The 52,813-nt window shown below is 71.3% G+C and carries 48 protein-coding genes; 31 read left to right on the forward strand and 17 right to left on the reverse strand.

The annotated features are described in order from the left end of the window. Positions 1 to 82: 82 nt before the first annotated feature. From coaE to HDR73_RS04370, 12 genes are all read left to right on the forward strand, one after another. Complete coding sequence (gene coaE, locus HDR73_RS04315; protein WP_012299323.1) at positions 83 to 697, forward strand: dephospho-CoA kinase; 615 nt, start codon at positions 83 to 85, stop codon at positions 695 to 697. A gap of 9 nt (positions 698 to 706) precedes the next feature. Continuing rightward, positions 707 to 2,773, forward strand: a complete 2,067-nt coding sequence (uvrB, locus tag HDR73_RS04320; protein ID WP_012299322.1) for an excinuclease ABC subunit UvrB — start codon at positions 707 to 709, stop codon at positions 2,771 to 2,773. A gap of 81 nt (positions 2,774 to 2,854) precedes the next feature. After that, complete coding sequence (gene uvrA, locus HDR73_RS04325) at positions 2,855 to 5,776, forward strand: excinuclease ABC subunit UvrA (protein ID WP_012299321.1); 2,922 nt, start codon at positions 2,855 to 2,857, stop codon at positions 5,774 to 5,776. Continuing rightward, complete coding sequence (uvrC, locus tag HDR73_RS04330) at positions 5,776 to 7,704, forward strand: excinuclease ABC subunit UvrC (RefSeq protein WP_012299320.1); 1,929 nt, start codon at positions 5,776 to 5,778, stop codon at positions 7,702 to 7,704. Before uvrA ends, uvrC begins: the two co-directional genes overlap by 1 nt. 76 nt (positions 7,705 to 7,780) lie before the next feature. After that, complete coding sequence (gene rapZ, locus HDR73_RS04335; protein WP_041464604.1) at positions 7,781 to 8,656, forward strand: RNase adapter RapZ; 876 nt, start codon at positions 7,781 to 7,783, stop codon at positions 8,654 to 8,656. A 29-nt stretch (positions 8,657 to 8,685) separates the two neighbouring features. After that, positions 8,686 to 9,666 carry a DNA-binding protein WhiA gene (gene whiA, locus HDR73_RS04340; protein WP_012299318.1) on the forward strand — a complete coding sequence of 327 codons (981 nt, stop codon included), beginning with the start codon at positions 8,686 to 8,688 and terminating at the stop codon, positions 9,664 to 9,666. A gap of 168 nt (positions 9,667 to 9,834) precedes the next feature. Next, complete coding sequence (locus HDR73_RS04345) at positions 9,835 to 10,461, forward strand: superoxide dismutase (protein WP_012299317.1); 627 nt, start codon at positions 9,835 to 9,837, stop codon at positions 10,459 to 10,461. Positions 10,462 to 10,588: 127 nt separating this feature from the next. Next, complete coding sequence (gene gap, locus HDR73_RS04350; RefSeq protein ID WP_012299316.1) at positions 10,589 to 11,596, forward strand: type I glyceraldehyde-3-phosphate dehydrogenase; 1,008 nt, start codon at positions 10,589 to 10,591, stop codon at positions 11,594 to 11,596. Positions 11,597 to 11,602: 6 nt separating this feature from the next. Next, positions 11,603 to 12,817 (forward strand): phosphoglycerate kinase, encoded by a 1,215-nt coding sequence (locus HDR73_RS04355; RefSeq protein ID WP_012299315.1) that lies wholly within the window; start codon positions 11,603 to 11,605, stop codon positions 12,815 to 12,817. Then, positions 12,808 to 13,611 (forward strand): triose-phosphate isomerase, encoded by an 804-nt coding sequence (gene tpiA / locus HDR73_RS04360; RefSeq protein WP_012299314.1) that lies wholly within the window; start codon positions 12,808 to 12,810, stop codon positions 13,609 to 13,611. The genes HDR73_RS04355 and tpiA overlap by 10 nt, the downstream gene beginning before the upstream one ends. A 141-nt stretch (positions 13,612 to 13,752) precedes the next feature. Further along, positions 13,753 to 14,004 (forward strand): preprotein translocase subunit SecG, encoded by a 252-nt coding sequence (gene secG, locus HDR73_RS04365; protein WP_012299313.1) that lies wholly within the window; start codon positions 13,753 to 13,755, stop codon positions 14,002 to 14,004. A gap of 11 nt (positions 14,005 to 14,015) precedes the next feature. Continuing rightward, positions 14,016 to 14,384, forward strand: a complete 369-nt coding sequence (locus HDR73_RS04370; RefSeq protein ID WP_012038428.1) for an RNA polymerase-binding protein RbpA — start codon at positions 14,016 to 14,018, stop codon at positions 14,382 to 14,384. A gap of 179 nt (positions 14,385 to 14,563) precedes the next feature. On the opposite strand, the gene pgl is transcribed toward HDR73_RS04370, so the two are convergent. The 6 genes from pgl to tkt form a co-directional block, all read right to left on the reverse strand. Further along, positions 14,564 to 15,334 carry a 6-phosphogluconolactonase gene (pgl, locus tag HDR73_RS04375; protein ID WP_012299311.1) on the reverse strand — a complete coding sequence of 257 codons (771 nt, stop codon included), beginning with the start codon at positions 15,332 to 15,334 and terminating at the stop codon, positions 14,564 to 14,566. After that, complete coding sequence (locus HDR73_RS04380; RefSeq protein ID WP_012299310.1) at positions 15,331 to 16,329, reverse strand: glucose-6-phosphate dehydrogenase assembly protein OpcA; 999 nt, start codon at positions 16,327 to 16,329, stop codon at positions 15,331 to 15,333. The genes pgl and HDR73_RS04380 overlap by 4 nt, the downstream gene beginning before the upstream one ends. Next, complete coding sequence (zwf, locus tag HDR73_RS04385) at positions 16,326 to 17,867, reverse strand: glucose-6-phosphate dehydrogenase (protein WP_012299309.1); 1,542 nt, start codon at positions 17,865 to 17,867, stop codon at positions 16,326 to 16,328. The genes HDR73_RS04380 and zwf overlap by 4 nt, the downstream gene beginning before the upstream one ends. Before the next feature lie 38 nt (positions 17,868 to 17,905). Next, complete coding sequence (locus HDR73_RS04390) at positions 17,906 to 19,501, reverse strand: glucose-6-phosphate isomerase (protein ID WP_012299308.1); 1,596 nt, start codon at positions 19,499 to 19,501, stop codon at positions 17,906 to 17,908. Next, the gene (gene tal, locus HDR73_RS04395; protein WP_012299307.1) at positions 19,498 to 20,613 is read right to left on the reverse strand and encodes a transaldolase; all 1,116 of its coding nucleotides are present in this window, start codon (positions 20,611 to 20,613) and stop codon (positions 19,498 to 19,500) included. Before tal ends, HDR73_RS04390 begins: the two co-directional genes overlap by 4 nt. 150 nt (positions 20,614 to 20,763) lie before the next feature. After that, positions 20,764 to 22,854 carry a transketolase gene (gene tkt / locus HDR73_RS04400; RefSeq protein WP_041464603.1) on the reverse strand — a complete coding sequence of 697 codons (2,091 nt, stop codon included), beginning with the start codon at positions 22,852 to 22,854 and terminating at the stop codon, positions 20,764 to 20,766. A gap of 174 nt (positions 22,855 to 23,028) precedes the next feature. Here tkt and HDR73_RS04405 point away from each other — a divergent pair, with 174 nt between their 5' ends. Then, positions 23,029 to 23,949, forward strand: coding sequence for a heme o synthase (locus HDR73_RS04405; RefSeq protein ID WP_012299305.1), 921 nt, complete (start codon positions 23,029 to 23,031; stop codon positions 23,947 to 23,949). A gap of 285 nt (positions 23,950 to 24,234) precedes the next feature. Here HDR73_RS04405 and HDR73_RS04410 read toward each other — a convergent pair whose 3' ends face one another. Beyond that, on the reverse strand, positions 24,235 to 25,245 hold the full coding sequence (locus HDR73_RS04410; RefSeq protein WP_041464602.1) for a COX15/CtaA family protein: 1,011 nt from the start codon (positions 25,243 to 25,245) through the stop codon (positions 24,235 to 24,237). A 264-nt stretch (positions 25,246 to 25,509) separates the two neighbouring features. On the opposite strand from HDR73_RS04410, the gene sufB reads away from it, so the two are divergent. The 6 genes from sufB to HDR73_RS04440 all read left to right on the forward strand — a co-directional run bounded on the left by sufB (position 25,510) and on the right by HDR73_RS04440 (position 31,393). After that, positions 25,510 to 26,928 (forward strand): Fe-S cluster assembly protein SufB, encoded by a 1,419-nt coding sequence (sufB, locus tag HDR73_RS04415; protein WP_012299303.1) that lies wholly within the window; start codon positions 25,510 to 25,512, stop codon positions 26,926 to 26,928. Beyond that, a complete protein-coding gene (gene sufD / locus HDR73_RS04420; protein WP_012299302.1) occupies positions 26,929 to 28,140 on the forward strand; it encodes a Fe-S cluster assembly protein SufD in 1,212 nt (403 codons plus the stop codon). Continuing rightward, positions 28,137 to 28,457 carry a non-heme iron oxygenase ferredoxin subunit gene (locus tag HDR73_RS04425; RefSeq protein WP_012299301.1) on the forward strand — a complete coding sequence of 107 codons (321 nt, stop codon included), beginning with the start codon at positions 28,137 to 28,139 and terminating at the stop codon, positions 28,455 to 28,457. Before sufD ends, HDR73_RS04425 begins: the two co-directional genes overlap by 4 nt. A gap of 13 nt (positions 28,458 to 28,470) precedes the next feature. Beyond that, a complete protein-coding gene (gene sufC, locus HDR73_RS04430; RefSeq protein WP_012299300.1) occupies positions 28,471 to 29,241 on the forward strand; it encodes a Fe-S cluster assembly ATPase SufC in 771 nt (256 codons plus the stop codon). Further along, complete coding sequence (locus HDR73_RS04435; RefSeq protein ID WP_012299299.1) at positions 29,238 to 29,573, forward strand: metal-sulfur cluster assembly factor; 336 nt, start codon at positions 29,238 to 29,240, stop codon at positions 29,571 to 29,573. Before sufC ends, HDR73_RS04435 begins: the two co-directional genes overlap by 4 nt. Before the next feature lie 221 nt (positions 29,574 to 29,794). Next, positions 29,795 to 31,393, forward strand: a complete 1,599-nt coding sequence (locus HDR73_RS04440; protein ID WP_012299298.1) for an ABC-F family ATP-binding cassette domain-containing protein — start codon at positions 29,795 to 29,797, stop codon at positions 31,391 to 31,393. Between the two features lie 51 nt (positions 31,394 to 31,444). Here the strand turns inward: HDR73_RS04440 and HDR73_RS04445 are convergent, their stop codons facing one another. Genes HDR73_RS04445 through HDR73_RS04455 form a run of 3 tightly spaced genes read right to left on the reverse strand, consistent with a single transcriptional unit; the run spans position 31,445 to position 32,996 of the window. After that, positions 31,445 to 32,290, reverse strand: a complete 846-nt coding sequence (locus HDR73_RS04445) for an SURF1 family cytochrome oxidase biogenesis protein (RefSeq protein ID WP_012299297.1) — start codon at positions 32,288 to 32,290, stop codon at positions 31,445 to 31,447. Next, positions 32,287 to 32,544, reverse strand: a complete 258-nt coding sequence (locus HDR73_RS04450) for a hypothetical protein (RefSeq protein WP_012299296.1) — start codon at positions 32,542 to 32,544, stop codon at positions 32,287 to 32,289. Before HDR73_RS04450 ends, HDR73_RS04445 begins: the two co-directional genes overlap by 4 nt. After that, a complete protein-coding gene (locus HDR73_RS04455; protein WP_012299295.1) occupies positions 32,541 to 32,996 on the reverse strand; it encodes a DUF3099 domain-containing protein in 456 nt (151 codons plus the stop codon). Before HDR73_RS04455 ends, HDR73_RS04450 begins: the two co-directional genes overlap by 4 nt. 120 nt (positions 32,997 to 33,116) lie before the next feature. Between HDR73_RS04455 and fabG the strand changes: the two genes are divergently transcribed. Together fabG and HDR73_RS04465 are read left to right on the forward strand one after the other, a co-directional pair. Further along, positions 33,117 to 33,827 (forward strand): 3-oxoacyl-ACP reductase FabG, encoded by a 711-nt coding sequence (gene fabG, locus HDR73_RS04460; protein WP_012299294.1) that lies wholly within the window; start codon positions 33,117 to 33,119, stop codon positions 33,825 to 33,827. Between the two features lie 23 nt (positions 33,828 to 33,850). Further along, positions 33,851 to 34,807, forward strand: a complete 957-nt coding sequence (locus tag HDR73_RS04465) for a phosphotransferase enzyme family protein (protein WP_012299293.1) — start codon at positions 33,851 to 33,853, stop codon at positions 34,805 to 34,807. Between the two features lie 44 nt (positions 34,808 to 34,851). On the opposite strand, the gene serB is transcribed toward HDR73_RS04465, so the two are convergent. Both serB and HDR73_RS04475 read right to left on the reverse strand, forming a co-directional pair. Next, a complete protein-coding gene (gene serB / locus HDR73_RS04470) occupies positions 34,852 to 35,550 on the reverse strand; it encodes a phosphoserine phosphatase SerB (RefSeq protein ID WP_012299292.1) in 699 nt (232 codons plus the stop codon). Further along, positions 35,547 to 36,788, reverse strand: a complete 1,242-nt coding sequence (locus HDR73_RS04475) for a glucose-1-phosphate adenylyltransferase (RefSeq protein ID WP_287136272.1) — start codon at positions 36,786 to 36,788, stop codon at positions 35,547 to 35,549. Before HDR73_RS04475 ends, serB begins: the two co-directional genes overlap by 4 nt. Positions 36,789 to 36,834: 46 nt before the next feature. Between HDR73_RS04475 and glgA the strand changes: the two genes are divergently transcribed. From glgA to HDR73_RS04490, 3 genes are all read left to right on the forward strand, one after another. Next, positions 36,835 to 38,019 (forward strand): glycogen synthase, encoded by a 1,185-nt coding sequence (gene glgA, locus HDR73_RS04480; RefSeq protein WP_012299290.1) that lies wholly within the window; start codon positions 36,835 to 36,837, stop codon positions 38,017 to 38,019. Positions 38,020 to 38,106: 87 nt separating this feature from the next. After that, positions 38,107 to 38,895: an ABC transporter ATP-binding protein gene (locus HDR73_RS04485; protein ID WP_041464601.1), complete on the forward strand. Its 789-nt coding sequence runs from the start codon at positions 38,107 to 38,109 to the stop codon at positions 38,893 to 38,895. Between the two features lie 129 nt (positions 38,896 to 39,024). Then, positions 39,025 to 39,282 carry a type B 50S ribosomal protein L31 gene (locus HDR73_RS04490; protein ID WP_012299288.1) on the forward strand — a complete coding sequence of 86 codons (258 nt, stop codon included), beginning with the start codon at positions 39,025 to 39,027 and terminating at the stop codon, positions 39,280 to 39,282. A 107-nt stretch (positions 39,283 to 39,389) separates the two neighbouring features. Here the strand turns inward: HDR73_RS04490 and HDR73_RS04495 are convergent, their stop codons facing one another. Both HDR73_RS04495 and treS read right to left on the reverse strand, forming a co-directional pair. Then, positions 39,390 to 40,091 carry a 3'-5' exonuclease gene (locus tag HDR73_RS04495; protein ID WP_012299287.1) on the reverse strand — a complete coding sequence of 234 codons (702 nt, stop codon included), beginning with the start codon at positions 40,089 to 40,091 and terminating at the stop codon, positions 39,390 to 39,392. A 10-nt stretch (positions 40,092 to 40,101) separates the two neighbouring features. Beyond that, positions 40,102 to 41,835 carry a maltose alpha-D-glucosyltransferase gene (gene treS / locus HDR73_RS04500; protein WP_408912493.1) on the reverse strand — a complete coding sequence of 578 codons (1,734 nt, stop codon included), beginning with the start codon at positions 41,833 to 41,835 and terminating at the stop codon, positions 40,102 to 40,104. 132 nt (positions 41,836 to 41,967) lie between these two features. Here treS and HDR73_RS04505 point away from each other — a divergent pair, with 132 nt between their 5' ends. After that, on the forward strand, positions 41,968 to 42,864 hold the full coding sequence (locus tag HDR73_RS04505; protein WP_012299285.1) for an alpha/beta fold hydrolase: 897 nt from the start codon (positions 41,968 to 41,970) through the stop codon (positions 42,862 to 42,864). Further along, entirely contained in the window at positions 42,861 to 43,955 is a 1,095-nt protein-coding gene (locus HDR73_RS04510; RefSeq protein WP_012299284.1) for a glycosyltransferase family 4 protein, read from the forward strand. Before HDR73_RS04505 ends, HDR73_RS04510 begins: the two co-directional genes overlap by 4 nt. A gap of 63 nt (positions 43,956 to 44,018) precedes the next feature. Here the strand turns inward: HDR73_RS04510 and HDR73_RS04515 are convergent, their stop codons facing one another. Both HDR73_RS04515 and HDR73_RS04520 read right to left on the reverse strand, forming a co-directional pair. Then, entirely contained in the window at positions 44,019 to 44,645 is a 627-nt protein-coding gene (locus HDR73_RS04515; RefSeq protein WP_012299283.1) for a histidine phosphatase family protein, read from the reverse strand. Beyond that, positions 44,642 to 45,496, reverse strand: coding sequence for a Sir2 family NAD-dependent protein deacetylase (locus HDR73_RS04520; RefSeq protein ID WP_012299282.1), 855 nt, complete (start codon positions 45,494 to 45,496; stop codon positions 44,642 to 44,644). Before HDR73_RS04520 ends, HDR73_RS04515 begins: the two co-directional genes overlap by 4 nt. Before the next feature lie 156 nt (positions 45,497 to 45,652). Between HDR73_RS04520 and HDR73_RS04525 the strand changes: the two genes are divergently transcribed. Both HDR73_RS04525 and HDR73_RS04530 read left to right on the forward strand, forming a co-directional pair. After that, a complete protein-coding gene (locus HDR73_RS04525) occupies positions 45,653 to 46,462 on the forward strand; it encodes a TrmH family RNA methyltransferase (RefSeq protein WP_041464599.1) in 810 nt (269 codons plus the stop codon). After that, complete coding sequence (locus tag HDR73_RS04530; RefSeq protein ID WP_012299280.1) at positions 46,459 to 47,673, forward strand: D-alanyl-D-alanine carboxypeptidase family protein; 1,215 nt, start codon at positions 46,459 to 46,461, stop codon at positions 47,671 to 47,673. The genes HDR73_RS04525 and HDR73_RS04530 overlap by 4 nt, the downstream gene beginning before the upstream one ends. A 16-nt stretch (positions 47,674 to 47,689) precedes the next feature. Here HDR73_RS04530 and HDR73_RS04535 read toward each other — a convergent pair whose 3' ends face one another. Next, positions 47,690 to 48,481 carry an SGNH/GDSL hydrolase family protein gene (locus tag HDR73_RS04535; protein ID WP_012299279.1) on the reverse strand — a complete coding sequence of 264 codons (792 nt, stop codon included), beginning with the start codon at positions 48,479 to 48,481 and terminating at the stop codon, positions 47,690 to 47,692. A 124-nt stretch (positions 48,482 to 48,605) separates the two neighbouring features. Here HDR73_RS04535 and HDR73_RS04540 point away from each other — a divergent pair, with 124 nt between their 5' ends. The 3 genes from HDR73_RS04540 (at position 48,606) to HDR73_RS04550 (ending at position 52,699) form a co-directional block, all read left to right on the forward strand. After that, complete coding sequence (locus tag HDR73_RS04540; RefSeq protein WP_012299278.1) at positions 48,606 to 49,457, forward strand: VOC family protein; 852 nt, start codon at positions 48,606 to 48,608, stop codon at positions 49,455 to 49,457. Between the two features lie 52 nt (positions 49,458 to 49,509). Further along, a complete protein-coding gene (locus tag HDR73_RS04545; protein WP_012299277.1) occupies positions 49,510 to 50,691 on the forward strand; it encodes an acyl-CoA dehydrogenase family protein in 1,182 nt (393 codons plus the stop codon). Between the two features lie 199 nt (positions 50,692 to 50,890). Next, complete coding sequence (locus tag HDR73_RS04550) at positions 50,891 to 52,699, forward strand: DEAD/DEAH box helicase (protein ID WP_012299276.1); 1,809 nt, start codon at positions 50,891 to 50,893, stop codon at positions 52,697 to 52,699. The last annotated feature ends 114 nt before the right edge of the window (positions 52,700 to 52,813 follow it).

Here is a 52,813-nt window from a genome sequence, read left to right on the forward strand (position 1 = left end):
CCCCCGCCCCGCCCCCCGCCCCGCCCCGCGCACCGAGCCGCGCTCGCGTCGAGCGGATCCGGACCGCGCCTAGGCTGGATGCATGCAGGTGATCGGACTGACGGGCGGCATCGCCGCGGGCAAGACGGTGGTGGCCGACCGGTTGGCGGAGCTCGGCGCCGCGCGCATCGACGCCGATCGTCTCGCCCGGGAGGTCGTGGAGCCCGGCACGCCGGCCCTCGCGGAGATCGCCCGGCGGTTCGGCCCCGGCGTGATCGCGCCCGACGGCTCCCTCGATCGACCCGCCCTCGGGGCCATCGTGTTCCAGGACCCGGACGCGCGCCGCGACCTGGAGGCGATCACGCACCCCGCGGTGCGCGCGCTGTCCGCGCAGCGCATGGCCGCGGCGGCGGAGGCCGACGCCGACGCGGTCGTCGTGTACGACATCCCGCTCCTGGTGGAGTCGGGCCGCGTCGACGAGTTCGACCGGATCGTCATGGTCCACGCGCCGCGCGAGGAACGGATCCGCCGCCTCGTCGAGCTCCGGGGGATGTCGCCCGAGGAGGCCGAGCGCCGGATCGCATCGCAGGCCTCCGACGAGGAGCGCCTCGCCGTCGCGGACGAGGTCGTCGACTCCGGCATCTCGCTGGCGTCGACGCTCGAGCAGACGGATCGGCTCTGGGCGAACCTGTCCGGCGATGTCGGTGGCCGCTCGTAGGCTGATGCAATGCAGCCCACCCGTTCCGTGCGCCCGTTCAAGGTCGTCAGCGACTACTCCCCGAGCGGCGACCAGCCCACGGCCATCGCGGAGCTGGCGGGCCGGGTCAACGCCGGCGAGCCCGACGTCGTGCTCCTCGGCGCCACCGGCACGGGCAAGTCGGCCACGGCCGCCTGGCTCATCGAGAAGGTCCAGCGGCCCACGCTGATCCTCGCCCACAACAAGACGCTGGCGGCCCAGCTCGCCACCGAGTTCCGCGAGCTCATGCCGGACAACGCGGTCGAGTACTTCGTCTCCTACTACGACTACTACCAGCCGGAGGCGTACGTCCCGCAGACGGACACCTTCATCGAGAAGGACTCGTCGGTCAACGCCGAGGTCGAGCGCCTCCGCCACTCCACCACCAACTCGCTGCTCAGCCGCCGCGACGTCGTGGTCGTCAGCACGGTGTCGTGCATCTACGGCCTGGGGCAGCCCGAGCAGTACATGAACGCGATGGTCGCGCTCCAGGTCGGCATGCAGATCAACCGCGACACGCTCATCCGCAAGTTCGTGTCCATGCAGTACCAGCGCAACGACGTCGACTTCTCGCGCGGCAACTTCCGCGTGCGCGGCGACACCATCGAGATCATCCCGATGTACGAGGAGCTGGCCATCCGCATCGAGATGTTCGGCGACGAGATCGAGGCGCTGTACCAGCTGCACCCGCTCACCGGGGACGTGGTCCGCAAGATGGACGCGGTGTCCGTGTTCCCGGGATCCCACTACGTGGCCGAGACCGAGGTCATGCAGCGGGCCATCGGCACCATCCAGCAGGAGCTCGAGGAGCGCCTCGCGGTCCTCGAACGCGAGGGGAAGCTGCTCGAGGCCCAGCGCCTGCGCATGCGCACGAACTTCGACATCGAGATGATGCAGCAGATCGGGTTCTGCTCCGGCATCGAGAACTACTCGCGGCACATCGACGGGCGAGACGCGGGGGAGGCCCCGCACTGCCTGCTCGACTACTTCCCGGACGACTTCCTCGTCGTCATCGACGAGTCGCACGTCACCGTGCCGCAGATCGGCGCCATGTTCGAGGGCGACTCCTCGCGCAAGCGCACGCTGGTCGAGCACGGCTTCCGCCTGCCGAGCGCGCTCGACAACCGGCCGCTGAAGTGGAACGAGTTCACGGAGCGCGTGCCGCAGACCGTGTACATGTCGGCGACGCCCGGCAAGTACGAGCTCGGCATGGGCGACGGCGTGGTGGAGCAGATCATCCGTCCGACCGGCCTCATCGACCCGGCCATCGTCGTCAAGCCGACGAAGGGCCAGATCGACGACCTTCTGGAGCAGATCCGCATCCGCGTCGAGAAGGACGAGCGCATCCTCGTCACCACGCTCACGAAGAAGATGGCGGAGGAGCTCACCGACTACTTCGCCGAGGCCGGGGTGCGCGTGCGCTACCTCCACTCGGACGTCGACACGCTGCGCCGCGTCGAGCTGCTGAGCGAGCTGCGGGCCGGCGTCTACGACGTGCTCGTCGGCATCAACCTCCTCCGCGAGGGCCTCGACCTCCCGGAGGTCTCGCTCGTCGCGATCCTCGACGCCGACAAGGAGGGCTTCCTGCGGTCGTCCACGTCGCTCATCCAGACCATCGGGCGGGCCGCGCGCAACGTGTCCGGGGAGGTGCACATGTACGCCGACGTGCTGACGGACAGCATGAAGCGCGCCATCGAGGAGACGGATCGCCGCCGCGAGAAGCAGGTCGCCTACAACACCGAGCACGGCATCGACCCGACGCCGCTGCGCAAGCGCATCGCCGACATCACCGAGATCCTGGCGCGCGAGGGCGAGGACACGAAGAAGATGCTCGAGGGGCGCGGCGGCGGCAAGCGCTCGCCCACCCCGAACCTCCGGCGCGAGGGCAAGGCGGCCGCCGGGGCCAACGAGCTCGAGACGATCATCTCCGACCTTAACGACCAGATGCTCCAGGCGGCGGGCGAGCTCAAGTTCGAGCTGGCCGCGCGCCTCCGCGACGAGCTGGGCGACCTGAAGCGCGAGCTGCGGCAGATGGAGAAGGCCGGCCACCTGTCCTGATCCGACAGGCGCGCGGCGGGCAGCCGTCGGTCGCGCGCCTGCTCCGTCGGCGGTGTCGGTGGCGACGCATACGATGGACAGGTGTCAATCTCCCCCGTCGAGTCCTCCTCCCTCCTGAGCGTGCGCGGCGCTCGCGTCCACAACCTCCGCGACGTCGACCTCGACATCCCGCGCGACTCGCTCGTCGTCTTCACGGGCCTGTCGGGGTCCGGCAAGTCGTCCCTCGCGTTCGACACGATCTTCGCCGAGGGCCAGCGCCGCTACGTCGAGTCGCTGTCCGCGTACGCGCGCCAGTTCCTCGGCCAGGTCGACCGGCCGGACGTCGACTTCATCGAGGGCCTGAGCCCCGCGGTCTCCATCGACCAGAAGTCGACGAACCGCAACCCGCGCTCGACGGTGGGCACCATCACCGAGATCTTCGACTACATGCGCCTGCTCTGGGCGCGCATCGGCGTCGCGCACTGCCCCGTCTGCGGGGAGCGCATCTCGCGCCAGACCGTGCAGCAGATCGCCGACCAGCTCATGGAGCTCGAGACCGGCACCAGGTACCAGATCGTCAGCCCCATCGTCTCGCAGAAGAAGGGCGAGTTCGTCGACCTGTTCGCGGAGCTCGCCTCCGGCGGCTACTCGCGGGCCATCGTCGACGGGGAGCTCATCCAGCTCAGCTCGCCGCCCAAGCTCAAGAAGCAGTACAAGCACGACATCTCGGTCGTCGTCGACCGCCTGGTCGCGAGCGACGACATCCTCGGGCGCCTGACGGACTCGCTGGAGACCGCGCTCCGCCTCACGGACGGCATCGTGATGATCGACTTCGTCGACGTCGACGGCCCCGGCGGACTGCAGACGTACTCCGAGAAGCTCTCATGCCCGAACAACCACCCCATCCAGCTCACCGAGATCGAGCCGCGCACGTTCTCGTTCAACGCCCCCTTCGGCGCCTGCCCCGAGTGCTCCGGTCTCGGCACGCGCATGTCGGTGGACCAGGAGCTCCTCATCGGCGACGAGTCGCTGAGCATCGCCGACGGCGTGATCCTGCCGTGGACCACGCAGGGCAAGGGGCTCTTCCAGTACTACGAGAAGCTGCTCGCGGGCCTCGCGCGCGACCTCAAGTTCTCCCTCACGACGCCCTGGCGGAAGCTCTCCGAGGAGGTCCGCGAGGCCGTCCTGCGGGGCAATGACTTCGAGGTCCAGGTCAAGTGGAAGAACCGCTACGGGCGCGAAATGACCTACTCGTCCGGCTTCGAGGGCGTCATGCCCTACATCGAGCGCCAGTTCGCCCAGGCGGAGACCGACAACCAGCGCGCGCGCTGGGGCGAGTACCTCCGCGAGATCCCGTGCCCCGTCTGCGACGGCAAGCGCCTGAAGCCTGAGGTGCTCGCGGTGCTCGTGCACGGTGCGAACATCGCCGACGTCGCCGAGATGAGCCTCTCGGACGCGCAGGAGTTCATGGCGCAGCTGGAGCTGACCGATCGCGAGGCGCACATCGCCGCGCAGGTGCTGCGGGAGATCCGCGTGCGCCTCGAGTTCCTCATCGAGGTCGGCCTCAACTACCTCAACCTCGCGCGGGCCGCGGCATCTCTGTCCGGCGGGGAGGCGCAGCGCATCCGGCTGGCCACGCAGATCGGCTCGGGCCTCACGGGCGTGCTGTACGTGCTCGACGAGCCGAGCATCGGCCTGCACCAGCGCGACAACCGCCGCCTCATCGAGACGCTCGTGAAGCTCCGCGACCTCGGCAACACCCTCATCGTCGTCGAGCACGACGAGGACACCATCCGCACGGCCGACTGGATCGTCGACATCGGCCCCGGCGCCGGCGTCAACGGCGGCAAGGTCGTGCACTCCGGCTCCTACGAGGGCCTCATCGAGAACCGGGAGTCGCTCACGGGCGACTACCTCGCGGGCCGCCGCGCCATCGCGACGCCGGCGAAGCGCCGCAAGATCGACAAGAAGCGGCAGATCCAGGTCGTCGGCGCGCGCGCCAACAACCTGCAGAACGTCACCGCGACCTTCCCGCTCGGCACGCTCACGGCCGTCACCGGCGTCAGCGGCTCGGGCAAGTCCTCGCTCGTGAACGACATCCTCTACCGCGTGCTCGCCAACGAGCTCAACGGCGCCCGCAAGGTGCCGGGCAAGCACTCCCGCGTCACGGGCCTCGAGAACCTCGACAAGGTCGTGCACGTCGACCAGAACCCCATCGGCCGCACCCCGCGCTCGAACCCGGCCACCTACACGGGCGTGTTCGACCGGATCCGCAACCTCTTCGCCGAGACCACCGAGGCCAAGGCCCGCGGCTACCTCCCGGGCCGCTTCAGCTTCAACGTTAAGGGCGGGCGCTGCGAGGCGTGCTCGGGCGACGGCACCATCAAGATCGAGATGAACTTCCTGCCGGACGTGTACGTGGCGTGCGAGGTCTGCGGGGGAGCGCGCTACAACCGCGACACCCTGAGCGTCCACTACAAGGGCAAGAGCATCGCCGAGGTCCTCGACATGTCCATCAGCGAGGCGGCCGAGTTCTTCGAGCCGATCCAGGCCATCCACCGCTTCATGAAGACGCTGGTGGACGTCGGCCTCGGTTACGTGCGGCTCGGCCAGAGCGCCACGACGCTCTCCGGCGGCGAGGCGCAGCGCGTCAAGCTGTCCACCGAGCTGCAGCGCCGGTCGAACGGCCGCAGCATCTACGTGCTCGACGAGCCGACCACGGGCCTCCACTTCGAGGACGTGCGCAAGCTCCTGCTCGTGCTCAACGGGCTGGTCGACAAGGGCAACACGGTCATCGTCATCGAGCACAACCTCGACGTCATCAAGTCCGCCGACTGGCTCATCGACATGGGGCCGGAGGGCGGCGCGGGCGGCGGCACCGTGCTCGCCACCGGCACCCCCGAGCACCTGGCCACCGTGCCGGAGAGCTACACGGGCGGCTTCCTCAAGGAGGTCCTCGACGCCGAGGCCGAGGCCGCGGCGATCGAGTCGCAGCGTGCGCGCGAGGAGCGCGCGGCCGGCTGATGGCCCGCACCGACACCGTCGGCTACCGCCCGGCGGCGGGGGAGATCCCCACGTCGCCGGGCGTGTACCGCTTCCGCGACGCGGCCGACCGCGTCCTCTACGTGGGCAAGGCGAACAACCTCCGCGCGCGGCTCGCCAACTACTTCGCGCCGCTGGAGAGCCTGCACGAGCGCACCCGGCGCATGGTCACGTCCGCGGCGGGCGTCGAGTGGACCGTCGTCGGCAGCGAGTTCGAGGCGCTGCAGCTCGAGTTCACGTGGATCAAGGAGTTCGACCCGCCGTTCAACGTCAAGTTCCGCGACGACAAGTCGTACCCCTACCTGGCCGTCACGATGGGTGAGGACTACCCGCGGGTCATGGTCACCCGCAACCGCAAGATCCGGGGCGCCAAGTACTTCGGCCCGTACACGAAGGTCTGGGCCATCCGCGAGACGGTCGACCACCTGCTCAAGGTCTTCCCGATGCGCTCCTGCTCGGAGAGCACGTTCAAGCGCGCGCGGCAGACGAACCGGCCATGCCTCCTCGGCGACATCGGGCGCTGCGCCGCGCCGTGCGTCGGCCGCTTCTCGCAGGAGGAGCACCGCGACATCGTGGACGACTTCGCGAGCTTCATGGCGGGCAACGACTCGAAGTACGTGGGCCAGCTCACGCAGCGGATGAAGGACGCCGCGGCCGAGATGGACTACGAGGCCGCCGCCCGCCACCGCGACGACATCGGCGCGCTCGAGGCCGCGCTGTCCAAGACCGCCGTAGTGTTCGACGACCGGGTGGACGCCGACGTCTTCGGCATCGCGGCCGACGAGCTGGCAGCGGCCGTGCAGCAGTTCATGGTCCGCGGCGGCCGCATCCGGGGCACGCGCACCTGGGTCGTCGACAAGGAGCTCGACATCGGCATCGGCGAGCTCGTCGAGACCGTGCTCCACAACGCCTACGAGGACGAGGCGCACCCGCCGCGCGAGGTCCTCGTCCCCGAGTTGCCCGCGGACGCCGCCGAGCTCGAGCTCTGGCTCAGCCAGCGCCGGGCGGCGGGGGAGGACGACGGATCCGTGCGCCGCGGCCGCCCGAGCTCCTGGCAGGTCGACCTCCGCGTGGCCCAGCGCGGCGACAAGGCGGCGCTCGCGCACACCGCCGCCACCAATGCGCAGAACGCGCTCATGCTCTACAAGACGCGCCGCAGCTCCGACTTCACCACCCGGTCCAAGGCGCTGGCCGACATCCAGGAGGCGCTCGGCATGCCCGACGCGCCGCTGCGCATGGAGTGCTACGACGTCTCGCATCTCAGCGGCACCAACATCGTCGCGTCCATGGTCGTCTTCGAGGACGGCCTGCCGCGCAAGGACCAGTACCGCCGCTTCAACATCGCCGACTCCACGGACGACACCGAGTCGATCCACCAGGTCATCACGCGCCGGCTCGCCTACCTGGGCAAGGAGGCCGAGGTCCCGGCCGACGCCGCGCCGCCCGAGCTCGGCGAGGCGCCCCCGGTCAACAAGTTCTCCTACAGCCCGAACCTGCTCATCGTCGACGGCGGGCAGCCGCAGGTGGCTGCTGCGCAGCGGGCGCTCGAGGAGTCGGGGGTGACGGGGATCCAGCTGGCCGGCATCGCCAAGCGCCTCGAGGAGATCTGGCTGCCGGACTCCGACTACCCGATCATCCTGCCGCGCAACAGCGACGCCCTCTTCCTCATCCAGCGCATCCGCGACGAGGCCCACCGGTTCGCCATCACGCACCAGCGGGCCCGCCGGAAGCGCGACATCACGTCGGTGCTGAACGAGATCCCGGGGCTCGGGCCGTCGCGCGTGCAGCGGCTGCTCCAGCAGTTCGGATCCGTGGCCAAGCTCAAGCAGGCCGAGGTCGAGGAGATCGCGGCCGTGCGCACCATCGGGCCCACGCTGGCCCAGGCCGTCTACGAGCGGCTCCGTTCGTGACGCGCGCCCGGTCGGGTGTCGCGGGTCGCGCCTAGACTGGATCCATCGACCGGCGCGACGAGAGGTGCATGCCCGCATGAGCGTGGAGATCCCCCAGCAGGACGTCATGATCGTGACGGGGATGTCCGGCGCGGGCCGCTCCACCGTCGGCAACGCACTGGAGGACCTCGGCTGGTACGTGGTCGACAACCTCCCGCCGCAGATGCTCAAGCCGCTCGTGGAGCTGGCGGGCCGCGCAGGCACGTCGCTGCCCAAGATCGCCGCGGTGGTCGACGTCCGCGGCGGCGACTTCTTCTCCGAGCTGCGCGACATCCTCCACACCTTCGGCACCGGCCCGCGCCTGCGCGTCCTGTTCCTCGAGGCCACCGACGCGGCGCTCGTCCGACGGTTCGAGCAGGTCCGCCGCCCGCACCCGCTCCAGGGCAACGGCACGCTGCTCGACGGCATCGCGGCCGAACGGGCCCGAATGATCGAGATCCGCGAGGCGAGCGACCTCGTCATCGACACCTCCGAGCTCAACATCCACCAGCTCGCCACCACGATCACCGAGCAGTTCAGCGGGGCGGACGACGCTGGCGTCCGCGTCACCGTGATGAGCTTCGGATTCAAGTACGGCACCCCGGCGGACGCCGACATGGTGGCCGACATGCGCTTCCTGCCCAACCCGTTCTGGACGCCGGAGCTCCGCCCGCTCACGGGTCGCGACAAGGCCGTCAGCGACTACGTGTTGGGTCAGGAGGGCGCCGAGGAGTTCGTCCACGCCTATGCCAGGGCCCTCGCCCCGGTGCTCGCCGGGTATCAGCGGGAGAACAAGAGACACGCTACGATCGCTATCGGCTGTACCGGCGGCAAGCACCGCTCGGTCGCCGTCTCCGAGGAGCTCTCCAGCCTCCTCCGCGCCCTTCCCGGCGTCGCTGTCAGCACCAAGCACCGCGACCTCGGCCGGGAGTAGGGCACCCATCTCATCAAGGGAGTAAGCATTTGCCTCTGACCTCGGACGTCAAGGAAGAACTGTCACGCGTCGAGGTCAGCAAGACCACGGTGAGGGCCGCCGAGCTGGCCACCATCCTGCGCTTCTCGGGCGGGCTGCACCTCATCTCGAACCGCATCGCGGTCGAGTCCGAGCTCGACACCCCGCTTCTCGCCCGCCGTGTCCGCAAGGACCTGGCCGAGCTCTACGGCGTCCGCAGCGACATCTCCGTCATCCCCGCGTCCGGCATGCGCCGCGCCACGCACTACCTTGTCCGCGTGATGGAGGGCGGCGAGACGCTCGCCCGCCAGACCGGCCTGCTCGACGCGCGACGCCGTCCCATCCGCGGCCTGCCGAACCGCCTCACCACGGGCTCCCGCGAGGAGATCGCCGCCGTCTGGCGCGGTGCGTTCCTCGCCGCGGGCACGCTCACGGATCCCGGCCGCTCGGCCGCCCTCGAGGTCACGTGCCCGGGCAACGAGGCCGCCATGGCACTCGTCGGCGCCGCCGGCCGCCTCGACGTCAGCGCCAAGGCGCGGGAGGTGCGCGGCGTGCACCGCGTCGTCATCCGCGACGGCGACGCCATCGGCCAGATGCTGCGCGCCATGGGCGCGCAGGGCACGGTCGTCAACTGGGAGGAGATGCGCCAGCGCCGCGAGGTGCGGGCCACCGCGAACCGCCTCGTCAACTTCGACGACGCGAACCTCCGCCGCTCCGCGCAGGCCGCCGTCGCCGCGTGCGCGCGCGTCGAGCGGGCCATGGAGATCCTCGGACCGGACATCCCCGAGCACCTCAAGTACGCGGGCGACCTGCGCCTGCGCTTCCGTGACTCCAGCCTCGACGAGCTGGGCCACCACGCCGATCCGCCCATGACGAAGGACGCCGTCGCGGGGCGCATCCGCCGTCTGCTCGCGATGGCGGACAAGAAGGCCGTCGACGAGGGCCTGCCCGGCACCGACGCCAACCTCCCCGCCGACCTCGACGACGTCTGATGCGCGGCGCGTCCGCCGACGCGGGATGCGTCGTCGCCGGCCTGGATCGGCTGGACGCCGGGCGTCATCCGGCCAGGTGGCGCGGAGGGCCGCCGGACTAGACTCGATCCGTCACCCACCCCCGGCCTCTGGCCGGGAGCCCCCGGGCAACGAAGAGGAGATACACCTATGGCTGACTACACTCTCATCGATCTTCCCTACGACTACTCGGCCCTCGAGCCGAGCATCAGCGGCCGCATCATGGAGCTCCACCACGACAAGCACCACAAGACCTACGTGGACGGCGCGAACACCGCCCTCGTGAAGCTCCAGGAGGCGCGCGACGCCGGCGACCTCACGTTCGTCAACAAGCTGCAGAAGGACCTCGCGTTCAACCTCGCGGGCCACGTCAACCACACGGTGTTCTGGAACAACCTCTCCCCGGACGGCGGCGACAAGCCCACCGGCGAGCTGGCCGCCGCCATCGACGAGTTCTTCGGCTCCTACGACAAGTTCCAGGCGCACTTCACGGCCTCGGCCCTCGGCATCCAGGGCTCCGGCTGGAGCATCCTCGCCTGGGACTCCCTGGGCCAGAAGCTCATCATCGAGCAGCTGTACGACCACCAGGGCAACCTCGCTGCGGCGACCGTCCCGATCCTGCTGCTCGACATGTGGGAGCACGCCTTCTACCTCGACTACGTCAACGTCAAGGCCGACTACGTCAAGGCGTTCTGGAACATCGTGAACTGGGCCGACGTGCAGGCGCGCTTCGACGCCGCCCGCACCAAGACGCAGGGTCTGTTCCTCCTCTCGTAGCCGCATCCGCGGGCGGTCCGCCGGGAGACCCGGGCCGCCCGCGGACCCCGCACGTCGGGCCTCCCGCCTGCTCGACCCCCTCCATCACCCACGCCGCCTCAGCGCGCGCAGAACAACAGGAGAACTCGTGACCGTCAAGATCGGCATCAACGGCTTCGGCCGCATCGGCCGCAACTACTTCCGCGCCGCGCTCGCCAAGGGCAGCGACATCGAGATCGTCGCCGTGAACGACCTCACCGACAACAAGGCGCTCGCGCACCTGCTCAAGTACGACTCCATCACCGGCCGCCTCGACGCCACCGTCGAGCTCGACGGCGACAACATCGTCGTGAACGGCAAGGCCATCCGCGTCCTCGAGGAGCGCGACCCCGCGAACCTCCCGTGGGGCGAGCTCGGCGTCGAGATCGTCATCGAGTCCACCGGACGCTTCACCAAGGCCGAGGACGCGCGCAAGCACATCACGGCCGGCGCCAAGAAGGTCCTCGTCTCGGCTCCCGCCACGGGCGACAACGTCACGACCCTGGTCCTCGGCGTCAACGAGGGCACCTACGACCCCGCCACGCACGACGTCATCTCCAACGCGTCCTGCACCACGAACTGCCTCGCGCCCCTCGCCAAGGTCTTCCTCGACGAGTTCGGCATCGAGCGCGGCCTCATGACGACGGTCCACGCGTACACCGCCGACCAGAACCTCCAGGACGGCCCGCACAGCGACCTGCGCCGCGCGCGCGCCGCTGCGGTCAACATCATCCCGACGTCCACCGGCGCCGCCAAGGCGCTCGGACTCGTGATCCCGGAGCTCGTCGGCAGGCTCGACGGCTACGCGCTCCGCGTGCCCGTGCCCACCGGCTCGATCACCGACCTCACCATCGAGACCTCGGCGAACGTCACGGTCGAGCAGGTCAACGCGGCCTACAAGGCCGCGGCCGAGGGCCCGCTCAAGGGCATCCTCAAGTACACCGAGGACCCCATCGTCTCGAGCGACATCGTCAACGACCCGCACTCCTCGATCTTCGACGCCGGCCTCACGAAGGTCATCGGCAACCAGGTCAAGGTCGCGTCGTGGTACGACAACGAGTGGGGCTACTCCAACCGCCTCGTCGACCTCACCGAGTACGTCGCCGATCGCCTGTAACCGGCCGTGGCACTCCGCACCATCGACTCCCTCGGGGATCTCCGGGGCCGCCGCGTCATCGTGCGCTGCGACCTCAACGTCCCGCTGAAGGGCGGCGTGATCGGTGACGACGGGCGCATCCGCGCCTCGTTGGGGACCCTCACGGGTCTCCGCGAGGCCGGGGCGCGCGTCATCGTGATCTCGCACCTCGGCCGGCCCGACGGCACTCCGGATGAGAAGTACAGCCTGCGTCCCGTCGCGGCCCGCCTCGGCGAGCTGCTCCGGGCGGACGTCGCCTTCGCGGACGACACCGTGGGCGACTCCGCCCGCGCGGCCGTCGAGGCCCTCGGCGACGGCGACGTCGTCGTGCTCGAGAACCTCCGCTTCCACGCGGAGGAGACCAGCAAGGACGAAACGGTCCGCCGCGGCTTCGCGGAGTCGATCGCCGAGCTGGGGGACGCGTTCGTGTCCGACGGCTTCGGCGTCGTCCACCGCAAGCAGGCCAGCGTGTTCGAGCTGGCGCAGGCGCTGCCCAGCGCCGCCGGCTCGCTCATCGCGAGCGAGCTCGAGGTGCTCGACCGCCTGACGGAGAACCCGGAGCGTCCCTACACGGTCGTGCTCGGCGGATCCAAGGTGTCGGACAAGCTCGGCGTCATCGGCCACCTGCTTCCCCGCGTGGACTCACTTCTCATCGGCGGCGGGATGCTCTTCACGTTCCTCAAGGCCCAGGGGCACGAGGTGGGCGCGAGCCTCCTCGAGGAGGACCAGGTCGAGACCGTCAAGGGCTACCTGGCCGAGGCGGAGGAGCGTGGCGTGAAGATCGTGCTGCCCACCGACGTGGTCGTGGCCGACGGGTTCTCCGCCGACGCCGCCCACGAGGTGACGCGTGCCGACGCCATCGAGGGGACGCCCGCGGGCGCGAAGGGGCTCGGGCTCGACATCGGCCCCGAGACCGCCGACGCGTTCGCGACGATCATCCGCGGCTCGACCACGGTGTTCTGGAACGGCCCCATGGGCGTCTTCGAGCTGGAGCCGTTCGCGGCCGGCACGAAGACGGTCGCCGACGCGCTCACGCGCGTCGAAGGGCTGTCCGTGGTCGGCGGCGGCGACAGCGCCGCGGCCGTCCGCGCACTCGGATTCGATGATGACCGCTTCGGTCACATCTCGACCGGAGGCGGCGCGAGCCTCGAGTTCCTCGAGGGGAAGCGCCTGCCGGGACTGGAGGTCCTCGGATGGCAGTGACCCATCGCCCGCAGGGGCGCACGCCCCTCATCGCGGGCAACTGGAAGATGAACCTGGACCACCTCCAGGCCATCGCCTTCGCGCAGAAGCTGGCATGGAGCCTCAAGGACGCGAAGCACGACTACGCGGAGGCGGAGGTCGCGGTGTTCCCGCCAGCGACCGACATCCGCAGCGTGCAGACTCTCGTGTCGGCGGACAAGCTCGAGCTGGCCTACGGCGCGCAGGACGTGTCCGAGCACGAGTCAGGCGCGTACACGGGGGAGATCTCCGCGGCGTTCCTGGCGCAGCTGGCCTGCCGCTACGTCATCGTCGGCCACTCCGAGCGGCGCACGCTGCACGGGGAGACCGACGAGCAGGTCGCTGCCAAGTCCGCCGCGGCCGTGAAGCACGGCATCGTCCCGGTGATCTGCGTGGGCGAGACCGCGGCGGACCTCGAGGAGCACGGCGCCAGCGCCGTCCCCGTGGCCCAGCTGCGCGTCGCGCTCCAGGGGCTCGAGAAGGGCGCCGACGTCGTCGTCGCCTACGAGCCCGTGTGGGCCATCGGATCCGGCCAGGCCGCGACGCCGGAGCAGGCGCAGCAGGTCGCGGCGCCTCTCCGCGCGGTCGTCGCCGAGCTCCTCGGCGACGAGGCCGCGAAGGCCACGCGGATCCTCTACGGCGGCTCGGTCAAGTCGGGCAACATCGCGGGCTTCCTCCGCGAGCCGGACGTCGACGGAGCCCTCGTCGGCGGCGCCAGCCTCGACGTGCAGGAGTTCTCCGCGATCGCGCGGTTCCGCTCGCACGTCGGCGTCTGACCAGCGACATCTCCTCGAGCCGCTCGCGTCCATCCAGGCGCGGGCGGCTCGTCATGCTCAGCCGCCCGCTATAATCGACAACGGCCCATCGGCCGTCCACCGGTCGCTATCGGCCACAGCACCGCACCCGAAAGGCCGCACGTGGAAATCCTCCAGGTAGTCCTGCAGGTGGTTCTGGGAATCACCAGCCTCCTGCTGACCATGCTCATCCTCCTGCACAAGGGGCGGGGCGGCGGTCTGTCCGACATGTTCGGGGGCGGCACCACGTCGAGCCTCGGCTCGTCGGGGGTGGCCGAGCGGAACCTGAACCGCATCACCGTCATCCTCGGCCTCATCTGGGTCACGTGCATCGTGGTCCTGGGGCTCATCACCAAGTTCGACACCGGATTGTAGGGAGCAGCCACATGGCATCAGGAGGAAGCGCCATCCGCGGTTCGCGCGTCGGCGCGGGCCCCATGGGCGAGCAGGACCGCGGATTCCACGCGGAGCGCATCTCGATCTCGTACTGGGACGCCCTCGGCAACGAGACCGTCCGCCACTTCGCGGCGAACCTGCCGGAGGAGGAGATCCCGGTCACCATCGACTCGCCGCAGTCGGGTCTGCCCGCCGGGCGCGACAAGGCCAACCCGCCGTCGGTCGCCAAGCTCGAGCCGTACAAGACGCACCTCGCATACGTGAAGGAGCGTCGCAGCGAGGAGGAGGCGAGCCAGCTCCTCGAGGAGGCGCTCGAGCAGCTCCGCGCCCGCCGCGGCACGGTCAAGGCCACCAAGTAGGTCGTAGACCGCACACGACACATGAACGCCCCCGTCCTGAGGACGGGGGCGTTCTTGGTGCTCGCGCTCCTCGCGGCGAGGTCGACCCGCCGGGAGGAGCATCCACGCCGGAGACGACGAAGGGCGGATCCCGGAGGATCCGCCCTTCGTGCCGAGCCCGGCTCACGCCGGGGCGGCGGTCAGTACGACGACAGCCGGAGGTTCTCCGGCACGTCAGCGGCCGCCTCGCGGTCGATGAAGAACACCGTCCGCTTGCGTCCCTTGATGCCCGCGACGGGCACCTCGGTGCGGTCGGCGCCCGCGAGCGCGAGACCGAGCGCGAACGCCTTGTCCGGACCGGCCAGCACCATCCAGATGCGCAGCGACGAGTTCAGCACCGGCAGGGTGAGCGAGATGCGCTCCGCCGGCGGCTTCGGCGAGTTGCGCACCGGGATCACCGCAGCGTCCATGGTGCGGATGCCCTCGCTGTCCGGGAAGAGCGACGCGACGTGCCCGTCCGGCCCGACGCCGAGGAACGTGATGTCGAACCGGGGGATCGAGGTGTCGCCGTTCGCGTGGGCGGCGAGCTCCGCCGTGTACGCGGCGACGGCCTCGTCGAGGCTGAGACCCGCATCGCTCGCGCCCATGGCGTGGACGTTCTCCGCGGGCAGGTCGATGTGGTCGAGGAGGGCCGTGCGCACCGTGGTGTCGTTGCGCTCCGGGTCGCCCTGGGGCAGCCACCTCTCATCGCCGAACCAGAAGTGGACCCGGGTCCAGTCGACGCTGTCGCGCGCCGCGGACTCGTTGACGGCCGCGAGGATGCTCGGGCCGACCGTCCCTCCGGTGAGGACGACGTTGGCGGTCTCCTCTTCATCCAGGATGTCGACGAGCTTCGTGAGGAAGCGCGCGGCGACGGAGCCGGTCATGGCCTTCTTGTCGGGGTGCACGAGCACCCTGCGGTCGTTCGTCATCGGTCTCCCGAGTCCTTCCGTGCGGTGGTGGACGCGGAGATGTACCCCTGGCCGGCGGCGGCGCGCTCGAGGCCGTGACGGATCACGTCGCCGTAGAGCGCGTCGGGGTCGAGGCGCCGCAGCTCCTCGGCCAGGCAGTCGCGGAGGCTCCGGCGGGGGAGGCTCACATCGTGCGTCGGCTGGTTCGGCTGCTTGAGCGTCGCCACGTTGGCGATGGGCCGGTCGAGGTCGATGACGCCCGACGCGCGGTGGAGGCGCACTCCGTGGATCCCGCTCGAGCCGGTGGCCCGCGTGGTGACCTCGTGCAGCACGGGGACCTGTAGCTGCAGTCCGAGCCACGCGGCGAGCAGCACGGTGGAGGGGGAGTCGGCGGCGCCGGACACCTCCACCTGGGTCACGGGCTCGTACGGCGGCTGGTCGAGCACCGCGGCGAGCAGCGCGCGCCAGAGCGTGAGGCGCGTCCACGCGAAGTCCGTGTCACCGGGGGCGTACGTCGCCGCCAGGTGCTGCAGGGCGACGCGCGGGTTGCTGCTCGTGGAGGAGTCCGTGATGCGGCGCTGCGCGATGCGGCCGAGCGGCGACTGGCTGACGACCGCGGGGGCGTCGTGCGGCCACCAGGCGACGACGGGCGCATCGGGGAGGAGGAGGCCCGTGACCAGGCTCTCCTCGTCCTCGGCGGCCGCGCCGTAGACGCGGAGCACGACGACCTCGCTCGCGCCGGCGTCGCCGCCCACGCGGATCTCGGCGTCGACGCGGGCCTTCTCGGTCGTCGTCTCCGATTCGGCACCGCGCTGGGTGGAGATGACGATGACGCGCATGGGGTGCTCGCGCGACGCGTCGTTGGCCGCCTCGATGGCCTCCTCCTCGCTGCCGAGCGAGGTGGAGATCACGAGCGTCAGGACGCGACCGAGGGCGACCGCGCCGCCCTCCTCGCGGATCTTGACGAGCGCCTTCGAGATCTTGGCGGTGGTGGTGTTCGGCAGATCGACTCTCATGGCCGCCTCCAGGTCCGTCCGTCGCGGGCGAGGAGCTCGTCGGCCGAGGCCGGCCCCCAGGTGCCCGGACGGTACTGCTCGGGCTGGCCCTGCGTGCGCCAGAATTCTTCGATGGGGTCCAGGATCTTCCAGCTCAGCTCGACCTCCTGGTGGCGGGGGAAGAGCGGCGGGTCGCCGAGCAGCACATCGAGGATGAGCCGCTCGTACGCCTCCGGGCTCGCCTCGGTGAAGGCGTGGCCGTAGCCGAAGTCCATGGTGACGTCGCGCACCTGCATCCCCGCGCCCGGCACCTTGGAGCCGAAGCGGATGGTGACGCCCTCGTCGGGCTGCACGCGGATGACGAGCGCGTTCTGTCCGAGGGCCGACGTCTGGTCTTCCGCGAACAGGTTCTGAGGCGCGCGCTTGAACACGACCGCGATCTCCGTCACGCGGCGGCCGAGGCGCTTGCCCGCTCGCAGGTAGAAGGGCACGCCCGACCAGCGGCGCGTGTTGATGTCGAGCCGCATGGCGGCGTAGGTCTCGGTCAGGGACTCGGGGTCCATGCCGTCCTCGTCGAGGAAGCCCACGACCTCCTCGCCGCCCTGCCAGCCGCCGGCGTACTGCCCGCGGGCCGTGGCGGTGGAGAGGTCCTTCGGCAGGCGCACCGCGGACAGCACCTTCTCTTTCTCGTCCCGGAGGCTCGACGCGTCGAACGCGACGGGTTCCTCCATGGCCGTGAGGGCGAGGAGCTGCAGGAGGTGGTTCTGGATCACGTCGCGGGCCGCGCCGATGCCGTCGTAGTAGCCAGCACGGCCGCCCACGCCGATGTCCTCGGCCATGGTGATCTGCACGTGGTCCACGTAGTTGGCGTTCCACAGGGGCTCGTAGAGCTGGTTCGCGAAGCGCAGCGCCAGGATGTTCTGGACCGTCTCCTTGCCCAGGTAGTGGTCGATGCGGAACACCGAGTCCGGCGGGAAGACCGACTCGACGACCGCGTTGAGCTCGCGCGCCGTCGTGAGGTCGCTCCCGAAGGGCTTCTCGATGACGACGCGGCGCCAGTGGCCCTCCTTCTGGTCCGCGAGGCCCGAGCGGCGGAGCTGCTCGGTGACCAGCGGGAAGGACTTCGGCGGGATCGACAGGTAGAACGCGTGGTTCCCCATCGTGCCGCGCTCGCGGTCGAGCTCCTCCGTGATGTCCTTCAGCGTCTGGAACGCCTCGTCATCGTCGAAGGTGCCCTGCACGAAGCGGATGCCCTGCGCCAGCTGGCGCCAGACGTCCTCGTCGAACTTGGTGCGCGAGTACTGCTTGACGGCCTCGTACACGACCTGCTCGAAGTCCTGGTCCTCCCAGTCCCTCCGGGCGAAGCCGATGAGCGCGAAGCCGGGGGGCAGGAGCCCCCGGTTGGCGAGGTCGTAGACGGCCGGCATCAGCTTCTTGCGCGACAGGTCACCCGTCACGCCGAAGATGATGAGGCTGCTCGGCCCCGCGATGCGGTTCAGCCGTCGATCAGACGGGATCCGCAGTGGATTGAATTCCGGGGTGATATCCACCGGCGACATGTAACTCCTCGATCTGCCGGACGCGTCCGGCGATGCGGTCATTCGAGCGTCGAGAGCAGGGCCCGGGCGTCCGTGGTGGGATCGGTCAGGTTCAGTCGCAGGACGGGACGACCGTGCTCGGCGAGCACGGTGGCGTCGCCGGCGGCCTGCGCCTGGATGAGCTGCCCGAAGGTGAAGGGGCGGTCGGGGATCTCGAGATCCTCGGCCGCGTCCGCGGTGATCTGCAGGAACACGCCGACGGGGGTGCCGCCCTTGTGGAACTGCCCCGTGGAGTGGAGGAAGCGCGGACCCCAGCCGAACGTGACGGGCCGGCCGACCTTGCGGGCGACGGCGTCGAGGAGGCGCTCGAGCTCGGGGAGGGCGAGGCGGTCGACGAAGGCCTGCACGGCGACGTAGCCCGTCGGGCCGACCTGCGCGAGCAGGGCGTCGATCGCGGAGGAGACGTCGGTCGCGCCCTCGGTGACCTCGCTGGTGCCGCGGACCTCGATGCCGTCCGTCGTGACGACGGGGGCCTCCGGCGCGGGACGGTCGTCGAGCAGCCCGCGCGCGGCGACCTTGGCGGCCTCCACGTCGGGCTGGTCGAAGGGGTTGATCTCGAGCAGGCGGCCCGCGACGGCGACGGCGTACTCCCACGTGAGGATCTGCGCGCCGAGCGTGCCGCTGATGACGATCTCGCCCTCGGCCGCGTCGTGCGCGTCGACGTCGGCGACGAGCCGCGCGATCTGCAGGTCGGCGAGGCCGAGCGCGAGCTCAGGGGCGTCGGTCGGCAGCACGACGGGCAGGAGGCCCGTTCCGAGCTTGCCGGTGGACTCCGCGATGAGCTGCTCGACCCAGTCGCCGAAGCCCACGATGTGCGTGCCGTCGGAGACGATACCGAGCTTGTCCTTCAGCGGCGAGGTGCCGGCGATCGCGGCGCCGAGCACGAGGCCCGGGTTCGAGACGTCGTCGACGGCGAGCTGCGCCGAGGCCGCCTCCGCTTCGTCGAGCAGGCCGCCGATGTCGGCGCCCGCGAGGCCCGACGGCACGAGGCCGAAGGCGGTCAGCGCGCTGTAGCGGCCGCCCACGTCGGGGTCCGCGTTGAAGACGCGGTAGCCGTCGGCGCGGGCCGACTCGTCGAGCGGGGAGCCCGGGTCGGTCACGATGACGATGCGCGTGGTCGGGTCGATGCCCGCCTCGCGGAACGACTTCTCGTAGACGCGCTTCTGGCTGTCGGTCTCGAGCGTGGAGCCGGACTTCGACGAGATGACGACCGCCGTGGTGGCGAGGCGGTCGCCGAGCGCGGCGAGGACCTGGCCGGGGTCGGTCGAGTCCAGGACCGTGAGCTCGACGCCCGCGGTGCGGGTGATGACCTCGGGCGCGAGCGAGGATCCGCCCATGCCGCCGAGGACGATGTGGTCGACGCCCTGGCCGCGGAGCTCCTCGCGGAGCGCCGTGATCTCGGCGACGAGGGGACGGGATACGGAGACCGCCTGGGTCCAGCCGAGGCGCTTGGTGGCCTCGGACTCGGCGTCGGGGCCCCAGAGGGTGCCGTCGAGCCCCGTGATGCCGGAGGCGACGTGCGCCTCGACGAGCGCGGGGACGTGGGTCTCGACGGCCGTGGCCGCCGCGCCGCTCAGCGCGATGCGGACGCTCACTTGGCGCCGTCCAGGGCGGTCGTCACGGTCTCGATGAGCTCGCTCCACGACACCTTGAACTTCTCGACGCCCTCCTTCTCGAGGAGCTCCGTGACCTCCTTGTAGGAGATGCCGAGTCCGTCGACCGCGTTGAGGACCTCGTTGGCGGCGTCGTAGGAGCCCGTGATGGTGTCGCCCTCGATGACCCCGTGGTCGAAGGTCGCGTCGAGCGTCTTCTCGGGCATCGTGTTGACGACGTCCGCCGCGACGAGCTGCGTCACGTAGAGCGTGTCGGGCAGGTCGGGGCTCTTGACGCCGGTGGACGCCCAGAGGGGGCGCTGCTTGTTGGCGCCGGCGCCGAGGAGGCCCTGGGCGCGCTCGGAGGCGAAGGACTGCTCGAACGCCTGGTAGGCGAGCTGCGCGTTGGCGACGCCGGCCTTGCTCTTGAGCGCGGTGGCCTCCTCGGTGCCGATCGCGTCGAGGCGCTTGTCGATCTCGGTGTCGACGCGCGACACGAAGAAGGAGGCGACCGAGTGGATGGTCGACAGGTCGATGCCCGCCGCCTTCGCCTTCTCGAGGCCGGTCAGGTACGCGTTGATGACCTCGCGGTAGCGCTCGAGCGAGAAGATCAGGGTGACGTTGACGCTGATGCCGGCGCCGATGACCTCGGTGATGGCCTCGAGGCCCTCGCGGGTCGCGGGGATCTTGATCATGACGTTGGGCTCGGAGATCTTGTCCCACAGCTTGTGGGCCTCGTCGATGGTCGCCTGGGTGTCGTTGGCGAAGTCGGGGGAGACCTCGATCGAGACGCGGCCGTCGAAGCCGACGGTGCGGTCGTAGACCGGCCGGAAGATGCGCGCTGCCTCGCCGACGTCACGGGTGGTGATCTCGAAGACCGCGCGGTCGACGTCGGCGCCGTCGGCTGCGAGCTCGCGGACCTGGGCGTCGTACGCCTCGCCCTTGGCGAGGGCCGACGCGAAGATGGTGGGGTTCGTCGTGATGCCGACGACGTCGCGCTCGGCGATCACCTTCTCGATGCCCTTGGCATCGATGCGCTCGCGGGACAGGTCGTCGAGCCAGATGCTGACGCCCGCGGCGGAGAGCTGCGCGGTGGGGGAAGTGGTGTCGGTCATGTTGCCTTCTTCTCGCTGGTTGTGAGGTTCTGGGGGAGGGGCGCACGCGTGCGCCCCTCCCGGGTACCCGGCCGACGCGCTGGTGGGCGCTCGGTCGGGGCGGGCCGGCGGGGAGCGGAGCAGCTCGGCCGCCCCGCTCCTCGTCAGCTTCTAGAGGGAGGCGATGGACTCCTTGGCCGCTGTGACGACGGCCTCCGTGGTGATGCCGAACTCGCGGTACAGGACCTCGTACTCGGCGCTCGCGCCGAAGTGCTCGATCGAGATGCTGCGGCCGTGGTGCCCGACGTACTGCTTCCAGGAGAGCGAGATGCCCGCCTCGACGGACACGCGCGCGGCGACCGCCTCGGGGAGCACGTGCTCCTTGTACGCGGCGTCCTGCTCCTCGAACCACTCGAGGCTCGGGGCGCTGACGACGCGGGCCTTGATGCCGTCCGCGGCGAGGGCCTCGCGGGCCTCGACGGCGAACTGGACCTCGGAGCCCGTGGCGATGAGGATGACGTCGGGCGTGCCCTCGGTGTCGGCGAGGATGTACGCGCCCTTGGCGACGCCGGCGGCCGAGGCGTACTCGGTGGCCGTGGCGTCGCCCGTGCCGCGCTCGAGCACCGGGAGGTTCTGGCGCGAGAGCGCCAGGCCCGCGGGGCCCATGCGACGGGTGAGGATCGTCTTCCACGCCTGCGCGGTCTCGTTGGCGTCCGCGGGGCGGATGACGTCGAGGCCCGGGATGGCGCGGAGGCTGGCGAGCTGCTCCACCGGCTGGTGGGTCGGCCCGTCGCCGCCGAGGGCGACCGAGTCGTGCGTCCAGACGAAGATCGACGGCGCCTTCATGAGCGCGGCGAGACGGACCGCCGGGCGCATGTAGTCGCTGAAGATGAGGAACGTGCCGCCGAACGGACGCGTGTTGCCGTGCAGGACGATGCCGTTGAGGATCGCGCCCATGGCGTGCTCGCGGATGCCGAAGTGGAGGACGCGGCCGTAGGGCTCGCCCTTCCACATGCCGGTCGAGCGCTCGGCGGGCACGAAGGACGGCGCCGACTCGATGGTCGTGTTGTTCGACTCGGCGAGGTCGGCGGAGCCGCCCCACAGCTCGGGCATGACCTCGGCGATGGCGTTGATGACCTTGCCGGACGCGGCGCGCGTCGAGACGTCCTTGCCCGCGGGGAACACGGGGAGCGCCTCGTCGAGGCCCTCGGGGGCGTCGCCGGCGAGGACGCGGTCGAGCAGCGTCTTGCGCTCGGGGTTCGCCTCGGCCCACGCGGCGAGCTTCTCGTCCCACTCGCGGTGCTGCTGCTGGCCGCGCTCGACGGCCTGGCGGGTGTGCTCGAGGACGCCGTCCGGCACCTCGAAGCTCTTCTCGGGGTCGAAGCCGACGATCTGCTTGACGGCCGCGAGCTCCTCGGCGCCGAGCGCGGAGCCGTGGATCTTGCCCGAGTTCTGCTTCTTCGGGGACGGCCAGCCGATGATCGTCTTGAGGATGATGAGCGACGGCTTGCGCGTCTCGGCCTTGGCGGCCTCGACGGCGTCGAACAGCTCCTGCACGTCCTCGACGTACTCGCCGGTCTTCTTCCAGTCGACGTGCTGCACGTGCCAGCCGTAGGCCTCGTAGCGCGCGGCGACGTCCTCGGTGAAGGCGATGTCGGTGTCGTCCTCGATGGAGATCTGGTTGCTGTCGTAGATCGCGATGAGGTTGCCGAGCTCCTGGTGCCCCGCGAGGGAGGAGGCCTCGGAGGTGATGCCCTCCTGCATGTCGCCGTCGCCGGCGATCACGTACACGAAGTGGTCGAAGGGGCTCTCGCCGGCGGGGGTCTCGGGGTCGAAGAGGCCGCGCTCGTAGCGGGCGGCGTAGGCGAAGCCCACGGAGGAGGCGAGGCCCTGGCCGAGCGGGCCGGTGGTGATCTCGACGCCGTCGGTGTGCCCGTACTCCGGGTGGCCCGGGGTCTTGGAGTCCCACGTGCGGAGGGCCTGGAGGTCCTCGATCTCGAGGCCGTAGCCGCCGAGGAAGAACTGCGTGTACTGCGTGAGCGAGCTGTGGCCCACCGAGAGGATGAACCGGTCGCGACCGATCCAGGTGCTGTCGGACGGGTCGCGGCGCATGACCTTCTGGAACAGGAGGTAGGCCGCCGGGGCCAGGCTCATGGCGGTGCCGGGGTGACCGTTTCCGACCTTCTCCACCGCGTCCGCGGCGAGGATCCGTGCGGTGTCGACCGCCTTGCTGTCGATGGGGTCCCATTGCAATGCTGCCACTTGGTTCTAGCCCTTCTGAAGATGGGGGGAGGCCCAGCCGGACCGCCTATCAGTATAGGGAACACCCACTTGGCCCCAGGTGTTCCGAGCCCGTCGCGACGGGCCCGACGCGGCTCGGCTCGCAGGGGCCGTGGCCTACCATGGGGAGGGAATGTCCGGCGAGTTAGAGGTGCGATGAACGTTGCGGTGCAGAGTCGGGTCGATCGGGAGACGATCGGCGTGGCGAGGAAGACCAAGGCGTACGTCGCACTGACGAAGCCGCGCGTCATCGAGCTCCTGCTCGTGACCACCGCGCCCGTCATGATCCTCGCCCAGGGCGGGTGGCCGAACCCGTGGCTGATCCTCGGCGTGCTTGTCGGAGGAACGCTCAGCGCGGGCAGCGCCAACGCCTTCAACTGCTACATCGACCGCGACATCGACCGCGTCATGAAGCGCACGCAGCGCCGACCCCTGGTGACGGGGGAGCTGACGGATCGCGAGGCGCTCGTCTTCGCCTGGATCATCGGCGTCGCCAGCATCATCTGGCTCGGCGTCATCTCCAACTGGCTGGCCGCGGCGCTCTCGCTGGCCGCCATCCTCTTCTACGTCTTCGTCTACACGCTGTGGCTGAAGCGCCGCACGCCGCAGAACATCGTCTGGGGCGGAGCGGCCGGCTGCATGCCCGTGCTCATCGGGTGGGCCGCCGTCACCGGCGACATCTCCTGGGCGCCGGTGATCCTCTTCATGATCGTGTTCCTCTGGACCCCGCCGCACTACTGGCCGCTGTCCATGAAGTACCGCGACGACTACGCCTCGGTCAACGTGCCCATGCTCGCCGTCGTCCGCGGCCGCGCCGCCGTCGGCCTCCAGACCATCCTGTACTCGTGGGCCACGCTCGCCTGCTCGCTGCTGCTCATCCCGGTCGCGGGCATGGGGCTCGTCTACACGCTCGCCGCGCTCGCGGGCGGCGGCTGGTTCGTCTACGAGACGCACCGCCTGTACGACCTCGCGGTGCGCCACGAGCCCATCAAGCCGATGCGCGTCTTCCACGCGTCGATCTCGTACCTCTCGCTGCTGTTCCTGGCGGTCGGCATCGACCCGCTCCTTCCCTTCTGATCCCCGCGTCGGGTCCGCGGCGCTCGTCCGTCGACTGACGCCCCCGCCGGCCGACGGTCTCCGTCGCGACGACGCCCGGCTCCGCTGACGGCGCTCGAGGCGAGGGACCCAGGGCGCTGGGCCCGGGGGCCGATCAGGACCCGGCTCCTGCTCGTCCGGGCATGTCCGACGACCGCGGACCTCGCGTCCGGGCCCGGGTGGGGATGTCCCGTGGGCTTCGCCCGGGACGACGACGCCCGCCGCGAGCGGTGCTCGGGCGGGCGTCGTCGACGGGACGGGCGGGGATCAGCCCACGTGGGCGGAGCGCCGCGCCTCCGCGGGGGTCAGCCGCAGGGTGTCGGCCCGGCGCGTGGTGCTCAGCAGCGTCGCGGTCATCGCGGAGGCCAGCAGGCACGCGAGGACCATGTGCAGCCCCACGAGGAACTCGGGGAGGCCCGTGCGCGCCTGGATCAGGCCGACGGCGATCTGCACGAGCTCGACCGCGAGGAGCGCCCGGGTCCAGCGCGACACGGCGGTCCACCGGTTGCGGGCCGCGATGACGACCAGGGCGATCGTCAGCCCGAACGTCGTGTACGCCGGCCAGCTGTGGACGTGCTGCAGCAGCTCCGGGTCGAGCCCGTTGCGCGCCGCACCCTGGTCGCCCGCGTGGGGACCGGATCCGGTGACGACGATGCCGACGAGGATCGTGATGCCGACGACGACGGCGGTGGCGCGCGCCAGGGACAGGAAGGAGGACGGGACCGAGCGCTCGGCCTCGTCGAGCGGGTGGTAGGTGCGCCACACCAGCACGGTGGACAGCACGACGAGCACCACGGACACCACGAAGTGGAGGCCGACGACGTACGGGTTCAGTCCGGTCAGGACGGTGATGCCGCCGATGACCCCTTGCGCGGGGATGCCGAGGCCGATGGCGAGCGCGATCGAGAAGAGGCCGCGTCCGCGGTTCCGGAGACGCAGGACGGCGAGGAACGTGGCGATCGCCACGATCACCAGCACGAAGGTGAGCAGGCGGTTGCCGAACTCGATGACGCCGTGCACGCCCATCTCGGGCGTCGACACGAACGAGTCGGCGGTGCACCGCGGCCACGTCGGGCACCCCAGTCCCGATCCCGTGAGACGGACGAGCCCGCCCGTGCCGACGACGAGCGTCTGCACGACGAGAGTGGTCCAGACGAGCATCCGCGTGACGCGGGTGATCCCGTCCGGCAGCCGCTCCCGCAGCCGCCTGCCGACCATGAGGGTCTGATCTAGCACGCTCCCACTGGGAGACTGCCCCGCATCGGTGCCGTGAGTCACTGCCTGCCTTCCGCGCCCGCTGGATTGCCCGTAGAATCGGGTGGTTCATGGAACACGTCGGGTCTTGCAGCATCCGGCACGTCAGCGAGGACGGCGGGAACAAGTCCACCCGCGTTCCTGTTCATCCTAAGAGGGGCGCGGGGCGTGGAGCCGCCGCATCCCGGACACCCACAGTCTTCCTCTCGTCACCGAAGCGGCGTCGCCGTGCGGGGGGTATGCCGATACGGCGCTGATACGCCCAGATCGTCAGGAAAGCAGGTAGCCATGTCGGATGTGCTCATCGACCGACCGGAGCTCGAGAGCCTGGGGCAGTACGAGTTCGGATGGTCCGACTCGGACGTCGCCGGCGCCTCGGCCAAGCGCGGCATCTCCCCGCAGGTCGTCGCCGACATCTCGCGGCGCAAGAGCGAGCCCGAGTGGATGCTCGCCAACCGCATGAAGGGCTACGAGCTCTTCGGCAAGAAGCCCATGCCGACGTGGGGAGCCGACCTGTCCGGCATCGACTTCGACAACATCAAGTACTTCGTGCGCTCCACGGAGAAGCAGGCCCAGACATGGGAGGACCTGCCCGACGACATCAAGAACACGTACGAGCGGCTCGGCATCCCCGAGGCGGAGCGCCAGCGACTCGTCTCCGGCGTCGCGGCCCAGTACGAGTCCGAGGTCGTCTTCCACTCCATCCAGAAGGAGCTCGAGGACCAGGGCGTCATCTTCATGGACACCGACACGGCGCTGCGCGAGCACCCGGACCTGTTCAAGGAGTACTTCGGCACCGTCATCCCCGCGGGCGACAACAAGTTCGCCGCGCTGAACACGGCCGTGTGGTCGGGCGGCTCGTTCGTGTACGTGCCCAAGGGCGTGCACGTCGAGATCCCGCTGCAGGCGTACTTCCGCATCAACACCGAGAACATGGGCCAGTTCGAGCGGACGCTGATCATCGCGGACGAGGGCAGCTACGTTCACTACATCGAGGGCTGCACCGCCCCCATCTACAAGTCCGACTCGCTGCACTCCGCGGTCGTCGAGATCATCGTGAAGAAGGACGCCCGCGTCCGCTACACGACCATCCAGAACTGGTCGAACAACGTCTACAACCTCGTCACCAAGCGGGCGACGGCGGCCGAGGGCGCGACGATGGAGTGGATCGACGGCAACATCGGCTCCAAGGTCACGATGAAGTACCCCTCCATCTACCTCATGGGCGAGCGCGCCAAGGGAGAGACCCTGTCCGTCGCCTTCGCGGGCCCCGGCCAGCACCAGGACGCCGGCGCGAAGATGGTGCACATGGCGCCGTACACGCAGTCGTCGATCGTCTCCAAGTCCATCGCGCGCGGCGGCGGCCGGGCAGGCTACCGCGGCGAGATCCGCGTGGACGCGGCGGCGCACCACTCCGCCAACACGGTCCGCTGCGACGCGCTGCTGGTCGACACGATCTCGCGCTCCGACACGTACCCCGCGATCGACATCCGCGTGGACGACGTCCAGCTCGGGCACGAGGCTACGGTCTCGCGCGTGAGCGAGGAGCAGCTGTTCTACCTGATGAGCCGGGGCATGCCCGAGGACGAGGCCATGGCCATGATCGTCCGCGGCTTCATCGAGCCCATCGCCCGAGAGCTGCCCATGGAGTACGCGCTCGAACTCAACAAGCTCATCGAGATGGGCATGGAAGGATCCGTCGGCTAGATGACGACCCCACTCGCCACCACAGAAGCCCCCGTCCCCGCCGACCAGCACGGCAACCGGGCGCACACCGACGGAGGGTGGGCGGCAGTCCCCATCCAGACCCGCTCCGAGCGCTTCACGTCCACGGACGTCGAGGCCTTCGAAGCGGTCACCGGCCGCGAGGCCGTTTGGAAGCTGACGCCCGTCCGCCGGCTCGACGACCTCATCTCCGGTGACCTCGACGGCTCCCGCTACCCGGTCACGCACAGCGGGGCCGACGGAACGTCCGTCTCCTGGATCCCCCGCGACGATGCACGCATCGGCACCGCGGGAGCCCCGGAGGACCGCGCCCAGGCCAACGCCTGGTCGTCCTTCGGCGAGGTGCTCGCCATCGCGGTCACGGGGGAGGAGCGCGTCACCGTCACGGTCGGCCGCTCCGAGCTCGGGCTCGCGCCGCGCGCCGCGCACACCCTGATCACCGCCGCCCCGTTCAGCCGCGGCGTCGTCATCCTCGACAACGTCGGATCGGCGTCCCTCGTCGAGAACGTCGAGATCGTCGTCGGCGACCAGGCCGAGCTCACGGTCGTCACCGTGCAGCAGTGGGACGACGAGGCGCGCCACCTGGCCGCCCACCAGGCCGTCGTCGGACGTGACGCGAAGCTCAAGCACGTGGTGGTGACGCTCGGCGGATCCATCGTGCGCGTGAACCCCTCGGCCCACCTCTCGAACGAGGGCGCGGACGGCGAGCTCCTCGGCGTGTACTTCGCCGACGCGGGCCAGCACCTCGAGCAGCAGGTGTACGTCGACCACGACGCCCCCAACACCCGCAGCCGGGTCACCTACAAGGGCGCGTTGCAGGGGAAGGGCGCGCGCACCGTGTGGATCGGCGACGTCCTCATCCGCCGCTCGGCGCCCGGCACCGACAGCTACGAGCAGAACCGCAACCTCGTCCTCACGGACGGCACGCGCGCCGACTCCGTCCCGAACCTCGAGATCGAGACCGGCGACATCGCCGGCGCCGGCCACGCGAGCGCCACGGGCCGCTTCGACGACGAGCAGCTGTTCTACCTGCAGGCCCGCGGGATCACCGAGGAGGAGGCGCGTCGCCTCGTCGTCCGCGGCTTCCTCAGCGAGATCGTGCAGCAAATCGGCGTGCCCGACCTGGAGGAGCGGCTGCAGGCCGCCATCGAGGCCGAGCTCTCCGCCAGCACCTCCACGGAGACGATCCGATGACTGCCGTCCGCATCTGCGCGGTCGACGACCTCGACGTGAATGAGGCGCTCCGCATCGAGATCGAGGGCCTCGCCATCGCGCTCGTCAAGGACTCCTCGGGAACGGTGCACGCCATCGGCGACACCTGCACGCACGGCGACATCTCGCTCGCCGAGGGCTTCGTCGAGGGCGACACCCTGGAGTGCTGGGCCCACGGCTCGAAGTTCTCCCTCGAGACGGGCAAGCCGCGCACGCTGCCGGCGTACGAGCCCGTCCCCGTCTACCCCGTGACGATCGTGGACGGCGACATCCACATCGACACCACCCCGAAGAGCTAGAGGAACCGCACGCATGTCAACTCTCACCATCACCGACCTGCACGTCAGCGTCGACACCGAGCAGGGTCGCAAGCAGATCCTCAAGGGCGTCGACCTCACGATCAACGAGGGCGAGATCCACGCGATCATGGGCCCGAACGGCTCCGGCAAGTCCACGCTGGCCTACACGATCGCGGGCCACCCCAAGTACCACGTCGACTCCGGCTCCATCACGCTCGACGGCGTCGAGGTCCTCGACATGACGGTCGACGAGCGCGCCCGTGCAGGCCTGTTCCTGGCCATGCAGTACCCGGTCGAGATCCCCGGCGTCACCACCACTAACTTCCTCCGCACCGCGAAGACCGCGATCGACGGGGAGGCCCCGGCCATCCGCGGCTGGATCAAGGACGTGCGCACGTCGATGGCGGCGCTGAAGATGGATCCCGCGTTCGCCGAGCGCAACGTCAACGAGGGCTTCTCGGGCGGCGAGAAGAAGCGCAACGAGGTGCTGCAGCTCGAGCTGCTCAAGCCGAAGTTCGCCGTGCTCGACGAGACCGACTCCGGCCTCGACGTCGACGCGCTGAAGATCGTGTCCGAAGGCGTCAACCGCGCGAAGGCGAACACGGGCCTCGGGCTCCTGCTCATCACGCACTACACGCGCATCCTCCGCTACATCCAGCCGGACTTCGTGCACGTGTTCGTCGCGGGCCGCGTCGCCGAGCAGGGCGGCCGCGAGCTGGCCGACCGGCTCGAGGACGAGGGCTACGACCGCTTCCTGACGCCCTCGACCACGGTGGACGCGTGAGCACCCAGAGCACGCTGACCCCGCAGAAGTTCGACGAGGTCGAGGAGGCGCTCAAGGACGTCATGGATCCCGAGCTGGGGATCAACGTGGTCGACCTGGGCCTCATCTACGACCTGGCGTGGGACGACGAGAACGACGCCCTCATCATCCACATGACGCTGACGTCCGCGGGCTGCCCGCTCACCGACGTGCTCGAGGAGCAGACCGCCGAGGCGCTCGACGGCGTCGTGGCCGCGTTCCGCATCAACTGGGTGTGGATGCCGCCGTGGGGTCCCGACCGGATCACCGACGACGGCCGCGACATGATGCGGGCGCTCGGCTTCTCCATGTGATCGTCGCCCGACCGCTCGTCCACGACGGCCCCACCCTCCCGGTGGGGCCGTCGTCACGTCTCCCGACCCGCCGCAGGGAGGGCTGCGCCGCCGTCGTCTCGTACACTGGACGGGTCGGGTCCGATGGACGCCCTCGACCGACCGGGCTCGACCCCCTCTGCTGCGGGTCGCCCACCTCCCACGGACCGTGGGACATCCGCTCAACAGAAGGACCTCTCACCGTGCTCGCTGTACACGACCTGGAGCTGCGCGTCGGCGCCCGCGTCCTCATGGAGGACGTCTCGTTCCGGGTGAGCCCGGGGGACAAGATCGGCCTCGTCGGCCGCAACGGCGCGGGCAAGACGACGCTCACCAAGATCCTCGCGGGAGAGGGCCAGCCCACGGGCGGCCGCATCGACCGCTCGGGCGAGATCGGCTACCTGCCGCAGGATCCGCGCTCGGGCAACCCGGAGGACCTGGCCCGCACGCGCATCCTCGACGCCCGCGGGCTCGGGACGCTGTCGCTCGACATGCAGCGCGCGATGCTCGACATGGCGTCGACGGACGACAAGGTCTCCGCGAAGGCGATGAAGGACTACGGCCGGCTCGAGGAGCGCTTCGTCGCGCTCGGCGGGTACGCAGCCGAGGCCGAGGCCGCGTCCATCGCGAGCAACCTCAGCCTGCCCGACCGGATCCTCGACCAGCCGCTCAGCACCCTCTCTGGCGGCCAGCGCCGCCGCATCGAGCTCGCGCGGATCCTGTTCTCCGGCGCCGACACGATGCTCCTCGACGAGCCCACCAACCACCTCGACGCCGACTCCGTCACCTGGCTCCGCGAGTTCCTCAAGGGGTACCAGGGCGGGCTGATCGTGATCAGCCACGACGTCGAGCTCGTCGGCGACACCGTGAACCGCGTCTTCTACCTCGACGCCAACCGCATGGTCATCGACATCTACAACATGGGCTGGAAGCACTACCTGCGCCAGCGCGCCGCCGACGAGGAGCGCCGTAAGAAGGAGCGCGCCAACGTCGAGAAGAAGGCGGGCGTCCTCCAGCTGCAGGCCGCGAAGTTCGGCGCCAAGGCGTCGAAGGCGGCCGCCGCCCACCAAATGGTGCGCCGCGCGGAGAAGATGCTGTCCGGCCTCGAGGAGGTGCGCGCCGTCGACCGCGTCGCCAAGCTCCGCTTCCCCGAGCCCGTCGCCTGCGGGCGCACGCCGCTCATGGCGAGCGACCTCAGCAAGAACTACGGGTCCCTCGAGATCTTCACGGCCGTGGACCTCGCGATCGACCGCGGCAGCAAGGTCGTCATTCTCGGGCTCAACGGCGCGGGCAAGACGACGCTGCTGCGGATCCTCGCGGGCGTCGACGAGCCCGACACGGGCCGGCTCGAGCCCGGCCACGGCCTGCGCATCGGCTACTACGCGCAGGAGCACGAGACCATCGACGTGAAGCGCAGCGTGCTGGAGAACATGGTCTCCTCCTCGCCCGACATCTCCGAGATGGAGGCGCGTCGCGTGCTCGGCTCGTTCCTCTTCACGGGCGACGACTCGGCGAAGCCCGCCGGAGTCCTGTCCGGTGGCGAGAAGACGCGCCTGGCGCTCGCGATGATCGTGGTGTCCGGCGCGAACGTGCTGCTCCTCGACGAGCCCACCAACAACCTCGACCCCGCGAGCCGCGAGGAGATCCTCGGCGCGCTGAACACGTACTCCGGGGCCGTGGTGCTCGTGAGCCACGACTCGGGTGCGGTCGAGGCGCTGAACCCGGAGCGCGTCCTCATCATGCCGGAGGGCACCGAGGACCACTGGAGCCCCGACTACATGGACCTCATCGAGCTCGCCTGACCCGACCAGGCGGGCCGGACACGACCCGTCAGGAGCCCGCGGGGTGTCGGCTCAGCGCGCCTCGTCGAGGATCCGGTCCTCGACGTCGGCGTCCGAGGGCTGCTTGCGGGCCCGCTTGGCCTGACGGGCGCGCTCGCGGTCCTGCTCCTCGGGATCGTCCGCGTTGATGATGCGGTACTCGTTGCGGATCGCGACGCCGAGGCCGACGAACGCGATGATTGCGAACACCAGCCACTGGAACGCGTAGGAGAGGTGCGGGCCCTCGTCCTCCTCGGGGCGCGGCGTCGCGAAGGGGGCGGCGTCGGCGGGGGCGGGATCCTCCGAGATCAGGAGCCCGTACGCGCCCGTGAACGTGGGTGAGCCGACGCGCGCGGCGATGTCGGGCAGGTTGACGGTCGCGATCTGGCCCTCGGGCGCCGAGCGACCCGGCAGCTCCGGCTCGCCCGCCTTGAGGCGCGCCGTGACCGTGACCTCGCCGACGGGCGGGGCGGGGACGGAGTCGGGGGAGTCCTGCGAGTTGCCGATGGGCACCCAGCCCCGGTCGACCACGAACACCCGCCCGTCGTCGAGGCGCAGGGGCGTGAGGACCTCGAAGCCGGGCTGCCCGTTGAAGGGCCGGTTCCGTGCGAGCAGCTGCTGGTCGACCAGGTAGGTGCCGGTCATCGTGACCGGGGTCCACTTCTGCGTGTCGACGTACGCCGACGTGTCGGCGAGCACCTGGTCGACGGGCTGCGGGGCGCGGTCCCAGTTGTCCTCGACCTTGGCGATCTCGGCGAGTGCCTCGTCCCGGCGCGCGAACTGCCAATGGCTGAGGAGGACGCAGGCGATGGCGAAGACCACGGCGACCGCGAGGTACCCGGCCCACCTGCGGTTGAGGACGAAGCGCCAGCGGCTCACGCGATCGCCCCCGCGACGGGTGCGTCGAGCGCGGCGACGCGCACCGGGAAGTCGCGCCCGGCGAGGAAGTCGCGGAGGAAGGCGACGTGCTCGTCGCACGCCGTCCACGTCTTCACCCGGTCGGCCGTGTGGATGCGCGGGTTCCGCCACTCGACGCGCCAGGCGGCATCGGCGCGGCATCCGGCGCGCGAGCATTCGACGACATCGGAGGACGGCCCGGCGGATCCGAGCCCCCAGGAGGCGAGGCCGCTCACGCGCCGGTCGGGGTGTCGGGCGCGGTCGGCCCGCCCGCGGTCGTCGGACGGGGATCCGGGTCGGGCGTCGGCTCGGGCGCGCGTCCGGTCTCGTAGGTCGTGAACGGCTCGGGCGTGGTGAACGGCTCCGACGCGCGGAAGGGCTCGGAGGGGACGAACGGCTCGGCGGGCGGCGGGAAGCCGGAGTGGCGGGCGGAGACGACGACCACGCCGCCGGGACGCTCGACCGCCGTGCCCTGGTTGCCGCCGACGTTCGCGAGGATGACCGCGAAGTAGGGCAGCACGATGGCGCCGATGGCGGCGACGGCCAGCCACCAGCCCTGGAGGAAGAGGCAGGACAGGATGCAGACCATCCGGATGCTCATCGCGATGGTGTACTTCACCATGCGGGCATGGCGGTCCTCCTGCGGGGACCGGGGGAGGCTGGTGACCGACTGCTGCGGAGCTGGCATGCGTGGATGGTGTCCTTCGCAGGGAGCGACGCGCTCCCCATCGAGACCAGGGTACGCCGCCCCACCGGTAGGCTCGTCCGCGTCCGCAAGCCCCCTCCAAGCCGTAATGGAAGGTTCCCCATGAGCACTGCACGCACCGTCGTCGTCACCGGAGGCAACAGGGGGATCGGGTACGCGATCGCCGAGGAGATGCTGCGCCGCGGCCACCGCGTCGCCGTCACCGCCCGCTCCGGCCAGGGACCCGAGGGCAGCCTCACGGTGCGCGCCGACGTCACCGACGCCGCGTCCGTCGACGCCGCGTTCACCGAGGTCGAGGCCGCGTACGGACCCGTCGAGGTCGTCGTCGCGAACGCGGGCATCACGCGCGACACCCTCATGATGCGGATGAGTGACGACGACTTCACCGAGGTGGTCGACACGAACCTGGGCGGCGCCTTCCGCGTCGTCAAGCGCGCATCCAAGGGCATGCTCAAGGCGCGCTTCGGCCGAATCGTCCTCATCTCCAGCGTCGTCGGCCTGTACGGCTCCGGCGGCCAGGTCAACTACGCGGCGTCCAAGAGCGGGCTGGTCGGCCTCGCCCGCTCCGTCACGCGCGAGCTCGGCGGACGCGGGATCACCGCGAACGTGATCGCCCCCGGCTTCATCGAGACCGACATGACCGCCGAGCTGCCCGAGGCCACCGCCGCCGAGTACAAGAAGTCCATCCCGGCCGGCCGCTACGGCACCGCCGCCGAGGTCGCGGGCGTCGTGGCGTGGGTGTCCTCCGACGAGGCCGCGTACATCTCGGGTGCCGTGATCCCCGTCGACGGCGGCCTCGGCATGGGCCACTGACCCCGACGGTCGGGGAGAGCGCCGTGACCGAACTCCTGGCGGCCTGGGACCTCGGTCCCGCCGCGCTCACCGAGCTGGGGGCCACGCACAACCACGCGTACCGGGTCGACGTCGACGGCGGATCCCGCTACCTGCTGCGCCTGCACGTCGCCCGCCGCAAGCAGCACGAGATCGACCTGGAGCTCGACTGGCTCGACGTGCTCGCGTCGCGGGGCTGGCCGTCGGTGCCCGGTCCGCAGCGCACGCGCGACGGCTCCTGGACGGCGACCGTCGAGGTCGCCGTGCCCGACGACGACGAGGTCGGGCTCCGCCGCGCGGTGGTCGGCGCGTCGGGCGGGCGCGTGGAGCGGCGCCTCGCGAGCCTGCTCACGTGGCACGACGGCGAGATGCTGAGCAGCCTCCCGGCCTCGGCGGACGCGGGGCCGTTCGCCGAGACGCTCGCCGCCCTGCACGCGGCGGGTGCGGATCCGGCGGCCGTCGCCCTGGCCGGACAGCGCCGCCGCTACGACGCGGACTACGCGACCACCCGCCTGGAGCGCCTCGTCGAGGGCTACCCGGGCATCATGGCGGACGGCTCCACCGCCGACGCGCTGGGCGGCGCGATCGAGCAGCTCCGCGCCACGCTGGCGGAGGCCGGGCCGCCGATCATGGTGCACGGCGACTACCACCCCGGCAACCTCATCCAGGGGCCGGACGGGGTGTCCGTCATCGACTTCGACCGCTGCGGCCTCGGCCCCGCCGGGCTCGACGTCGCCGCGGCGATCATGTACCTCGCTCCCCGCCAGCGTGCGCAGTTCCACCGCGCCTACACGGCGGCGGGCGGCAGCACGGGCGTCCCGGACGAGCGCTTCGGCGCGTTCATCTTCCTGGCGTACCTCGACAACGTGACGCACCTCGCGAGCCTGCCGTCGGAGCGGGGGCGGATGCCCGCGAACATCGCGCAGCTCACGGCGATCGCCCGGGCGGTCGTCGCGGGCTGAGGGGCGGGGGCGCGTCGGATCGCGGCGCGTCGGGTCGGGTCGCGTCAGCGCGGCAGGCCGAGGAGCGCCAGCACCTGCGCTAGGTCCCGGCGGTCGATGCACACGTCGGCGCGCCGGCGGACGGCGGGCTTCGCGTCGAACGCGACCGCGAGGCCGGCGACGTGCATCATCTCGAGGTCGTTGGCACCGTCGCCGACCGCCACGACGCGGGCCAGCGGGATCCCGAGGTCGCGGCTCCACTCCTCGACGGCAGCGCGCTTCGCGTCGGCGTCGATGACCGGTCCCGAGACGCGTCCGGTGAGGCGCCCCTCGGTCGTCTCCAGCCGGTTGGCGCGCCAGAGGTCGAGCCCGAGGCGCTCGGCCAGCGGATCCAGCAGCTCGTGGAAGCCGCCCGACACGACGGCGACGACGTGGCCGGCCTCGTGCAGCCCCTGGATCATGCGCGCGGCGCCGGGCGTGACCCGGATCCGCGCCCCGACCTGCGCGTGCACCGAGACCGGCAGGCCGGCCAGCGTCGCGACCCGCGAGCGCAGGCTCTCCGCGAAGTCGAGCTCTCCGCGCATCGCCCGCTCGGTGACGGCGGCGACCTCCTCGAGCGAGCCCGCCTCGGCGGCGAGCAGCTCGATCGCCTCGTCCTCGATCAGGGTCGAGTCCACGTCGAGCACCACGAGCATGCGCGGGAGGGCGCGGGCGACGAGCGGCGCCGGCGTGGTGGTCGTCGTCAGCGTGCTGGGGGCGCTCACGGGGTGACGCGCACGCCCTTGCCCACGACGGTGATGCCGCCGTCGGTCACGGTGTAGCCACGGGCGCGGTCGCGGTCGTGGTCGACCCCGACCATGGCGCCGGGCTCGACCTCGACGTCCTTGTCGAGGATCGCGCGGCTGATCACCGCACCCGCCCCGATGTGGACCTTGTCGAACACGATCGAGTCGACGATGCGGGCGCCCGACTCCGCGATGACCCACGGGCCGAGCACGCTGCGCTCGACGTGGGCGCCGCTGATGACGCCGCCGAGCGAGGTGATGGAGTCGATCATCGTGCCCGTGTTGCCCTGCGCGTCGCGGACGAACTTCGCGGGAGGGCTGTTGAGCTGCTGGCTGAAGATCGGCCAGTCCTTGTTGTAGAGGTTGAACACGGGCAGGGCCGAGATGAGGTCCTGGTGCGCGTCGAAGAACGACTCGATGGTGCCGACGTCGCGCCAGTAGTACCGGTCGCGGTCGTTGGCGCCCGGCACCTCGTTGCGGTTGAGGTCGTAGACGCCGGCGTTGCCCTGCTCGACGAACCACGGGACGATGTCGCCGCCCATGTCGTGCGCCGACTCCGCGTTCTCGCCGTCGCGGCGGACGGCGTCGATGAGCTGGTCCGTGTCGAAGACGTAGTTGCCCATGGAGGCCAGCACCTCGCCGGGGGAGTCGTCGAGGCCCTGCGGGTCCTTCGGCTTCTCGAGGAAGGCGCGGATCTGGTACGGGTTCGCGGGATCCACGTCGATGACGCCGAACTGGTCCGCCAGCTCGATGGGCTGGCGGATGGCCGCGACCGTGGCGCCGTGGCCGGATGCGATGTGCGCGTCGATCATCTGGCTGAAGTCCATGCGGTAGACGTGGTCGGCGCCGACCACGACGACGATGTCGGGCTTCTCGTCGTTGATGAGGTTGAGGCTCTGGAGGATCGCGTCGGCCGAGCCGCTGAACCACCGCTTGCCGAGGCGCTGCTGCGCGGGCACCGAGGCGATGTAGGAGTTGAGCATCTGGTTGAGGCGCCAGGTCTGCGACACGTGGCGGTCGAGCGAGTGCGACTTGTACTGCGTCAGCACGACGATCTGCGTGAGCCCCGAGTTGATGAGGTTGGAGAGCGCGAAGTCGATGAGCCGGTACTGCCCGCCGAACGGGACGGCGGGCTTCGCTCGGTCCGCGGTGAGGGGCATGAGCCGCTTGCCCTCGCCGCCGGCGAGCACGATTCCAAAGATCTTCTTCGATGCCATTGCTCCAGCGTAGATGCACGTCGGGGCATGTACTAGCGTTCGACCAATGCGAGCAGACGTGATCACCAAGGAGTATCCGCCCGAGGTCTACGGGGGTGCCGGCGTCCATGTCACGGAGCTCGTCAAGGCCATGCGGCAGCGGACCGAGGTCGTCGTCCGCGCGTTCGGGGCGCCCCGCGAGGAGCCCGGCGTCTTCTCCTACCCCGTCCCGGCGGAGCTCGCGGGCGCCAACGCGACGCTGCAGACGATGGCCGTCGACCTCGCCATCGCGAGCGACGTCGCGGGCGCCGACGTCGTCCACTCGCACACCTGGTACGCGAACCACGCGGGCCACGTCGCGTCGATGCTGCACGGGATTCCGCACGTCGTCACCGCGCACAGCCTCGAGCCGCTGCGCCCCTGGAAGGCCGAGCAGCTGGGCGGCGGCTACCGCGTCTCCAGCTGGATCGAGCGCACCGCGTACGAGGCGGCGGACGCCGTCATCGCCGTGAGCGACGGCATGAAGCGCGACATCCTCCGCTCCTACCCGGCCCTCGACGAGGCCCGGGTGCACACGGTCTACAACGGCATCGACCTCGAGTCGTGGAAGCCCGTGCACGACGACGAGCTCGTGCGCTCGCTCGGCATCGACCCGTCGCGGCCCTCGGTCGTGTTCGTCGGCCGGATCACCCGCCAGAAGGGCCTGCCCTACCTGCTGCGTGCGGCCGCGCTGCTTCCCGCAGACGTGCAGATGGTGCTGTGCGCGGGTGCGCCCGACACCCCGCAGATCATGGAGGAGGTCACGGCCCTCGTCCGCGGCCTGCAGGAGGGGCGCTCCGGCGTGGTGTGGATCGACCGCCTCCTGCCGCGACGCGAGCTGTCCGCCGTGCTCACCGCCGCCACTGTCTTCGTCTGCCCGTCGGTATACGAGCCGCTCGGCATCGTGAACCTCGAGGCCATGGCCTGCGGCGCTCCCGTCGTCGGCACCGCGACGGGCGGGATCCCGGAGGTCGTCGACGACGGCGTCACCGGCCGCCTCGTCCCCATCGACCAGGCGACCGATGGCACGGGCACGCCCACCGACCCCGAGCGCTTCGTCCGCGACCTCGCCGCGACCCTCACCGAGGTGGTTCAGGACCCGGGGACCGCGATGCGCATGGGCGAGGCGGGGCTCGTGCGCGCCGAGCGGGAGTTCGGGTGGGACCGCATCGCCCGCCAGACCGAGGCGATCTACGCGTCGATCCTGCGCTGATCGCCCGGCTCCGGGCCGCCGTCCGGTCCGCCCGGCGCATCCCACCGCCGGGCGGTGCCAGGGGTCCGGGCCGGTAGACTCGTGCGCATGAGCCACGTCCTCTCCCTGTCCGGAGTGTCCTTCGTCCGGAACGGGACGACCATCCTCGACCAGGTGGACTGGACGGTGGACGGCGACGAGCGCTGGGTCGTCCTCGGCCCGAACGGCGCGGGCAAGACGAGCCTCCTGCAGATCGCCTCCGCCATGCAGCACCCGTCCTCCGGCACCGCGACGGTGCTCGACCACGAGCTCGGCCGCGTCGACGTGTTCGAGCTGCGCTCGCGCATCGGCTTCGCGTCCACCGCGATGGCCCGCCGCATCCCCGCCGACGAGACCGTGCTCGACGTGGTGCTCACCGCGGCGTACTCGGTCACCGGCCGCTGGAACGAGGACTACGAGGACATCGACGTGCGTCGCGCCCAGCGCGTCCTCGCCGAGTGGCGCCTCGGCCACCTCGAGCAGCGCCGCTTCGGCACGCTGAGCGACGGCGAGCAGAAGCGCGTGCAGATCGCGCGCTCGATCATGACCGACCCCGAGCTGCTGCTCCTCGACGAGCCGGCCGCGAGCCTCGACCTCGGCGCGCGCGAGGAGCTGCTGCAGCTGCTCGGCGGCTACGCGTCGGCCCCCGAGGCTCCCGGCATCGTCATGGTCACGCACCACGTGGAGGAGATCCCGCGTGGCTTCACGCACGGCCTCCTCCTGCGCGACGGCGCGGTCGTCGCGTCCGGTCCGCTCGGGGATGTGGTGACGGCCGAGAACCTCGGCCGCACCTTCGGCCTCGACCTCGAGGTCATGCAGGTCGACGGGCGCTTCACCGCCCGCGCCAGCCGCCGCTGATCCGCGCGCCGCTCCCGGCGCGCCGACCCGATCCTGGCACCCGTCTGGTAGACTCGTCCACTGGTCCGGTGAACATCCCGGGCACCCACGCTTCCCACGCAGACACCAGAAACGACGAAGGACACCCCGATGAAGACCGATATCCACCCCAAGTACGCCCCCGTCGTCTTCCGCGACCTCGCCTCCGGCGCGACCTTCCTCACGCGCTCCACCGTGAGCAGCTCCAAGACCATCGTCTGGGAGGACGGCAACGAGTACGCCGTCATCGACGTCGAGATCTCGAGCGAGTCGCACCCGTTCTACACGGGCAAGCAGCGCATCATGGACTCCGCGGGCCGCGTCGAGAAGTTCAACTCGCGCTACGCGGGCTTCGGCACCAAGAAGTAGCAGCCTCTCGCTGCAGCACGACGAAGGGCGCCCGGGTCAGGCCGGGCGCCCTTCGTCGTCCCGGGGCGCCGCGCTCGCGTCGGTAGCATCGCCCGGGGGGACCAGTCCTAGGCGCCGACGTGCCGCTCGGGCCAGGCGCCGGAGGTCGTGAAGGCGGGATCCCGCGTGCGCCGCATGTAGTCCTGGAAGCTCTCCGCCTGCACGCGCGACCAGTCGACCTGGCGGTCGTGCAGGTCGAGGACGGGGATGTCGAGCTGGTCGGCGTAGCGCCCCGCGATGGCCTGGGCGACCCGGCCGGCCGCGATGGCGTCCGCGCCCGCGTCGTGCGCGTCGTCGAGCCGGACGCCGTAGTGCTCGGCGGCGACGGACAGGGTGCGCTTGCCGCGGCGGTAGGTGTCCACGGCCTTGTCGATGACGAGCGGGTCGATGACGGGGCCGGTGTCGCGCAGCGGCTCGACCCCGTGGCGCACGGCCTCGCGGTTGAGGAGCGTGAGGTCGTAGGGCGCGTTGTAGACGACGAGCGCGAGACCGCGCGCGAACATCTCGCGGATGGTGGTGACGATCTCGAGGACGACCGCGCCGGCGTCGCGACCCTCGGCCCGGGCGCGCTCCGTCGTGACGCCGTGGATGGCCGCTGCGCCCGCGGGGATCTCGACGCCGGGATCCGCGAGCCAGTCGTGCCGCTCGACGACCTCGCCCTGTGCGTCGAGCACGACGATGCACGCCGTGACGATGCGCGCGGTCTCGACGTCCACCCCCGTCGTCTCGAGGTCGAACGAGGCCAGGGTGTCGTGCCAGCGGGAGCTCATCCTGTAGATGCTACGGGCGACCGCCGATGGTGGGCGCACCCATGTGCAGCCAGTAGAAGCTCTGCGTCGCGAGCGTCAGCGTGAGGCGTCCGTCGTTGCCGACCGTCGGGAAGACGCCGCCGCCGAAGAGGTCGTACAGCTGGGATCCCGCGAAGTCGGACGCGTCGATCGTGACCGAGACCGGGTTGTGCGCGAACGAGAACACGCACAGCACGTCCTCCGCGCGGTCGCCGAAGTGCGTGCCGCTGCCCTCGTAGGAGCGCACGAAGGCGAGGACGCTCTCGTGGTCGGTCGGCAGGACCGTGATGGTGCCCTGGCCGAAGACCGGGTGGGCCTTGCGGACGTGGATCACGTTCCGCACCCAGTGCAGCAGCGAGCGCGACTGCGCCAGCTGCGACTCCACGTTGATCTGCGCGTAGTTGTAGACGAGCGACTGCACGACGGGGAGGTAGAGCTTGCCCGGGTCGGCGGTCGAGAACCCGGCGTTGCGGTCGGGGGTCCACTGCATGGGCGTGCGCGAGGCGTCGCGGTCCGGCAGCCAGATGTTGTCGCCCATGCCGATCTCGTCGCCGTAGTAGAGGAACGGGCTGCCGGGCAGGGAGAACAGGAGCGCGTGCACGAGCTCGAGCTCGGCGCGCGAGTTGTCGAGGAGCGGGGCCAGGCGGCGCCGGATGCCGATGTTGACGCGCATCCGCGGGTCGTAGGCGTACCAGCCGTACATCGCCTGGCGGTACTCCTCGCTCACCATCTCGAGCGTGAGCTCGTCGTGGTTGCGGAGGAAGACGCCCCATGCGGCGCCCTCCGGGATATCGAACGTCTCGCCCATGATCCGCTTCAGCTCGTCCGCGGTCTGCGAGCGGAGGGAGTAGAAGATGCGCGGCATGATCGGGAAGTCGAACGCCATGTGGCACTCGGGCTCCTCCTCGGTGCCGAGGAACGCGGAGACCTCGCGGGGCCATTGGTTGGCCTCGGCGATGAGGATGCGGCCCGGGTACTCCTCGTCGACCATCGCGCGCAGGCGCTTGAGGAACTCGTGCGTGGCGGGCTCGCCCTCGCCGTTGCCCTCCTCGGTCTCGTAGAGGTAGGGGATCGCGTCGAGGCGCAGGCCGTCGACGCCCATGTCGAGCCAGTGGCGGATGACCCCGTAGATCGCCTCGTGCACCTTCGGGTTGTCGAAGTTAAGGTCGGGCTGGTGCGAGAAGAATCGGTGGAAGAAGAACTGGCGGCGCACCGGGTCGAAGGTCCAGTTGGACTCCTCGGTGTCGACGAAGATGACGCGGATGTCCTCGTACTTCTCGTCGGTGTCGCTCCAGACGTAGAAGTCGCCGTAGGGGCCCTCCGGGTCGGACCGGGACTGCTGGAACCACTCGTGCTGGTCGGAGGTGTGGTTCATCACGAGGTCGATGACGATGCGCATGTTGCGCTCGTGCGACTTGGTGACGAGCTCCTTGAAGTCGTCGAGGGTGCCGAACTCGGGGAGCACGGCCATGTAGTCGCTGATGTCGTAACCGCCGTCGCGGAGGGGCGACTGGAAGAAGGGCGGGAGCCACAGGCCGTCGATGCCGAGCCACTGCAGGTAGTCGAGCTTCGAGATGAGGCCCTGGATGTCGCCCGTGCCGTCGCCGTTCGAGTCGACGAACGAGCGGATCATCACCTCGTAGAAGACCGAGCGCTTGTACCACTGCTTGTCGAGGGTGAGGCCGGGCAGGGTGATGGGGGCGGTGAAGCTCACTGTTCTCCTCATGGGCCCGACGGGGGCGTCGACTCGGGGCGGGGATGCTCGCTCGCAACTCTAGGCGTAGGCGCGGGAGGCCGGGCGGGCGGAGCCCGGCGCGCCCGGGGGCGCCGGCGGCCCCCGCTCGTAGACTCGTCCCCGATGACCGTCCCCTCGCCCTACGCCGCCCAGCTCGACCGCATCCCCGTGGTCCGCCGAACCCTCGACCTCCTCGGGAGCCGCACCGCCTGGTGGGAGTACGGGCCGGCCGACGCCGCGCAGACGCTCGTCGTCGTGCACGGGTTCCGCGGGGACCACCACGGGCTGGAGCCGGTCGTGGCGCAGCTGCCGGGCGTGCGGATCCTCTCGCCCGACCTGCCCGGCTTCGGGGACTCGACGCCGCTCGTCGACGCCCGGCACGACATCCCCGGCTACTCCGCGTGGCTGCGCGCGTTCGTCGACGCGACCGGCACGGGGGACGCCACCGTGCTCGGCCACTCGTTCGGGTCGATCGTGGTCGCGGCGTCGCTCGCGGACGGCCTGCCGAGCCCGCGCGCGATCCTCGTGAACCCCATCGCGGCGCCCGCGCTCGAGGGGCCGCGGGGGATCCTGACCCGGCTCGCCGTGCTCTACTACCGCGCCGCCGCCGTGCTGCCCGAGCGCGCGGGCTTCGGCCTGCTGCGCAACCGCGCCATCGTGCGCGTGATGAGCGAGGCGATGGCGAAGACGCACGACCGGTCGCTCCGCCGGTGGATCAACGACCAGCACGACCGGTTCTTCAGCGCCTTCAGCGACCGCCGCGTCGTGCTCGAGGCGTTCCGCGCGTCGGTGTCGTCGGATGCCAGCACGTACGCGCCGCGCGTCGCCGTCCCCGTGCTGCTCGTGGCGGCCGAGCGCGACGACATCACTCCCGTCGCCGCGCAGCACCGGCTGCAGAGGCTCTTCGCGGACGCGCGGCTCGAGGTGATCCCGCGGGTCGGGCACCTCATCCACTACGAGACGCCCCGGGAGGCGGCCGCTGCCATCCGCCGGTTCCTGGACGAGGGGAGCGCGTCGTGAGGCTCGTGTTCGACTGCCGGTACACCCGCATCGGCCGGCACGACGGGATCAGCCGCTACGGCGCCGAGCTGGTCGCCCGGCTGGGCTCGCGCTTCGACGTGACCATGCTCATCAGCGACCACCGCCAGCTCGCGCTCCTGCCGGACCTGCCGTGGCAGCTGGTCAGCTCGCCGACCGGGCCCCGCGAGCCCTGGGTCGCGCGACGCGTCTCGCGCATGCGGCCCGACGTCGTCTACAGCCCCATGCAGACCATGGGCTCGCGGGGGCGCACCTACCCGCTCGTGCTCACGCTGCACGACCTCATCTACTACCGGCACCGGCGTCCGCCGCGCGACCTGCCCGCGCCCGTGCGCGCGATCTGGCGGGCGTTCCACCTCGCGTGGTGGCCGCAGCGGCTGCTGCTCGACCGGGCCGACGCGATCGTGACCGTGAGCGAGACGACGCGCGGCCTGATCCGCGCGCACCGGCTGACCACGCGGCCCGTGGTCGTCGTGCCGAACGCGGCGGAGCTCGCGGCGGCGCCCGACGGTCGCCCGGACGGTCCGCGCGACGCGCCCGCCGAGCGGACCCTCGTCTACATGGGCTCGTACATGCCGTACAAGAACGTCGAGACCCTCGTGCGCGCGGCCGACGACCTGCCCGACCACGAGCTGCACCTCATGAGCCGCATCGGGCCCGCCGAGCGCGAGCGCCTGGAGGCGATCGCGGACGGGGCGCGGCTCGTGTTCCGCGACGGGGCGAGCGACGCCGAGTACGCGTCCACCCTCCGCCGCGCGATGGCGCTCCTAACCGCGTCGCGCGACGAGGGCTTCGGGATCCCCGTGATCGAGGCGATGAGCGTCGGCCTCCCCGTGGTGGTCAGCGACATCCCGATCTTCCGCGAGATCGGCGGCGACGCGGCCGTGTACGTGGACCCGGACGACGCCGAGGGGTTCGCCGCGGCCGTGCGCGCGCTGGAGGACCCGCAGGAGTGGCGGCGGCGGTCGGCGGCGTGCATCGCCCGCGCCGTCGAGTACGACTGGGACCGGTCGGCCGAGGCGCTCGGCGACCTCCTCGAGCAGGTCGCCCGCACGGGGCGTCGCGGGGCCTGAGCCCGGCGGGGACACCGTCCGCCCGGCCGGGGGAGCGGCCGCGGCCCCGGCCGAGGCTCGGTCTCAGGCCCGGCGGGCCGGGTCGAGGTCGGCGATCGACCCGAGGTCCGCGATGCCGCCGAAGCGCAGCAGCGACAGCTCGCCGTCGACCACGCCGAACGTGTGCGTCGAGCCGTTCTCGATCATGGGACCCGGGCGGCCGACGAGCGACGCGTCGAGGCTGCGGGCGAGCGCCGCGATGACGCCGCCGTGCGACACGGCGATGATCGACCCGCCGGGGTGCCGCTCGGCGAGGCGGAGGAGCGCTGCTCCCGCGCGCTCGGTGACGGACTCCACGGTCTCGCGGCCGGGCACGTCGCCGTCCGGGAAGCGCGCCTCGATCTCCGTGTGGGTCAGGCCCTCCGCGAGGCCGTAGCGGCGCTCGGCCAGCGCAGGCTCCGGCAGCGGACCCGTCGTGGGCGCACCGCCGAGGGCGAGGTGCTCCGCGATGATCGACGCGGTCTCGAAGGCGCGGCTCAGCGGGCTCGCGTGCACCGCATCCCATCCCGCGCCGCCCTCCGCGAGCAGCGCGCCCGCGGTCGCGGCCTGCGCGCGGCCGGTGTCGTCGAGCGGGATGTCGCTGGATCCCTGCACGCGCCGCTCCACGTTCCACGCGGTGCGGCCGTGGCGGACGAGCACGATGCGCGTCACGACGCGAGCTCCGTCGCGATGGTGCGGAGGATCTCGCTCGTGCCGCCCTCGAGCCGCACCGTGGCCCGGGTGTCGCCCTTGGTGGTGCCGCGGTTGAGGATCACGATCGGCATGCGGCTCCTCCGCGCGATCTCCAGCAGGCGGATGCCGGAGTTGACCGCGAGGGACGACCCGGCGATGAGGAGCACGTCCGCGTCCGAGACGATGGCGCTCGCCTCGCGGAACCGCTCGGTGGGCACGAGCTCGCCGAAGAAGACCACGTCGGGCTTGAGCATGCCGCCGCAGACGCTGCAGACGGGGATGCGGAACCGGTCGACGTCGTGCACCTGCGCGTCGCCGTCCGGGTTGAGCTCGACCGCGTCGGGCTGGTCGAGCCACGGGTTCTCGGCGCTGATGCGGTCGGCGATCGCGGAGCGCGCGTAGGCCTGGCCGCAGTCGAGGCAGAGGACCCGGTCGAGCGAGCCGTGCAGGTCGACCACCCGCCGGGATCCGGCGCGCTCGTGCAGGCCGTCCACGTTCTGCGTGACGAGACCGCCCACGACGCCGGCGGCCTCGAGGTCGGCGAGCGCCGCGTGCCCGTCGTTGGGCCGGGCCGAGCTGAAGGCCTTCCAGCCGAGGTGCCCGCCCGCCCAGTAGCGGCGGCGGAAGTCGTCGCCCTCGCTGCGGAACTGCTGGAAGGTCATGGGGTTGCGCTTCGGGGCGCCCTCGCCGCGGTAGTCGGGGATGCCCGAGTCGGTGCTGAGGCCGGCGCCCGTGAGGACGGCGGTGCGGCGGCCGCGCATCAGCTCGACCGCCTCGACGATCGTCGACCCCGCGGGGGGTCGGGGATCGTCACGGAGAGCGGTGCTCATGGGGCCTCCCGGTGCCGAGCTGGCGCCGTGCCATGTCGGCGGGCGGCGACGGGGCAGGGCATCATTGTCCTGTCGAGTCTAGACAGCGCATCCCCGCGACGGCACCGCGCGATGAGGCTCCGCACCCGCGACGGGGCGGACGGAGGAAGGACCGGCGTGCACATCCACCGCATCGAGGACCTCTCCTCTCCGGGCCTCGAGGACTACTCGCGGCTCACCGACGTGGCCCTCCGTCGTGTGAGCGAGCCCGCGGGCGGCCTCTACATCGCCGAGTCGACCAAGGTCATGGGCCGCGCGCTCGCCGCGGGGCACGTGCCGCGCTCGGTGCTCGTGCAGGAGCAGTGGCTCGACGACGTCGCGCCGCTCCTCGAGGGCTTCCCCGACGTGCCCGTCTTCGTCGGCGCGGCCGCCGTGCTCGAGCGGCTCACCGGCTACAACCTGCACCGCGGAGCGCTCGCGGCCATGCACCGTCCGCCGCTGCCCGCGGTCGCCGACGTCCTGCGGGACGCGCGCCGGGTGGTCGTGCTGGAGGACATCGTCGACCACACGAACGTCGGCGCGATCTTCCGCGCGGTGGCGGGCATCGGCGCCGACGCCGTGCTGATCACCCCGCGCTGCGCCGACCCGCTCTACCGGCGGAGCGTGCGCGTCAGCATGGGCACCGTGCTGCAGGTGCCGTGGACCCGTCTGCCCGAGTGGTCGGAGGCGGCGCCGCTCCTGCACGAGGCCGGCTTCCACCTCGCCGCGCTCGCCCTGGAGGACGATGCGGTCACCCTCGACGCCTTCGCGGCGGATGCGCCCGAGCGGATCGCGCTCGTGCTCGGCACCGAGGGCGACGGCCTCAGCCGCCACGCGCTCCGCCACGCGGACTCGACCGTCGTGATCCCCATGCTGCACGGCGTCGACTCGCTCAACGTGGCCGCGGCGAGCGCCGTCGCGCTCTACGCGCTGCGGGTCCCCGCGTGAGCCGCGTCCGCCGCGTCACCCTGGCCGGCGTCGCCGCGGCGCTCATCGTCTCCGCGGGTGTGTACGTCCCCGTCACCCTCACGGCGGATCCGCCCGCCGCGGTCGCCCAGGTCGACGCCCCGTCGCCCGTCGTCAACGTCCCCACGCCCGAGAGCTGGCCGGCCGATGGCGTCTCCGCCGTCGGCGCCATCGGGTTCGACGGCGTCCTCGCGACGAACGAGGCCGCGCCCGTGTCCCGGCCGATGGCGAGCATCACCAAGACCGTGACGGCCCTCGTCGTGCTGGAGGCGAAGCCGCTCGCGCCCGGCGAGGACGGGCCGCAGGTCACCTTCACCGCCGAGGACGAGGCGCTCCGCGGCGAGATCCTCAAGCAGGACGGGATCGTCGAGCCCGCCGTGCCGGGCACGAGCCTCTCGCAGCGGGACCTCCTGGAGGGCGCCCTGCTCGCGAGCGCCAACAACTACGCGGCGGCGCTCGGGGTCTGGGCGTACGGCTCGAACGACGCCTTCGTCGCGGCCGCGAACGCCTGGCTCGCCGACCAGGGCCTCACAGGCACGCACGTCGCGGACGCGATGGGCCTCTCGCCCGAGACCGTGAGCACGACGGCCGACCTCGTCCGCATCGGCGAGATGGTGCTCGCCGACCCGGTGCTCTCGGGCATCGTCGACCAGCGCAGCGCCGACGTGGCGGGGGTGGGGACCGTGGAGAACCGCAACATGCTCGCGGACGTCCCCGGGTTCCGCGGCATCAAGACCGGCACGCTCGAGCAGGCGGGCAAGTGCCTGCTCTGGGCGGTGGACACGAAGGTCGGCGACCGGGACGTGACCCTGGTGGGCGTGACCCTCGGCGCGCGGGACCACGCGGAGCTCGCCAGGCAGGTGACGGCGCTGCTGCCGACGGTCACGGCGAACCTGCACGTCGTGCAGGTGGCCACGGCGGGGGAGCCGTTCGCCGACTACACGACCGCATGGGGCGCGACCGCCCAGGCCGTCGCCGGCGAGGACGAGTCGCTGCTCGTGTGGGGCGACACGCCCGTGACGACGACGGTCGAGGCATCCGGATCCGGGGAGGCCCCCGCCGGCACCGCGGTCGGCACGGCCACGGTCACGGCCGGGCAGCAGACGGTGCGGGTGCCGCTGGCGCTCGACCGCGCGATCCCGGGCCCCGACGGCTGGTGGCGCCTGGGCAACCCGGGCGAGCTGCTCGGCTGACGGATCTGGCGGGCGCTCAGCTCCCGGCGTCGACGCGCGTCCACGGCGACGCGTCCGGCCGCTTGGCCGTGCGTCCGTCGCCCGAGGATTGGTGGCGGAGGCGCCGCAGCACCCACGGCACGAAGTACGAGCGCGCCCAGTCGATGTCGCCGGCGCGCGCCTGGCTCCAGATGCGCTGCGGCAGCGGCTCGGGCTTCAAGGGCTCCAGGTCGTTCTCCACGGCGAGCGCCTGCAGCACCATGCGCGCCACGGTGTGGTGGCCGAGCGGCGCGAGGTGCAGCCGGTCGACGTCCCACATGCGCGGATCCTGGATCTCGGTGAGCGCCCACTGGTCGGCCACGATGCAGTCGTGCCGGGCGGCGACCGCGCGGATGTCCTCGTTGTAGATCGCGACCTTGCCGCGCAGTCGGCCGAAGACGGGGGAGAACCTCACGTCGGTGCCGGTGAACAGCACCACGGTCGCGCCCTCGGAGGAGAGCCGGGCGACCATGCCGTCGAGGCGCTCCGCGAGGCGGTCGGGGTCTGCGCCGGGCCGGAGGATGTCGTTGCCGCCCGCCGAGAGCGAGACGAGGTCGGGGTGCAGCGCGAGCGCCGGCTCGACCTGCTCGTCGGCGATCTGCCCGAGCAGCCGCCCGCGGATGGCGAGGTTCGCGTAGGCGAACCCCTCGACCTGCTCGGCCAGCACCTCGGCCACGCGGTCGGCCCAGCCCCGGTGCCCGCCGGGGCTCCCCGGCTCGGGATCGCCGATGCCCTCCGTGAAGGAGTCGCCGAGGGCGACGTAGCGGCGCCAGGGGTGGGGCTCGGTCATGTGGATCCTTCCGGGTAGGGCCTTCCCATCATAGGAAGGCGTCCGGACGCCACCGGGAATGCCCGTCCGTGCACAATGGTTGAGAGTTCAACAAGCCCGTGAACGACCCGACGAACGAGGACCCATGCCCGACCTGCTCTCCGCCGCCACGACCATGGGCCCCGTGACCCTGCTGGTCGGCGACCTCGACCGCATGACCGCCTACTACCGCGACGCCGTCGGGCTCGAGCAGCTCGACGAGGGTGCCGAGTCCACGACGCTCGGACGCGGTGGCGTCCCCGCCGTCGTCCTCGAGCCCGCGCGCGGCCACGACCTCCCGAGCCCGGGGAACGCGGGCCTCTTCCACACCGCCGTGCTCTTCGACGAGCCCGCCGCGCTCGCCCGCTCCGTCGCCTCGGTCGCCCGGCGTGCGCCCGGCACCTACACCGGCAGCGCCGACCACCTCGTCAGCCGCGCCTTCTACTTCACCGACCCCGAGGGCAACGGCGTCGAGCTCTACACCGACCGTCCCCGCGACGAGTGGACGTGGCAGGACGGCCACGTCGTCATGGACAGCCTGCGGCTCGACCCGAACGCGTTCCTCCGCGACGAGCTCGCGCCGGTCGACGACGCCGCGTCCGACGCGGCGGGGATCGGCCACGTGCACCTGCAGGTGGGCGACACGGAGACGGCGTCCGCGTTCTACGTCGACACCCTGGGCTTCGAGCTCGTGGCCGGCTGGCACGGATCCGCGATCTTCGTCTCCGCGGGCGGGTACCACCATCACATGGCGATGAACACCTGGAACAGCCGGGGCGCCGGGCGACGGCCCGCGACGCTCGGCCTCGGCACGGTGCGCATCGAGGTGCCGACGCGCGACGAGGTCGAGGCGGTGGACGCGCGCCTCCGGTCGGCGGGCGTCGCCACGCGCGACGACGGCCGTGCGCTCGCCTTCGAGGACCCGTGGGGCAACGCCCTGGTGCTGTCCGCCTCCTGAGCGCCGGTCGTCGGCGGGGCGGACCGGCGGACCGGCGGGGGAGACTGGGCGCATGACGCCCGACGCCCCGGCCGACCCGCTCGCGCACCTCGACGACGCGCTCCTCGACCGGATCCGCGCACGGGCTGCCGGCTACGACGCCCGCAACGCGTTCTTCGCGGAGGACCTCGACGAGCTGCGGGACGCCGGCCACCTCCGGCTCCTCGTGCCGCGCGCGCTCGGCGGGTCGGGCGCATCCCTCGCCGACGCCGTGCGCGCGCAGCACCTCCTCGCCCAGGCCGCGCCCGCCACGGCGCTCGGCGTCGGGATGCACCTCGTCTGGACCGCCGCCGCCCGGATCCTGGCCGACCGCGGCGACGACTCGCTCCGCGGCGTCCTCGAGGACGCCGGCCGCGGCGAGCTGCTGGCCTTCGCGATCAGCGAGCCCGGCAACGACCAGGCGCTCGCCGACGCGCTCACGCGGGCCGAGCCCGACGCGGACGGCGGGTACCGGTTCACGGGCACCAAGGTCTCCTCCAGCATGGCGCCCGCCTGGACGAGGCTCGGTCTCTTCGGACGCGACGGCACGGATCCGGAGCGGCCCCTCCTCGTGCACGCCTTCGTGCCGCGCGACGCCGCCGGCCTCGAGATCGTGCCCGACTGGGACACGCTCGGCATGCGGGCGACCCAGAGCCACACGGTGATCCTGCGGGACGTGCGCGCGAGGCCCGCCGACGTGGTCCGCCGCCGCGAGCACGGCCGTCGCGACGACCCGTTCGTCCTCGCCGTGCTGCAGGCGTTCGAGCTGCTCATCGCCGCCGTGTACGCGGGGATCGGGCAGCGCGCGCTCGACCTCGCCGTGGAGTCCGCGCTCCGCCGCACCTCGCGCGCGGCCGGCGGCGCGACGCTCGCGGCCGACCCCGGGATCCGGCACCTCGTCGCGGAGGCGGCCCTCGCGCAGGACGCGCTCCTCCCGCAGCTCACGGCGCTCGCCGCCGACGTCGACCGCGGCGTCGACCACGGCGACCGCTGGGCGTCCCTCCTCGTCGGCGCCAAGGTCCGGGCGACCCGCACGGCGGCCGAGGTCGTGCAGCGCGCGGTCGCGGTCGCGGGCGGCGGATCCTTCCAAACGGGCGACGAGCTCGGCCGCCTGTACCGGGACGTGCTCGCCGGCGGCTTCCACCCCTCGAGCGACCGGCAGACCGCGGAGACCATCGCGACCACGCTGCTCGGACCGGTCCCGCGCACGTCCTGAGCGCCTGCCGGACGGACGGTGGGAGCTGATGCGGCGCCGTGCGCGGCGACGCGCCCGGCCCGTCGCGGAGGCCCGGATCCGCCCGGGTCGCGCGCCGCCGACGCGAGGCCGCATGCGACACGGATCCGCCCGCCGCGAGCAGCTCGCGCGCCCCGGCGATCGACGGGAGCGTCCCCGGGTGCGGGTATCGTGAGGTCGAGTGAGCACCCTCCCGACCCCTCCACCGCACGTCGGATCCGCCGCGGCCGAGCACCTCTCGCCGGCCTTCCCGGAGCGCGCCGCCTGGGGCACCGTCAGCAAGCTGCGGGCCTGGCAGGAGGAGGCGCTCACCGCGTACTTCGAGAAGGAGCCGCGGGACTTCCTCGCCAACGCGACGCCGGGCGCCGGCAAGACCACGTTCGCGCTCCGTCTCGCGTCCGAGCTGCTGCACCGCAAGACCGTCGACCGGATCGCCGTGGTCGCCCCCACCGAGCACCTCAAGAAGCAGTGGGCCGACGCGGCCGCGCGCGCGGGCGTCCGCCTCGATCCCATGTACAGCAACTCCTCCGGCGCGCTCGGCCGGCACTACCACGGGGCCGCCGTCACGTACGCGCAGGTCGCGGCGAACCCCTACCTGCACAAGACGATGACCGAGTCGAGCCGCACCCTCGTGATCCTCGACGAGGTCCACCACGGTGGCGACGCGCTCAGCTGGGGCGACGCCATCCGCGAGGCCTTCGAGCGCGCGACCCGACGCCTCTCGCTCACCGGGACGCCGTTCCGCTCCGACACCGCGCCCATCCCGTTCGTCAGCTACCTCCGCGACCACCGCGGCGTCCGCCTCTCGCAGACCGACTACGACTACGGCTACTCACGCGCGCTGGCCGACGGCGTTGTGCGGCCCGTCATCTTCCTCGCCTACGCCGGCAGCATGCGCTGGCGCAACAAGATGGGCGACGAGATGGAGGCGCAGCTCGCCGAGGGGAACACCAAGGACATCACGTCGCAGGCGTGGCGCACGGCGCTCGCCCCCGACGGCGAGTGGATCCCGCAGGTGCTCGCCGCCGCCGACCGGCGCCTCAGCGAGGTGCGGCAGTCGATCCCCGACGCCGGCGGCCTGGTCATCGCGACCGACCACACGACCGCGCGGGCCTACGCGGCGATCCTGCAGCGGATCAGCGGGCAGCCCGTCACCCTCGTGCTCTCCGACGACGTCGAGGCGAGCGCCAACATCGACCGCTTCTCCGCGAGCACCTCGCGCTGGATGGTCGCGGTGCGCATGGTCTCCGAGGGCGTCGACGTGCCGCGGCTCGCCGTGGGCGTCTACGCCACCAGCGCGTCCACGCCGCTGTTCTTCGCGCAGGCCGTCGGGCGCTTCGTCCGGGCCAGGCGCCGCGGCGAGACGGCGTCGATCTTCCTGCCGAGCGTCCCCAACCTCCTCGTGCTCGCCAACGAGCTGGAGCGCCAGCGGGACCACGCGCTCGACCGCGACTCCTCGAAGGAGGGCGACCTCTACAACCCCGAGGACGCCATGATGGGCGAGGCGAACCGCAGCGAGAAGGGATCCGACTCCCTGCTGAGCGAGTTCTCGTTCGAGGCCATGGGGTCTGAGGCCACGTTCGACAAGGTGCTCTTCGACGGCGCCGAGTTCGGGCAGATGGCCGACGTCGGCAGCCTCGAGGAGGAGGAGTTCATCGGGCTCCCCGGCATCCTCGAGCCCGAGCAGGTGCGCGAGCTCCTCGCCCAGCGGCAGCACCGCCAGTCGAGGCACGCGAGCGAGCGCGAGCGGAAGCAGGCCGAGAGCGGCGCGCCGAAGGACCCCGACGACATCCCGCTGTACCGCACGCTCAAGGAGCAGCGCCAGCTCCTCAACAGCCTCGTCGGCATGCGCGCGAAGCTGCACGGCGAGCCGCACGGCCTCGTGCACGCCGAGCTCCGTCGCGTGTGCGGCGGACCCGCGGTCGGCCAGTGCAGCGTGACGCAGCTGCAGCAGCGCATCGACCAGCTCCGGAAGTGGATGCGCAGCTAGCTGTACTCGGCCGTGACGTTGGTGACACTTCGGGGCGTGTGAAGAGGCCTCCTGGCTTGATGGAGCTGTTCAGTTCAACCATCGCCAGGAGGCCTCGATGTCCCACGGTAATGC

Source organism: Clavibacter sp. (assembly GCF_014802555.1).
Taxonomy (GTDB): domain Bacteria; phylum Actinomycetota; class Actinomycetes; order Actinomycetales; family Microbacteriaceae; genus Clavibacter; species Clavibacter sepedonicus.

What these genes read in the sequence shown, in the direction of transcription:
- coaE (WP_012299323.1), top strand. Translation starts at nt 83, where the DNA reads ATGCAGGTGATCGGACTGACGGGCGGCATCGCCGCGGGCAAGACGGTG.
- uvrB (WP_012299322.1), top strand. Translation starts at nt 707, where the DNA reads ATGCAGCCCACCCGTTCCGTGCGCCCGTTCAAGGTCGTCAGCGACTAC.
- uvrC (WP_012299320.1), top strand. Translation starts at nt 5,776, where the DNA reads ATGGCCCGCACCGACACCGTCGGCTACCGCCCGGCGGCGGGGGAGATC.
- rapZ (WP_041464604.1), top strand. Translation starts at nt 7,781, where the DNA reads ATGAGCGTGGAGATCCCCCAGCAGGACGTCATGATCGTGACGGGGATG.
- HDR73_RS04345 (WP_012299317.1), top strand. Translation starts at nt 9,835, where the DNA reads ATGGCTGACTACACTCTCATCGATCTTCCCTACGACTACTCGGCCCTC.
- tpiA (WP_012299314.1), top strand. Translation starts at nt 12,808, where the DNA reads ATGGCAGTGACCCATCGCCCGCAGGGGCGCACGCCCCTCATCGCGGGC.
- HDR73_RS04370 (WP_012038428.1), top strand. Translation starts at nt 14,016, where the DNA reads ATGGCATCAGGAGGAAGCGCCATCCGCGGTTCGCGCGTCGGCGCGGGC.
- pgl (WP_012299311.1), bottom strand. Translation starts at nt 15,334, where the DNA reads ATGACGAACGACCGCAGGGTGCTCGTGCACCCCGACAAGAAGGCCATG.
- HDR73_RS04380 (WP_012299310.1), bottom strand. Translation starts at nt 16,329, where the DNA reads ATGAGAGTCGATCTGCCGAACACCACCACCGCCAAGATCTCGAAGGCG.
- zwf (WP_012299309.1), bottom strand. Translation starts at nt 17,867, where the DNA reads ATGTCGCCGGTGGATATCACCCCGGAATTCAATCCACTGCGGATCCCG.
- tal (WP_012299307.1), bottom strand. Translation starts at nt 20,613, where the DNA reads ATGACCGACACCACTTCCCCCACCGCGCAGCTCTCCGCCGCGGGCGTC.
- HDR73_RS04405 (WP_012299305.1), top strand. Translation starts at nt 23,029, where the DNA reads ATGAACGTTGCGGTGCAGAGTCGGGTCGATCGGGAGACGATCGGCGTG.
- sufB (WP_012299303.1), top strand. Translation starts at nt 25,510, where the DNA reads ATGTCGGATGTGCTCATCGACCGACCGGAGCTCGAGAGCCTGGGGCAG.
- sufD (WP_012299302.1), top strand. Translation starts at nt 26,929, where the DNA reads ATGACGACCCCACTCGCCACCACAGAAGCCCCCGTCCCCGCCGACCAG.
- HDR73_RS04425 (WP_012299301.1), top strand. Translation starts at nt 28,137, where the DNA reads ATGACTGCCGTCCGCATCTGCGCGGTCGACGACCTCGACGTGAATGAG.
- sufC (WP_012299300.1), top strand. Translation starts at nt 28,471, where the DNA reads ATGTCAACTCTCACCATCACCGACCTGCACGTCAGCGTCGACACCGAG.
- HDR73_RS04455 (WP_012299295.1), bottom strand. Translation starts at nt 32,996, where the DNA reads ATGCCAGCTCCGCAGCAGTCGGTCACCAGCCTCCCCCGGTCCCCGCAG.
- fabG (WP_012299294.1), top strand. Translation starts at nt 33,117, where the DNA reads ATGAGCACTGCACGCACCGTCGTCGTCACCGGAGGCAACAGGGGGATC.
- HDR73_RS04475 (WP_287136272.1), bottom strand. Translation starts at nt 36,788, where the DNA reads ATGGCATCGAAGAAGATCTTTGGAATCGTGCTCGCCGGCGGCGAGGGC.
- glgA (WP_012299290.1), top strand. Translation starts at nt 36,835, where the DNA reads ATGCGAGCAGACGTGATCACCAAGGAGTATCCGCCCGAGGTCTACGGG.
- HDR73_RS04485 (WP_041464601.1), top strand. Translation starts at nt 38,107, where the DNA reads ATGAGCCACGTCCTCTCCCTGTCCGGAGTGTCCTTCGTCCGGAACGGG.
- HDR73_RS04490 (WP_012299288.1), top strand. Translation starts at nt 39,025, where the DNA reads ATGAAGACCGATATCCACCCCAAGTACGCCCCCGTCGTCTTCCGCGAC.
- HDR73_RS04495 (WP_012299287.1), bottom strand. Translation starts at nt 40,091, where the DNA reads ATGAGCTCCCGCTGGCACGACACCCTGGCCTCGTTCGACCTCGAGACG.
- treS (WP_408912493.1), bottom strand. Translation starts at nt 41,835, where the DNA reads ATGAGGAGAACAGTGAGCTTCACCGCCCCCATCACCCTGCCCGGCCTC.
- HDR73_RS04505 (WP_012299285.1), top strand. Translation starts at nt 41,968, where the DNA reads ATGACCGTCCCCTCGCCCTACGCCGCCCAGCTCGACCGCATCCCCGTG.
- HDR73_RS04520 (WP_012299282.1), bottom strand. Translation starts at nt 45,496, where the DNA reads ATGAGCACCGCTCTCCGTGACGATCCCCGACCCCCCGCGGGGTCGACG.
- HDR73_RS04535 (WP_012299279.1), bottom strand. Translation starts at nt 48,481, where the DNA reads ATGACCGAGCCCCACCCCTGGCGCCGCTACGTCGCCCTCGGCGACTCC.
- HDR73_RS04540 (WP_012299278.1), top strand. Translation starts at nt 48,606, where the DNA reads ATGCCCGACCTGCTCTCCGCCGCCACGACCATGGGCCCCGTGACCCTG.
- HDR73_RS04545 (WP_012299277.1), top strand. Translation starts at nt 49,510, where the DNA reads ATGACGCCCGACGCCCCGGCCGACCCGCTCGCGCACCTCGACGACGCG.